The organism is Rathayibacter sp. YIM 133350, assembly GCF_037404875.1.
In the GTDB taxonomy this organism is placed as follows: Bacteria; Actinomycetota; Actinomycetes; order Actinomycetales; family Microbacteriaceae; genus Orlajensenia.
On the sequence record NZ_JBBELO010000017.1, the window covers coordinates 1 to 55,855 of the forward strand.

Consider the following 55,855-nt stretch of genomic DNA (forward strand, 5'->3'; position numbering starts at 1 on the left):
TGGCTGCCCTGCACCCACCATTTCTGCGGGCTCGCTGCGGGCGCACCCACCACTTCTGCGGGTTCGCGGGTGGCACTCACCACTTCAGCGGAGTCGATCCCAGGCGTTACCACCACGGTGTCGGCATGGCCCAAGGCCCGCACGCTCTACGGACTCGATGACCTGAGTTCCCGAATCCGCAGTAATAGCGGGTGTTGGGTGTCCTGGACCCACCATTTCTGGGGGCTCGCTGCGGGCGCACCCACCACTTCTGCGGGTTCGCGGCGCGCACCCGCCATTTCTGCGGACTCGCGCGTGGCGGCCACCATCATTTCTGCGGACTCTGGCCCGGGCCTGATCACCACGGTGTCAGCATGCCGCCCAAGACCCGCAACATCTGCGGACTCGATGACGTGAGTTCGCCGAATCCGCAGTTATGGCGGGTGTGGGGTGCCCTGCACCCACCATTTCTGCGGACTCGAGCGCCGCAGCCACCACTTGTTCGGGATGGAGGCCTCGCGGCGGCCCCCATTGGGGTGGACTGCGCGTGTCGCGGGGCCTCAGTGGCGGTTGGGCTCGGTCAGACTGTGGATCTCGGCGACCCGGACGCTGCCCATCTGTAGACGCCCCACCCAGCGAAGGAGCCGCGTGAGCCTCTCCGATGAACGCCCCCGCGGCCGACACGCGGCCCTCGACGTCGAGGTGGATGCCGTGCGCACCCCGCCAGGAGAGGTAGTCCCAGCAGCTTCCCCGCCGCTGCCGAGTCCGGAGCGGCAGGCCGAGTCGGAGCCGGCAGTCCAACCCGACCCTGCGGCGATCGGTGAGCCCAAGCCTGTGGCCGAACCAGAATCCGAGGCCGAGGCCGAGGCCGTGGCGGAACCTGAGCGTGTGGCGGAGCCCGAGCGCGAGCCTGTGGCCGAGCGTGAATACGAGCCAAAGCGCGAGCCTGCCGCGGAACCTGAGCGGGTGGCGGAGCCCGAGCCTGTGGTGTTGCCTGAGCGGGCGGCGGAACCCCAGCCCCAGCCCCAGCCCGAACCTGAAGCCGAGCCGGAACCCCAGCACGAGCCCGAAGCCGAGCCGGAACCCCAGCCCGAGCCTGAGGCCGAGGCCGCACCGGAGCCCGAGCCCGCGCACGACCCGCAGCAGCAGCCGGAGCCCGCAACCGAGCCACAGTCCGCATCTGCGCCCGAGCCGGATCCGGAGCCGGAACTCGAACCCGCGGTCACACCGGCTCTCGACCCCGAGACCGACGGCATCGACGACCCGGCTCCCGGACACGGGAGCACGTGGTCTGCGGAGGCACTTCCGAGCCCGCCGACGCTTCCCGCTCCGCCGTCGCCGCCCGCCTTCTCGCCCGTCTCATCCGATGCGCCGGAGGTCGCACCGCCGGTGGCATCCGCGCCGATCGCGGCGCTGACGCCGCCTGCGCCGGTGACGCTGGCTGGGCCGACTCCGGTGACACTGCCCGCGGCGATCCCCGTGGCAGCTGCCGAACCCGCGCCCTCGCCCGCATCCGAACCCGCGCCCTCGCCCGCATCCGAGCCGGCATACGCATCTGCGACTGCGACTGCACCCGCATCCGCGCCGCTGCCCGCGCCGCTACCCACCGCGCTGCCGCTGCCCCTGCCCGCCCCCGCTCCCGTTGCCGTACCCGTGGCCGCGTGGACGCCGCCGCTGCCCGAAGCGACGGATGAGCAGGCGCCGATCGCGTCGGAGCCGCCCGCTTCTCCCGCCGGCCCGCAGGCATCCGCCTCGCCGAAGGGCAGCGTCGCAGGGGGCAGCGTCGCAGGGGGCCTGGCCCTCGCCGCGCTCATCATTCCCCTCGGCGCCCTCGCGTGGATCGCCACCTGGGGAATGGGCTACGTGACCTCGGCCGTCGCCGCCGGGGTGGTGCTCGGCGCGTGGGGCCTCTACCGGCTCGTCGCGAGGCGTCGTGTGAGCGCGGCGACCTACATCGGGCTTGCGCTCATCGTGGTCCTCACGCTGGCGCTCGGGTTCCTCGGCGGACTCGCCGCCGACCACGTCGCGGCATCCGTCGACGGAACCGACATCGTCGGCCTGCTCTCTTCGGCCGAGTTCTGGCAGGCGTACTCGAGCCTCGTCTTCAGCGCCGACACGCTGCGGCCCGCCGTCGGAACCCTCGGCGCTGCGGCAGCCTGCGCGCTCCTGGGGATGGTGGTCGTGTTCCTGCTTCTGAAAGCGGATGCGCGGGCCTCGCGCAGCCGGGCGGCCTGAGCGGGCGAGCTCCGAGGCCTCAGCGCAGGGCGCCGACAGAAGCGAGAGCCTGCCGCAGCAGTGTGCCGCGGCCACCCTCCATCTCGGCCGCGATCGCATCGGATGCCGCCTCACTCGGCGTCATCCAGGTGATCTCAAGCGCATCCTGTCGCGGGTCGCAGGTACCCGTGACGGGGACGACGTAGGCCAGGGAGACCGCGTGCTGGCGGTCATCGCTGAAGGCCGACAGGCCCGGAAGCGGGAAATACTCGGCGACCGCGAACGGCACGGGACTGGCGGGCAGCTGCGGGAAGGCCATCGGCCCGAGGTCCTTCTCGAGGTGGCGGAAGAGCGCGTCACGCAGCGTCTCGCCGTACATCACGCGCCCCGACACGATCGTCCGCGTGATCTGGCCCACGGCGTTCGCGCGCAGCAGGGCCCCCACCTCGACGACCTGACCGAGGCCATCCACCCGCACGGGCACGGCCTCCACGTAGAGCAGCGGCAGCCGCGAGCGCACCTCGGCGAGCTCGACGTCGCTCAGCCATCCCGGGTTCGCCGACGGCGCGGGAGGCTGCTGCTCCGGCAGCCAGTCGGGATCGGGGTCGGGAGTGCGCACGCTCATGGTTGCCATTCTGGCACTGCCTCCTGCGCCACCCGCGAGAACGCGGGCGCGGAACGCGCACAATGGAACGATGAGCATCGCGATCGACGAGGCAGCCGTGATGTGGTCGGCGGGCGCCGCCGACCGCGTCGATCGTCCCCTGCTCGTGCTGCTGCACGGCTACGGTTCCCACGAGGGCGACCTGTTCGGTCTCTCCCCCTACCTGCCCCTCGCCCCGGCGATCGCCTCGGTGCGCGCTCCCATCCCCCTCGCGCCGGGCCACGCCTGGTTCGACCTTCGCGAGGGTCCCCACGGCATCGTCTCCACCGTCGACGAGGTCGCCGAGGCGACGGATGCGCTGCTCGCCTGGATCGACGCCCTCTCGCCGCGCCCGTCCTCGATCGGCCTGCTCGGCTTCTCGCAGGGCGGTGCCATGGCCCTGGAGTTGCTGCGCGCCCGCCCCGGCGAGTTCGCGTTCGCGGTCGTGCTCGCGGGATTCGTGGCTGGCATGCCGGGAACCGGCGACGCCGCGCTGGCGCAGGCAGCGCCGCCGGTGTTCTGGGGACGCGGCACGGCCGACGCCGTCATCCCGGCCGATCTCATCGATCGAACGCAGGCCTGGCTGCCAGGGCACTCGACGCTCACCGAGCGCATCTACGAGGGTGTTCCGCACGCCGTCTCGGAGGCGGAGTTGAAAGACGTCGTCGCCTTCCTGCGGGAGCGCTACCGCCCCTGAGCCTCGCGCCGCGCCTTGTCGCGCTCCTTGATGCGCACCTGCTCGGCGCGCACCTCGGCCTGCGTCGCTCGTTCGGCCACGAGCCACTGCGGCGGGCTCTTCAGCAGCGCCTGGATCTCTTCGGTGGTAAGCGGTTCGGTCACGCCCGCCCGCGCGAGCCCCGAGGTCGAGACGCCGAGCTTTCCGGCGACGACGGGACGCGGATGCGGGCCGTTCGCACGCAGGTCGGCAAGCCACTGCGGCGGGTTCTGGTTCCAGTCATCCAGCTGCTCACGAGTGATGGGCTCGGCGACGACGGATTCGGGCATCGCGGCGAGCAGCACCCCGAGCTTCTTCGCCGCGGTCTCCGGCTTCATGCTCTGTTGCGCCTTCTGACGACGTGGGCTCTGGCCGGACTCGGTGCTCATCGATCCAGCGTATAGCCTGAAGGTTGATCGGGAGGGGGCGCGCATGCTCAGGCTCGGCTTCGTCGCCGGGGTCACTCCGACGAAGTGGCTGCGCATCTGGAACGAGCGGCGTCCGAACGACCGCCTCGAGGCCTTCCCCACCGACCCCGCACAACAGACGGATGCCGTTCGCCAGGGCGACGCCGATATGGCCTTCGTGCGCTTGCCCGTCGACGCCGACGGGCTGAACCTCATTCCGCTCTACAGCGAGATCGCGGTCGTCGTCGCACCCAAGGACTCCGCCATCGCCGCCGTCGATGCCCTCACCCTGGCCGACATCGCGGACGAGCCGCGTGTCCCGGACGCCGACAGCCTCAGTCTCGACGTGGTGATGGAACTGGTGGCTGCGGGCACGGGCATCGTCGTGCTGCCGCACTCGCTCGCCCGGCTGCATGCCCGCAAAGACCTCATCTCACGCCCGGTCACGGATGCGCCCGAGAGCCGCATCGCATTGGCGTGGCGCGTCGGCACGGGAGGCGACGACATCGACGAGTTCGTCGGCATCGTGCGCGGTCGCACGGCCAACAGCTCCCGGGGCGAGGCCGTGGCGAGCGGCGCGACGCCGGTGAAGCGCGCCGCGATCGCCAAGAAGGCGGCGGCCGAGCGCCGAGCGGCCGCGGCCAAGTCGGGAACGAAGTCAGGAGCCGGGAAGCCGGCATCCAAGCGCGGCGGTGCGGCATCGGCCCACAAGAAGAAGCGTCGGTGAGTGCCGATGTTCCTGCTTCTCACGATCCGGCCTGAAGACGACGCCGCCGCCGGCGAGTACGCCTCGGTGCTCGAGGCGAGCGGGCTGCCCGCATCCGCATTGCGCCAGCATCGTCTCGACAGCGAGCCGCTCGGCGACGCGCTCGAGGGCGTCGAGGGCGTCATCGTGGGCGGAAGCCCGTACAACGCGACCGACGAGCTCAAGCCGCCGGCACAGCTGCGAGCGGAAGACGACCTCGCGCGACTGACGCGGCTGGCGCGGGACAACGACCTACCCACGATGTTCACCTGCTACGGCATCGGAGTGGCCGCCGCCGCCCTCGGGGGAACGGTTGAGCACGGCGTGGGAGAACCCGTCGGCCCCGCGAACATCGAACTGACACCCGACGGCGAGCGCGATCCCCTGCTCGTCGGCCTGCCGTCGCGTTTCGAGGCCTTCGTCGGCCACAAGGAGTCCGTCACGCAGTTGCCGGCCGACGCGGTTCTGTTGGCGTCCTCGCCCCACTGCCACGTCGAGATGTTCCGCGTCGGCACCGCCCTCTACGCGACGCAGTTCCATCCCGAACCCACCGCAAACGACCTCATCGCCCGGGCGCGCATCTACCAGCACCATGGCTACTTCCCCGTCCACGAACTCGCCGTGGTCGAGGAGCGCATCGGCGCGTCCCGGGTAAGCGTGCCGCGACGGATGCTGCGCCGATTCGTGGAGCATTTCTCCGGGTAGGAGGCGGGCGAGATCAGTCGATGAGGCCGAGTTCGATGGCCCGCCGCACCGCCGACGTGCGATCGTTCACGCCGAGCTTCTCGAACGCACGGCTGAGGTAGGTCTTCGCGGTCGTCTCGCTGATGAAGAGGGCGGCGCCGATGGCGGCGTTCGTGCGACCCTCTGCCGCCAGTCGCAGCACGTTGACCTCCTGCATCGACAGGCTCGCCGCCGCGGAGGTCGGCGTCTGCACACGTGTGAGCAGCACCGTCGCCGCCGAGCCGGCCAGCACGGTCTCACCCCGCGAGGCCGAACGGATCGAGCGCGCGAGCTCATCGGGTGCGATGTCCTTGAGCAGGTAGCCGGAGGCTCCCGCCTCGATGGCACGCAGGATGTCGTGGTCGCTCTCATAGGTGGTGAGCACGACCACGCGCGAGGTTCCCGCCGAGACGATGGCGCCGGTCGCCTCGACCCCGTCCCCGCCCGGCATCCGCAGGTCCATCAGCACGAGGTCGGGGCGAAGCTCTGCGGCCAGTCTCACCGCTTCGGGCCCGCTCGCTGCCTGGCCCACCACCACGATGTCGTCGTAGCCGCCGAGCATGCCCCGGATGCCCTCACGCACCATCGGATGATCGTCGACCAGCAGGATGCGGATCATCGCGACCCTCCGTTCGCCAGCGGCACCCGCGCGGTCACCGTCGTTCCGGCCGACGAGTCCGAGTGCACGGTGAAATCGCCGCCGGCCTCCGCGACCCGGGAGGCCATGCCGCGCAGACCGAACCCGCCGTTCTCGGAAACCCTGACCGCATGCGGGTCGAACCCCACGCCGTCGTCGACGATGCGAACGAGCACGTCATCGCCCGTGCGTTCCAGACTCACGCGCACCCGGGACGCGCGGGCGTGCTTGCGGATGTTGGCCAAGCTCTCCTGCACCACCCGCAGCAGCACGACCTGCTGGCTCGGCGACGTCGAGACCTCAGCGTCCGGCGTCTCGAAGACGGCGACGACCCCCGTCTCCTCGGCGAAGGCGGCAACGACCCGCCGCACCGCCTGCGCCAGTGACGCGTCGTCGAGCGGGGCGGGAGTGAGCGCCGCGATGATGCGACGCGATTCGGCGAGGTTCTCCTGAGCAGTGGCCGTGATGGCCTCGACGTGGCGGCGTGCCGCCTGCAGATCGGAGTCCAGTTCTGCCCGTGTCGCGTGGCCGAGCGTGATGATCGAGGTGAAGCCCTGCGCGAGCGTGTCGTGCATCTCCCGGGCGATGCGGGCGCGCTCGGCCGATGCGCCGCGTGCGGCCGAGAGCGCCGCCACCTCGGCTTCACGCTCGTGCAGCTGCTCGATGAGCCGGCGCCGTTCGTCGTTCTCGGTGCTCACGGCCAGCATCCGGCTCGAGATGAAGATCGAGAAGGCGATGACGAACACGCTCGTGCCGACGGACTGGATGAGGTCGGCTCCGGCGAGGCTGCCGTCGACGATGCGCACCAGAAGGGGAAGGGCGTTGAGCAGCACGATCGACCCGGATGCCAGCCACGGCGTGAGAAGCAGGAACATCTGCGGGGCCAAGGCGAACAGTGCCAGGTTGGCCCAGGGGTTCAGCACCACAGCGATCGTGAAGCCGAGGATCGCCAGCACGGCGTAGGCGATGGCACGGGGCGAGTTCTCGCGGATGCCGGCCAGGCTCGGGCGAGCGAGAAACCAGTAGACGACAGTGACAGCCAGGATGATGCCCGCCGCGGTCAGGGTGGGCACCAGCCCGGTGAACGGGTTGGCCACCACGAGCACGGCAGAGGCGAGGGCGGAGAGGCCGACGAAGACCAGCCAGTCCGCGAACGTCTTGTCCTCGACGAGGGTGCCGTGGTGTTCGAACATGCTCAGACCCTAGCCGCGGCGTCAGCGCTCTCGCTCGTCACCACGGCGGAGACTTGGCCCTTCGGGTAGAGCGCCCCGAGCAACGCGACCACGATCATGGCCACGGCCATGCCGGCGAATGCCCAGGCCACCGACTCGGCATACCCGACCTGCACGGCGTTCTCGAACTGATGCCGCACCGTCGCGGGGAGTGCGGCGAGCGCGGCGCCGTCGCCGTGCCCGCTGATGGTATCCAGAGCGCTCCGCGCATCCGCGCCGGTGGCGCCGAGCGCGGTGAACGATGCGGTGAGCTTGTCGCCCAGAACGTTCGTGACGACCGTCGAGAAGACGGCGAGCCCGAGCGCGCCGCCGAAGTTGCGCATGGTCTGCGAGATGGCCGTCACCTCGCCGTAGGATGCGCCGATCGCCCGGTTCACGGCATCGGTCGACGCGGCGCTGATCATGAACCCGATGCCGGCACCCGCGAGCATGATCGGCCAGGTCTGCGGGTTGAAGAACCGGTCGGGGTGATCGGGGATGCGGGTGAGGGCCACCGCGAGCCAGGCGTACCCGGCTGCACCGATCAGGCCGCCGATCACCAGCACGCTGCGCGCGCCGAGGCGGTCGAACCGCGCCGCACCCACCCGCGAAGCCACCACGAACCCGATGAAGAACTTCAGGAACAGCAACCCGGTCGAGAGCGCGCTGAGCTGCAGACTCACCTGACCGTAGACGCTGAGGAAGAAGAAGGTGGCGACGAATCCGATCGAGGCGAACAACGTGGAGAGCACCGCGATCACGAAGCCCCGATCGCGGAACGCCGCCAGGCGCACCAGCGGCTGGGCGGTGCGGCTCTCGATGAGCACGAACAGCCCGACGAGGGCGAGCCCCACGACGATGGAGCCGACGACGGCCACGCTCTGCCATCCCCACGACCCCGCCTGCTGCAGGCCGAACACGACGAGGGCGAGACCCGCCGCGATCACGAGGCCTCCGCGCAGGTCGACCCGCTCGCGTCGGCCCTGCGACCGCGCGGCCGAGATGGCCACGATCACGAAGGCGATCACGGCGAGCGGCACGTTGACCCAGAAGATGGCCCGCCAGGTCCAGACGCTGAGCAAGCCGCCGGCGATCGGCCCGAGCGCGGTCATCGCTCCGGTGATGGCGAAGAACGCCGCCATGGCCTTGCCCCGCGCGGCCCGCGGAAAGCCCTGCACGACGAGCCCGATGGCCGCGGGGAACATGACGGCTCCGGCGATGCCCTGCAGCGCTCGCGCGGTGATGAGCCACGGCGCCGCCGCGGCGCCCTCAGGAGCCAGGCCGCACAGGAGCGACGTCAACCCGAACGTCGCGATGCCCAGAAGCGCCATGCGCTTGTGGCCGACGATGTCGGAGAGCCGCCCGCCGAGCAGGAAGAACGCGGCGGTGGCGATGAGGTACGCGTTCACCGCCCACTGCATGGCGTCGTGGGTGATGCCCAGGTCGGCCTGGATCGTGGGCGCCGAGAGCGCCACGATGGTCTGGTCGATGGTGGTCATCGAGACCGCGACAATCAGGCCGGCCAGTGCGAGCGTGTTGCCCTTCGCCGAGACGAGCGACATGAGGAGTCTCCTTCGATGAGGTGGGAGTTCCAGCGTGCCCGCCGTGGAATGCCGGGGGCACCGCCGAGCGGGCGGGACGCGTGTCATCCGATCGGAGGACAGGCGGCCTATCCGACCCTCCCGACGCGGTCAAGCCCCCTGTGCTCGCGGGTCATCACGCCTACCGTAGGGGCAGCGAGGAGGTACGTTTCATGAGCGAGACCGATCCCAACGGCCAGCCCGGCATCGTCGATGACGAGCTGACGGAGTCCACCGAGGATGAGCGCGCGCAGGCGCAGGCGGAGCAGAATCCCGGCGGCGCGGATTCCGTCGCAGACACGGCCATCGACGAAGACATCATCGAGGCGACCAGTCCCGGAGGCAGTCCGGGCTGAGCCCCATCAAGACCCGTCGGCGCACCCCAAGCCGATGGTCGACGCCCCCGGATCACCCGTAGTGCCCGAAGATCCGGGGGCGCTCTCTGCCTCGCAGGGCATGCCGTCGCTCTTGCCCCCCGGCGGGATCCGACACGTGAATCCAGCGAACCCACTACGAACGAAGGATGCCATGCAGGACACCGGCCTGACCGCACTCGCACTCAATTGCAGCCTGAAGCCCTCGCCGGCTCCTTCGAGCACGGAACTGCTCGCCCAACAGGTGCTGGATGCGCTCGGCGAGAGCGGGGTGAGCGGCGAGATCGTCCGCGTCGTCGATCACGACATCCGCCCCGGCGTCGAGGCCGACATGGGCGACGGCGATGAATGGCCGGTGCTCCGGCAGAAGATCTTGGCGGCCGACATCCTCGTGTTCGCGACACCGACGTGGGTCGGCCACCTCTCGAGCGTCGCCCAGCGCGTGATCGAACGGCTGGATGCCGAGATCGGCGCGACCGACGACGAGGGTCGCGCGCTGCTCGCCGGAAAGGTCGCCGCCGTGGCGGTCGTCGGCAATGAGGACGGCGCGCACGCGATCATCGCGGACGTCTACCAGGCGCTCGTCGACGTCGGCTTCTCCGTCGCCGCCCAGTCGGGCACGTACTGGAACGGCGAGGCGATGGGCTCCGTCGACTACAACGACCTCGACGAGACGCCGGAGTCCGTGGCCTCGACCACCAAGACCCTCGCCGCGAACACGGCGCACCTCGCCCGCCTGTTGAAGCAGAACCCCTACCTGCCGCCCGTCAGCGGCTGAACGAACAAGGAGCACCCCGTGTCGAATGCCGTCTCATCCCAGGTCGACGTCGACGTGCCGATCGACGTCGCGTACAACCAGTGGACCCAGTTCGAGTCGTTCCCCCACTTCCTCGGCGGGGTGCGCGAGGTCAGCCAGCTCGATGACAAGCGCACGCACTGGAAGGTATCGATCCTCGGCGTCACCCGGGAGTTCGACGCCGAGATCTTCGAACAGGTTCCCGACTCCCACATCGCCTGGCGGAGCACCGACGGTCCGTTCCAGTCGGGCAGCGTGGAGTTCACGCCGATCGACGCCAAGCACACGCACATCACCCTGACGATCCAGTGGAATCCGCAGGGCTTCATCGAGTCGGCCGGAGCGGCACTGCGACTGGATGACCTGCAGGTCTCCGCCGACCTCACGCAGTTCAAGGCGTTCATCGAGAAGCGCTCCCATCAGACCGGTAGCTGGCGGGGAGAGATCCACGAGGGTTCGCCGGCTTCCGCACCCGAACCGGAGGGCCACCTCGGACGTCTCGGAGAAGACCCCGACCTGGCACCGCCGGCCTGATTCCCCCGAACCGCTGCGGCATCCGTTCCCGAATGACGGATGCCGCAGCGCCGCGTCAGCCCTTCGACCCGGTCGTGGCGATTCCGGCGATGAAGTGGCGCTGGCCGAGGAAGAAGATGATGATCATCGGAATCGTCGTGATCACGCTCGCCGTCACGACGATCTCCCAGTGCCAGTCGCCTCCGAACCCGTAGCGGTCCAGCAACGCCTTCAGCCCGCGCTGCACCGTGAAGGTCTCGGTGTCGCGCAGGTAGATCAGTGGTCGCATGAGATCGGTCCACGCCGCCTGCACCTCGAAGAGCAGCGTCACGATGAGCGCCGGCCTGCACAGCGGGAGCGCGATCGACCAGAACACCCGCCACTGGCTCGCGCCATCCACCCGCGCGGCCTCGAAGAGCTCCTTCGGAAGGCCCAGGAAGAACTGCCGCAGCAGGAAGATGTAGAACGCGCTGCCGAACAGGTTCATCGCCCACAGGGGGGTCAGTGTTCCCGTCTGCCCCAGCCCGTTCCAGATGAGGTAGGTGGGGATCAGCGTGACGGCGCCCGGCAGCATCATCGTGGCCAGCAGCAGGCCGAAGAGCAGGTTCCTTCCCCAGAATCGGAAGTGCGCGAAGCCCCAGGCCACCATCGCGCTCGAGAGCGTGACGGTTCCCGCCGCGAGCACGGTGACGATCACCGTGTTCAGCAGCCAGAGGCCCAGCGGCGCCGCCTGCCAGACGGTCACGTAGTTCTCGAAGGTCAGCGTGTGCGGGATGAGGGCGTTGTCGAAGACCTCGCCGCGCGGCTTCAGCGACGCGCTCACGAGCCAGATGAACGGGTAGAGGAAGACGACCGTGAGCACGATCAGGGCGATCGTGGTGACGATGCGGCTTGTCCGTGAGCGGGGCGAGCGACGTTGCTGCCGCGTCGGGCGCTGCTCGTCGATGGGTGCCGGGGCCACGGCCACACCCGCTTCCGGGCGCTGCGTGATGGCGGTCATCAGTCATCCCCCTCGTAGTAGACCAGCCGTCTCGAGACGACCACCTGGATGAGCGAGATGGTCACGATGACGACGAAGAGCAGCCAGGCCAGCGCCGAAGCGTACCCCATGTGGAGGAACTGGAAGCCCTGCTGGAAGAGGTAGATCACGTAGAACAGGGCGGCATCGTTGCTGTACGTGGAGTTGCCCGCACCGAAGAAGGCCGTGTACGTCTCCGAGAACTGCTGGAAGCCGGCGATCGTGGTCACGATGGTCACGAAGAAGATGGCGGGACTGATCATCGGCAGCGTCACCGACCGCGTCAGTCGCCAGGGTCCGGCACCGTCGATGCGGGCCGCCTCGTACAGCTGGGTCGGAACGGCGCGCAGCGCCGCCAGGAAGATGACGATCGAACCGCCGATCGTCCACAGGCTCATGAGCACCAGCCCCGGCTTGACCCAGTTGGGGTCGGTGGTCCAGTTCGGGCCCTGGATGCCGAACCAGCCGAGCACGACGTTGATCAGCCCGTTCTGGCCGTTGAAGACGAGGAGGAAGAGCACGCCGACAGCCACGGCCGGGGTCATCTTGGGCAGGTAGAACGCCGTGCGGAAGAACCCGGATGCGCGCCCAGCACGATCGAGCAGGATCGCGAGCGCGAGCGAGACGATCACGTGCGCGGGAACCGACAGCAGCGTGTAGACGAACGTGTTCGAGAGTGCGAGCAGCGCCTTCGGATCGGTGAACATCTGCGCGTAGTTGTCGAGGCCGATGAACCTCGGCGCCTGCAGCCCGTCGTAGTCGGTCAACGACAGGTAGAAGCTGTAGATGATCGGCCAGGCCGTGAAGACGAGGAAGCCGACGATCCACGGGCTGATGAAGGCGAGGGCGCTCAGGGCGTTGCGGCGCCGACGCGCCCGCTCACCAGGACGCGGAACATGCCGGGGAGCACCCCCGGTGGCGGATGCCGGGGGCCGCGCCCCTGCATCCGTCACCGTCGGCGTGACGGTGACCATGCCGCTCAGCCCTTGACCTTGGCCCAGGCGTCGTCGAGGGCCTTCTGCGCCTTCTTCTGGGCGGCCTCGAGAGAGGTCTTCGGGTCGTCGCCGTTGGTGAGCACGGCATTCACCGCGTCCTGCCAGATCGTGGTGAACTCGGCATCAGCCGGGTTCGCCGGCAGGCTGAACGAGTGCGAGTTCGCCTCGTACATCGCGTCGATGGCGCTCTTCCACGGCTCGGGGGCACTGTTTCCGACGAGGTCCTGGATCTTGTCGTCGGCCACCGCGTTGCCGGTCAGGATTCCCGTGAACGGCTTGCCGTCGGCTTCGCGGGTCTTCTGCCGGTTCTCGGCTGCGGCCATCCACGAGTCCACCGACACCATGTCGCCGGCGAAGGCGCACGCGGATGCGGCGTTCTTGCTGCCGGCCGGAACAGCCCAGGCCGATCCCGACGAGTAGGCGAGCGGGTCGCCCTGCCGGTCGCGCACGGTGTCGAAGGCCAGGGGCGCGTCGGGAGAGACGTCGTTCAGCACGTTGACGTACCACTGCTCCATCGGCATGGCGCCGAGAGTGGAGGTGGCGAACTGATTGCCAGAGCCGAAGAAGTCGGCGGAGTCACGGAAGGCCTTGACGGCACTGAAGCCGCCCTGGTCGTTATAGATCGAGACCGCCCACTTGAGCGCCTCGACGGCCTTCGGGTCGTCGAGGTGTGACTTCTTGCCGTCGTCGCTCAGGATGTCGACTCCGTTGGCGTGCGCCCAGAGCGGGAAGAACTCGGGCAGCTTCGAGTCGTACCCGATGACCGAGACGGTGCCACCGCCGGTCTTGGCGAGGGCCTTGTTCGCGGCGCTCACCGCATCCCAGTCCGATCCGTTGACGTCGTCCAGGGTGAGACCGGCCGCGTTCAGCAGGTCGGCGTTCGCCATGGTGACCTCGACCTGATTGAACTCGGGGATGCCGTAGAGATCGCCGTTGATGGTCACTTGGCCCACGGCAGGCTTGCGGAACTGGTCGGTCTCGATCTTCTTCTCGGAGACGCAATCCGCCAGGGGCACCACCGCGCCCCGGGCGGCGAGCGATCCGATCTGGTTGCGGTTGACGTAGATGAGGTCGGGCGGATCGCCGGCAGCGACGGATGAGAGGAACTGCTGCAGATCGAAGTCACCCTCGGCCAGCTTCACCTTCACGCCGTCGAGGTCTTTCTCGGCGCGCTTCAGGCGGGTGTCGGCGACATCGTCCGAATTCGAGAACCCCATCACGTTGAGCGTCTTGTCGTTACCCGAGTCCTTGCTGAAGCTCAGGGCGGAGTCCGACGACTTCAGCGACGTCGCACATCCCGCCAGGAGCAGGGTGAGGGCGGAGAGCCCCGCCACGGCTTGGAACGTCTGTCTTCTCATGAGTACCCTCCGTGTGCCGCAGGGCGGCCGCGTCAGCCCCGGGCGTCTGCGTCCGGGGGCGATACCCCCGGACAGGGGTCATCGCACTAGCAGCATCCGCCTACGCGGGGAGAGCGGCAAGGGGATTGAGAAGCGCTCACAAGTGGGGTAGAAGCGCTTCTCGACAGGTCTGCCCTATCGGGCCGCCAGGTCGGGACTCGGAGCATTACCGACGATAGGAGTCCTCACTCCGTGGGGCGAGGGGATTGACCTCTCCCCGGGAGCGGTGTTAGCGAAGGCGCGATCCGCCGTCCGATCGGCACTTCAGCCGATGGACTGGAGCTCCTGGCCACCGAGTTCCACGGCGTCGGCTTCCATGTTCTCGGGAGTGAGCTGGATGCCGCCGGTGGTGTTCGCCGAGCGCAGGATGCGCTCGATCCATTCCCGTTGCAGTTCCGGTGGGCGGGGGCCGCTGAACTCGAAGCGCAGCGCGATCGACTCGTGCATCCAGATGGTCGTGCGGCCCTTCTCGACACCGTCGGGGTGCGTCCACGACAGCGAGAAGCTCTCCCCTCGACGCAACTTCGCGACGACGGCGGCTTTGAGGTGCGCGAGTGTGCGATCGTCCATGGGTATCGCTTCACTCCCGTAGAAAAGTGTGCCCATACCGCACATAGTAGTTCGTCCGAAGCATGCATCGGCATCCAGTGGCGATGGCATGCTCTCACGTCATCACAGCGCCGGTCACCGGGTGGATGACGGCCGATCAGGGCGCTGAGGCACCGCGGCTCACCCGCGTGGCGCGCCTGCGCTCGGCCGGGGGAAGTCCTCGAACACCACGATGGTGCGCGTCGCGCGCACGTTCTCGATCGACTGGATGTCTTCGAGAACGACGCGTCGCAGGTCGCGGTTGTCGCGCGCGCGCACGAGTAGCAGAACGTCGAAGTCGCCTCCGACGAGAGCCATGTGCTCGACTTCTTCGATCTCGGCGAGCCTGTCGCTCACCGCCTGCCACGAGGCCTGATCGATCGTGAGGGCGACATAGGCGGTGCTGTGCATGCCGGCGGCGACGGCATCCACGCGCGCGCCGTACCCGGTGATGACCCCTTCGTCGGTCAACCGTTTCACCCGCGCGTAGGTGCCCGCGCGGGAGATGTGGGCGAGCTCGGCGAGCGCCGTCATGGAGGCGCGCCCGTCCTGGCGCAATGCCCCCAAGAGGATGCGGTCGGTCTCGTCCAGTTCCATGCGGCTCCTTCGCCTCGAACCCTGCCCCATTCTCCGACGAATCGAGCGATTATCGGGCGATTGGAACGCAATCGTCCAACAATCGGTCGCCCGGCTGTGAGCAGCGTCCACGAAATGCGATCCTGACCCTCGAGATGTCTCGACGGAGAGAAGATCGATGAAGACTGCGGCCGAGCGCCTGCTGCCCCCGGATGAACCGGTGCAGCTCATCGAGGCCGCGGGCAGCCTTCGGGAGCACCCCGACGCGGAACTCCCGACCCGTGACGACCTGCTGCGTGCCTACCGCGGGCTCGTTCTGGGACGCCGCGTCAACGACCAGTGCACCGCCCTGGTACGCCAGGGACGCCTTGCCGTCTACCCCTCCTCCCATGGCCAGGAGGCCTGCCAGGTCGCCGCGGCACTGGCGCTCGAGGAGCGCGACTGGCTCTTCCCCACCTACCGCGACTGCGTGGCCATGATCGCCCGCGGTGTGCCGGCTGCGGAAGCGCTCGTGCTGCTGCGCGGCGAGTGGCACTCGGGCTACGACCCCAACGCCTACCGGGTCGGCCCGCAGACGACACCGCTCGCCACCCAGCTGCTGCATGCCGTCGGGTTCGCTCACGCCGCCCGCCTGCGCGGCGAGGACACCGTGGCGCTCGCGCTGTGCGGTGACGGAGCGACGAGCGAAGGGGACTTCCACGAGGCGCTCAACATGGCGGCCGTGTTCCGCTCACCCGTCGTGTTCTTCGTGCAGAACAACGAGTTCGCCATCTCCGTGCCGCTCTCCCGCCAGAGCGCAGCCCCCTCCCTCGCCCACAAGGGCATCGGGTACGGCATCCCCGGTCGCCGGGTCGACGGCAACGATGCCGCCGCCGTGCTGGCCGTGCTGCGTGATGCCGTCGCACGAGCCCGTGCCGGGGAGGGTCCGACCCTCATCGAGGCGCACACCTACCGGATGCAGCCGCACACCAATGCCGACGACGACACCCGCTACCGTGACTCCGCAGCGGTGTCGGCATGGGCGGAGCGAGACCCGCTGACCCGGCTGCGCACCCACCTCCGCGCGGTCGGAGTACTCGACGACGACGAGGAGACCGCGATCTCGAGGCACGCCGAAGCGGTGGCCGCAGACCTGCGCGACGCCATGAACCGCGAGCCGCAGCCGGATGCCGACGAGTTGTTCGCGCACGTGTTCGCGCAGCCGACCCCCCAGCTGCTCGAGCAGCGCGACCAGTTGCGGCGCGAACGGCTGCAGTCCCAACCGGAGGCGATCCGATGAGCGTTCTGGAGAGGGTGGCGACGCCCACGGCGGCCCGAGACGCGCGGACCCTGACGATGGCGGGAGCCGTGAACGCAGCCCTCGCCGACGCGATGGCGCAGGACGAACGCGTGCTGGTATTCGGTGAAGACGTCGGCGCCCTCGGCGGCGTGTTCCGGGTCACCGACGGCCTCACCGCGCGGTTCGGCGAGAACCGCTGCTTCGACACTCCGCTCGCGGAGTCGGGCATCGTCGGCATGGCGGTCGGCATGGCGATGAACGGCATGCGTCCAGTGGTCGAGATGCAGTTCGACGCCTTCGCCTACCCAGCCTTCGAGCAGGTCGTCAGCCACGTCGCGAAGATGGGCAACCGCACCCGCGGTGCAGTCCGGCTGCCCATGGTCATCCGCATTCCCTACGGCGGTGGCATCGGCGGGGTCGAGCACCACTGCGACTCGTCGGAGGCCTATTACGCCCATACGCCGGGCCTGACCGTGCTCTCGCCGGCGACGCCCCAGGATGCGTACTCGCTCCTGCGCGCGGCGATCGAGTACCCGGACCCGGTCGTGTTCCTGGAACCGAAGAAGCTGTACTGGTCGAAGGGCGAGGTCGACACGGCCCTCAGCACGCCGATCGGGTCGGCCCGCGTGGTGCGGGCCGGCACGGATGTGACGCTGCTCGCCTACGGACCCTCCGTCGGCGTGGCCCTGGGCGCGGCCGAGGCGGCGGGTGAGGACGGGCGCAGCGTCGAGGTGATCGACGTCCGCTCGCTCGTGCCGTTCGACGACGCCACCGTGACGGCGGCGGTGCGGCGCACCGGCCGGGCGGTCGTGATAGCGGAGGCACCGGGCTTCGCGAGCGTCGCGTCCGAGATCCAGGCACGCGTGTTCGAGCGCTGCTTCGAGTTCCTCGCCGCACCCGTGCGCCGGGTGACCGGCTTCGACACCCCGTTCGCCTCGCCCGCGTACGAGCACTGGTACCTGCCCGACGTCGACCGCGTGCTCGACGCCATCGACTCGCTGCACTGGGAGGACGATTGAGCACGCCGGCGGCGACGACGCGGGCGTTCCTGCTGCCCGATCTCGGAGAGGGCCTTACCGAGGCCGGACTGGTCGGCTGGCTCGTGGCCGTCGGCGAGAGCATCCGCGTCGACCAGCCGATCGCCGAGGTCGAGACGGCCAAAAGCATCGTGGAACTGCCCTCGCCCTTCGCCGGGCGGGTCATCGCGCTGCACGGCTCGCCGGGCGACACTCTCGCGGTGGGTTCCCCCGTGCTCGAGGTCGCCGCCGACGACGCGGCCGAGGACGTCTCCGAGAAGGAGGCGTACCGGCAGGAGGAGCGCGCGGGATCGGGCAACGTGCTCATCGGCTACGGCACGAGCGAGGCAGCCGGCCCGACCCGTCGTCGCCCGCGCAACAATCCCCTGGAGCGCGCTGCCGCCGCTACGCCTGCTGCCGCCGCGCTTGGTGTTGGGGCGACGCGGAGCGATGGCCCCGTCGCGGTGCGCTCGCCGATCGTGCGCCGGCTGGCCCGCGACCTCGGCGTCGACCTGCGCAGCGTGACGCCGACCGGGGCCGACGGCGCCGTCATCCGGTCGGACGTGCTGAGTGCAGCCGTTAATGGATCGCTCGCGGCACGCGCCGGGGCGGGGACCGACGGCGACCGTGCGGGCGAGAACCTCGCCGTTCTCGCCGAGGAGCCGCTCTCCATGCTGCGCCGGGCGGTGAGCCAGAAGCTCGGGCGCAGCCATGCGGAGATTCCCGACGCCACCGTCTGGGTCGACGTGGATGCGACCCGGCTCTGGGAGCTGCGCGCGGCGATGAGCGCGTCCGGCATCACGGCCCCATCGCTCACCGCGTTCCTCGCGCGCTTCGCGCTGCTCGCCCTCGAGGACTACCCGCTGCTGGCGGCTCGCCTGAACCAGGACGCCACCACAACCATCCGATTCGAGGGCGTGAACCTCGGCGTCGCGGTCGATACCGACCGGGGCCTGCTCGTGCCCGTCGTCCCGCACGCCGACCGTCTCCGCCTCGCCGACCTGCACGAAGCGCTCAACGAGGTCGCGAGTGCTGCGCGCAGCGGCTCGTTGCCGGCCGGCAGGCTCGGCGGTTCGACGTTCACCCTGAACAACTACGGGCCGCTCGGAGTCGACGGCTCCTCGGCGATCATCAATCACCCCGAGGTCGCCATCCTCGGAATCGGGCGCATACTCGAGCGTCCCTGGGTCGTGGACGGTGCCATCGTGCCCCGGCGGATCGCCCAGCTCTCCCTCGTCTTCGACCACCGCATCTGCGACGGCGGTTACGCAGCCGGATTCCTGCGCCGAGTCGTCGACGCGATCGAACAACCGCTCTCGGTCTATGGCCGCATCTGAGGCGCGCGCATCCGAGGCGCGCGCATCCGAGGCGCGCGCATCCGAGGCGCGCGCGTCCGAGCAGGCACCCCCGGCCGCCCTGCCGAGGAGCGTCGGCGTGCTCGGCGGTGGACGCATGGGCGCCGGGATCGCCCACGCCTTCGTCGTCTCCGGCTGCCGAGTGAGCATCGTGGAGCGCGATGCGGACGCGGTGGACGGCGCCTCCCTCCGCGTACGCGCGTCGCTCGAAGCGAGCGTGGCACGAGGCCACGACCCGCACGGCTTCGGTGCCTTCACCGTGTCGACGGACCCCGCCTCACTCGCCGACTCTGAGCTCGTCGTCGAGGCGGTACCCGAGCAGTTCGCACTCAAGGCCGCGGCGCTGCGGCGCGTCGAGGCGGTCCTCAGCGACACGGCCGCCCTCGCGAGCAACACCTCGTCCCTCTCGATCGACGCCCTGGGCGCGGAACTCGAACGCCCGCAGCGGTTCCTCGGCCTGCACTTCTTCAACCCCGTGCCCGCGTCCGAACTCGTGGAGATCGTGCTCGGCACGGCGACGGATGCGGCTCTCACGCAGGCGGCGCTCGGCTGGGTCGAGGCCATCGGCAAGACCGCGGTGACGGTGCACGATTCGCCGGGGTTCGCCTCCTCCCGCCTCGGTGTCGCCCTCGGACTCGAGGCGATCCGCATGCTCGAGGACGGCGTCGCCTCGGCTGACGACATCGACGCGGCGATGGTGCTCGGCTACGGCCATCCCGTCGGACCGCTGCGACTGACCGACATCGTTGGGCTCGACGTACGGCTCGGCATCGCCGAGTACCTCCACGAGCAGCTCGGCGACCGCTTCGAACCCCCTGCCCTCCTGCGCCGTCTCGTCGCCGAGGGCCGGCTCGGCCGTAAGAGCGGCCATGGCTTCTACATCTGGAGTGAGCAACGATAACCGACCTGCTGCCCAGCTTCGTCAACGGATCCTGGTGGACTCCCGGCTCGGATGCCGGGGCCGTCACGGTGCGCGACGCGTCGACGGGCGAACCGATCGCACGCGTGTCGACGAGCGGCCTCGACCTCGACGCCGCCCTGGAGTACGCGCGTACCGCCGGCCAGGCATCGCTTGGCCGACTCACCTTCCACCAGCGCGCGCTGCTGCTGAAGCGTTTCGCGCTCGCCCTGACCGAGCGGAAGTCCGAGCTGTACGAACTCTCGGCCCGGACCGGGGCGACCGCTGCGGACTCCTGGGTCGACATCGACGGCGGCATCGGGGTGCTGTTCAGCTATTCGTCCAAGGGCCGACGGGAGCTGCCCAACAGCATGGTCTACGTCGACGGCGGGGTCGAGGTGCTCTCGAAGGACGGTTCCTTCCTCGGGCGCCACATCTGCACCCGGCTGCCGGGGGTTGCGGTGCAGGTCAACGCCTTCAACTTCCCGGTGTGGGGCGCCCTCGAGAAGTTCGCCCCGGCGTTCCTCGCTGGCATGCCCACGCTCGTCAAGCCAGCGACCCCGACGGGTTACCTCACCGAGGCGTTCGTGCGCATCCTCACCGAGTCGGGGCTGCTGCCCGACGGGGTACTGCAGCTGGTGAGCGGCTCGGTACCAGACCTGCTCGACCACCTGCGCCTCGGCGACCTCGTCGCCTTCACGGGGAGTGCCTCGACCGCGGATCGGCTGCGCAGCCACGCGTCCGTGCAGACGGGCGGAGTGCGATTCACGACCGAGACCGACTCCATCAACGCGTCGGTGCTCGGAACGGATGCCACGCGCGGCACCCCCGAGTTCGATGCCTACGTTCGCCAGCTCGTGACCGAGATGACGTCGAAGGCCGGCCAGAAGTGCACGGCCATCCGGCGGGCCGTGGTGCCCGCGGCATCCGTCGACGACGTCATCGAGGCCGTACGCCGACGGATCGCGGAACGCGTCGTGCTCGGGGATCCCAGGCAGGAGGGCACGACGATGGGCCCGCTGGCCAGCCTCGAGCAGCGCGTGGAGGTGCTGCGCCAGGTCGAGCGGCTGCAGGCGGCCGGCGGGCGCGTCGTCGCGGGATCGACGGATGCCCCGGAGGGCATGAATGCGGACGGCGCGTTCGTGCGTCCGCTGCTGCTGCGCTTCGATGACGCGAGTGCACCGGCCCTGAACGAGGTCGAGGCGTTCGGACCGGTCGCGAGCATCGTGGGATACGACTCCCTGGCCGATGCCGCGGCCATCGTCGCACGCGGAGGTGGCTCACTCGTCACGAGCATCGCAACGCATGACCCGCAGGTCGCCATCGAGCTCTCGGGAAGGATCGCCGCCTTCAACGGCCGGGTGCTGTTCCTGGACCGCGACGATGCCCGCAGCTCGACCGGCCACGGATCGCCTCTGCCGCAGCTCGTTCACGGCGGGCCCGGGCGCGCCGGCGGCGGCGAGGAACTCGGCGGCATAAGGGCCGTGCTGCACCACATGCAGCGCACGGCCGTTCAGGGCTCCCCCGAGATGCTCACGGCCGTCACCGGAATCTGGCACCCCGGCGCGGTCTCTCGCTCCGACGGCGAGCATCCGTTCCGCAAGAGCCTGGCCGAACTGCGCATCGGCGACCAGGTGGTTTCCGGCGAGCGCGAGGTGACCCTCGACGACATCGAGACCTTCGCGAGGTTCACCGGCGACACCTTCTACGCGCACATGGACGAGAGCGCCGCCGCAGCGAACCCCTTCTTCCCGGGACGGGTGGCACACGGCTACCTGCTGGTCTCGTGGGCGGCCGGCCTGTTCGTCGATCCGGATCCTGGCCCGGTTTTGGCCAATTACGGCCTCGAGAACCTGCGATTCGTCACCCCGGTCTCGCCGGGCGACCGCATCCGGGTCGAGTTGACGGCCAAGCAGATCACGCCGCGCGAGACGGATGAGTACGGCGAGGTGTGCTGGGACGCCGTGCTGCGCAACCAGCGCGACGAACTCGTCGCCCAGTACGACGTGCTCACCCTCGTCGCCAAGGAACGGGTCGCCGCCTGAACTCAGCCGGCGGAGCAGGCGCGCACTGGCGCGCAGGCTCGCACAGTGCGTGCGGCGCGCAGGTCAGCGGCGACGCAGTCCGTCGAGCGCGACCGTCAGCACATCGTCGGCGAGGCGGTCCGCATCCTCGGCGCCGCCGGGGCGATACCACTCGACGATCGAGTTGATCATTCCGAACAGCAGTCGCTCGGCCACACGCGGATCGATGTCGGCACGCAGGGCTCCCTCATCGCGCGCCTCGAGCACGAGTTGCGTGACGGCGCGGTCGAAGCCGCGTCGGCGCTCGAGGGCACGACGTTCGACCTCGGTGTTGCCGCGCACCCGGAGCAGCAGGGTCACGTACGCCAGCTTGCTCGCGAGCACGATCACCGCACCGTGAAGCACCGAGGCGAGCCGATCGATGGCGCTGCCGGCCTGCGCGGCGGCGAGCACTCCCTCGAGGCCGTCGAGCGCTTCGCTCAGCGCGCGGTCGAGCATCTGCTCCTTGGACGCGAAGTGGTGGTAGATCGCGGACTTCGAGATTCCGAGGCGTTCGGCGAGAACGCTGATCGAGGTGGCGTCGTACCCGTGCTCGATGAAGAGAGCCACCGCCACGGCGAGCACGCCGTCGCGGTCGTAGCCGGGACGGCCGCGTCGTGACTCTGCGACCTCTGCCATGGTGCGACCAGTCTGGCATGAGCCGAACGAGCGCTCGGTCAGCGGCCGACGGGATTCGCGAGCGGCACGGGCGTAGTGTCGAGGAATGATCTCGGGCGATCCGCCATCCCCTCGCGGGTTGCTGCCCGCTCGCGAGCAACTGCGCAGGCTCGTGGGCGATCCCCGCGGTGCGCGCCTGGTCTCGACGACTGGATGGCCCGAGGCGGAGGGCGAGAGCCGGGCCGCGGCCGTGCTCATGCTGTTCGGAATGCTCGACGCCCGCTCCAGCGACCATCGCGCGCACGAGGGAGCCGTCTCGCGGGACCTCGACGTGCTGCTGCTGCGCCGGGCCGCGACCCTGCGGTCGCACGCCGGCCAGGTCGCCTTCCCCGGCGGCCGCATCGATCCCGGGGATGCGGGACCGGTCGAGGCCGCGCTGCGTGAGGCGCACGAGGAGACGGGGCTTGATCCCGACGGCGTCGAGGTGCTGGGTGCGCTGGAGGACATCCCGCTCCCCTACTCGGCACATCTCGTGACGCCCGTTCTCGGATGGTGGACGCGACCGTCGAGCGTGCGGGTGGTCGACGTCGCCGAATCCGCCTTCGTGTTCCGCGTGCCCGTGGCCGACCTGCTCGATCCCGCATCGCGGTACACCTCCGTCGTCGAGCGCGACGGTCGCACACGAACGGGGCCGGCCTTCCTCGTGCACGCGGAGGGCGTCGAGCACCTCGTCTGGGGCTTCACCGCCTTCCTGCTCGACGGGCTCTTCGACGCCCTGGGCTGGACCGAGGCCTGGGACGGGGAGCGCACACTCGTGGTGACCTGAGCATCCGACTTCGTACTGACCGAACGATCGGTTAGTATATGGGTACCGAGTGTCCAGGTGTCCAGGAGTCGATGATGACCAGCCCCACGCCCGAGCAGGCGCAGTTCGATGCGATCATCGCGGCCGACGGCCGCATCGAGCCGCGCGACTGGATGCCCGAGGCGTATCGCAAGACGCTCGTGCGCCAGATCAGCCAGCACGCCCACTCCGAGATCATCGGGATGCAGCCCGAGGCGAACTGGATCACCCGTGCTCCCAGCCTGAAGCGCAAGGCGATCCTCATGGCGAAGGTGCAGGACGAAGCCGGTCACGGCCTCTACCTGTACTCGGCCGCGCAGACGCTCGGAACGCCACGGGAGGAGATGACGGCGGCACTGATCGCCGGACGGGCCAAGTACTCCTCGATCTTCAACTACCCGACGCCGACCTGGGCCGACATGGGCGCGATCGGCTGGCTCGTCGACGGGGCGGCGATCTGCAACCAGGTTCCCCTCTGCCGCGCCTCGTACGGTCCCTATGGCCGGGCGATGGTGCGCATCTGCAAAGAGGAGTCGTTCCACCAGCGGCAGGGCTTCGAGATCCTGCTCACGCTCATGCAGGGCAGCGATGCCCAGAAGCGCATGGCGCAAGACGCGGTGAACCGCTGGTACTGGCCGTCTCTGCAGATGTTCGGCCCTCCCGACGACGCCTCGCCGAACTCCGCCCAATCGATGGCCTGGAACATCAAGCGCTTCTCCAACGACGAGCTGCGCCAGCGCTTCGTCGGAATGCTCGTGCCGCAGGCCGAGGCTCTCGGCCTCACGCTGCCCGACGCGAAGCTGCGGCTGGATGAGGGCACCGGCCGATACGAGATGAGCGAGATCGACTGGTCGGAGTTCAACGAGGTGCTCGCTGGGCGCGGTCCGATGAACGCCGAGCGCCTGCGCCGCCGCCGCGAGGCGCACGAAGAGGGCGCCTGGGTGCGCGAGGCCGCCATCGAGTACGCCCGCAAGCGCGCCGCCGCCACGGAGCGTGCGGCATGAGCACGCCGGGCGCATCCGCCGTGGACCCGTGGCCGCTGTGGGAGGTCTTCGTGAGGGCTAACCGCGGGTTGTCCCACGTTCACGTCGGCTCGCTGCACGCTCCCGACGCCGAGATGGCACTGCGCAACGGCCGCGACCTCTACACCCGCCGCAACGAGGGCGTCTCGATCTGGGTCGTTCCCGCCGACGCGATCACGACGAGCGACCCCGATGCGAAGGGCTCCTTCTTCGAGAGCCCGGCCGGCAAGAACTACCGCCACGCGATCTACTACACCGCATCCGAGGGGGTGAAGCACCTGTGAGCAGGCTGGCTCCCGAGGTGCATGACGGACACGGCGACGTGCACGTCGATGAGCTGGTGCTCTCGGACGAGCTCGCCGGCCCGGGCGACGCGATCGCGACGGCCGATGTTGCCGAGTACGCGCTCTGGCTGGGCGATGATGCCCTGATTCTCGCCCAGCAGCTCGGCTGGTGGATCAGTCGCGCGCCCGAGCTGGAAGAGGACGTCGCGGTGGGGAACATCGGCCTCGACCTGCTCGGCCATGCGCGCTCGCTGCTGCGCTACGCCGGCACGGCCACCGCTCGCACGGAGGACGATCTCGCCTACTGGCGCGACGAGCCCGAATTCCGGAGTGCCTGGCTGTTCGAGCAGCCCAACGGCGACTTCGCGCACACGATCGCCCGGCAACTCGTGGCATCCGCCTACCTCTTCGAGCTCTACGCGCGCCTGCGCGCGTCGGCGGATGCCACTCTGGCGGCGATCGCCGAGAAGGCCGTGAAAGAGGTGGACTACCACCGCGACCACGCCGTGCAGTGGACCCTGCGCTTGGCCGGCGGAACGGAGGAGTCCCGGCGGCGCATGATCACGGCACTCGACGACATCTGGCCGTACGTGGATGAGCTGTTCGTCGACGAGTTACTCATCGACCGGCTCGAGGGCGTCGCCGTGCGCCCCTCGACCCTGCGCCCCGCAGTGGATGCCGTGCTCCAGTCCGTGTTCGACGAGGCGGACCTCACGCCCAGGAGCGCGTTCATCGCCGCGGGAGGGGGCCGTGCCGGCCGTCACTTCCCCACCCTCGGTTACCTGCTGGCCGAGCTGCAGGTGCTCGCCCGGCAGCATCCGGGGGCATCATGGTGAGCCCGGCGAGAACGCGCGCGTGGAGGATCGCCGCGACGGTGTGCGACCCCGAGATCCCCGTGCTCACGATCGAAGACCTCGGAGTGCTGCGCGCGGTCCAGGAGGAGGGCCGGAGCGTGCGCGTGCGCATCACGCCCACCTACAGCGGATGCCCGGCCATGGAGGCGATCACGGACGACGTGACGAGCGCGCTGCGGGACGGCGGTTACGCCGACGTACGCGTCGAGCTCGTTCTCTCCCCCGCATGGACGACCGACTGGATGAGCGCTGCTGGCAGGGCCAAGCTCGCGGAATACGGCATCGCCGCCCCGTCGGGCGAGGCCGCCAGACGGTCGGACGGCCCGGTGCGTCTGGCTCTGACCGTCAAGTGCCCACGGTGCGACTCGCTCGACACGCGGGAGCTGGCTCGCTTCGGCTCGACCTCGTGCAAGGCGCTCTACGAGTGCCGCAACTGCCTGGAGCCCTTCGACTACTTCAAGGTGCTCTGATGACGGGCACGAGCGAACGACGAACGGATGTCGCGCCGCGGCCCGCGAAGAGGCGCGCGCGCTTCCACGAACTCGAAGTCGCCGAGGTGCGCACGCTCACCGCCGACAGCGTGGAAGTGCGATTCGCCGTACCCGAGTCCTTGACCGGCGAGTACGACTACGTCGCCGGGCAGCATGTGGCACTGCGCGCAGTCGTCGACGGCCGCGAACTGCGGCGCAGCTATTCGATCTGCCGGCCGCCGCAGCGCCCGGCGACGGGAGAGGGCGCGCTCAGCATCGCGATCAAGCGCGACTTCGGCGGCCGGTTCTCGACCTGGGCAACGAGCGAGCTGCGAGCCGGCGACCGTATCGACGTGATGAGCCCACAGGGCTCCTTCACGACGGGCCTGGCCGATCTGGAGCACCGGCACCTCGTGGGCATCGCGGCAGGAAGCGGCATCACGCCGCTGATGGCGCTCGCGCACACCGTGCTCGCCGCCGCCGAGACCGCCCGGTTCACCCTGCTGTACACGAACCGGTCCTCGCTCGACGTCATGTTCGTCGAGGAGCTCGCCGACCTGAAGGACCGCTATCCCTCCCGTCTCGCGCTGCACCACGTGCTCAGCCGAGAGCAGCGCACCTCGCCGCTGCTCTCGGGGCGCATCGACGAGGCGAAGCTCGGCACGATCCTCGACGTGCTGATCCCGCCGGCGAGCGTCGACGAGTGGTTCCTCTGCGGGCCCTTCGAACTCGTGCAGCGCTGCCGCGACAGCCTCGAGGCGCGCGGAGTCGACCCCGCACGCATCCGTTTCGAGCTCTTCACCACCGGGGAGCCGGGCGAGGTGGCTCCCGACTCCGGTCGGCCGGTGCTCGTGAGGCAGGGTGAGAGGCTCGTGCAGATCGATTTCACCCTCGACGGTCAGTCCTCTGCAGTGCAGAGCCCGGCCAGCGCACACGAATCGATCCTGAACGCGGCACTGCGCGTGCGCCCCGATGTGCCGTTCGCGTGCGCCGGCGGAGTCTGCGGCACCTGCCGCGCCCGCCTCGTTCAGGGGAGCGTGAACATGACCGAGAACTACGCCCTCGAACCGGAGGAGCTCGAGCGTGGCTACGTGCTCACCTGCCAATCCCATCCGACGAGCGACCGCGTCGTGGTGGACTACGACGTCTGAGGAGACCGGATGATCCAGACCGCCATCGAGCACGACGTCGCCCGCGTCACGCTGAACGCACCCGAGAAGCTCAACGCGCTCGACGAGACTGCGCTCGGAGAGCTCTCGGAGGCGTACGAGCACGCGGCCGTCGCCGGCGTGCGCGCCGTGGTGCTGCACGGCGAGGGCCGGGCCTTTTGCGCCGGCCGGGACATCTCGGGCCTCGACCCGCGCGATGACGACGTCGAGCGGTTCCTCGGCTCCCTCGTGACACCGCTGCTGCGGCAGATCGCCCGGTTCCCCGCGCCGACCTTCGCCGTCGCACACGGCGCCTGCCTCGGTGTGGGTCTCGGGCTGCTGATCGCGTCGGATGTCGTCTACGTCGCCGAATCGGCCAAGGTGGGCTCCCCATTCGCGAACCTCGGCGCAACGCTGGACTCCGGCGGCCACGCCTTCTTCTACGAGCGCATGGGGGCGCACAAGACCCTCGACCTGATCTATACGGCACGCCTGATGAGCGGCACGGAAGCGGTCGCATCCGGTCTGTTCTCACGGGTCTTCCCCGACGACGACGTGCTCGCCGCCACCCTGGCCGCCGGCGAGAGCGCCGCACGGGGCGCGACCGAGGCCTTCCTGGCCAGCAAGGCGCTCATCTCCCGGCTGCGCGATGACCGCCTCGGGCTCTGGGATGCCATCGCACTCGAGAACGCCGCGCAAGCCGCCCTCTGCGAGACCGACGACTACCGCGAGGGGTTCGAGGCCTTCCAGCAGAAGCGCACGCCGACCTTCGCCCGGTAGGCCGGCGCCGGCATCCGGCTCACGCCGCCCGCGCGGAGACCGAACGGCGCGTGCGGCCGTCTTCGTCGGGGCGCCACCAGAGCCAGAACTCCCCGGCGAGCACGTGCATCCCCAGACCGAGCCAGAAGGCCGGGGCGAAGCTGTTCTCGAGCGAGAGCACCTGGAAGCCGGCGAACAGCCCGACCCACAGCCGGATGGTTCCGACGCCGAGGGCGACGGCGAAGGCACGGATCATCCAGCGCCGGTGCCACCGCACGTGCCCTCGGCGAATGGCCCGATAGGCGAGCGCCAGGCAGAGCAGGAACCACGAACCGAAGACTGCGGTGGCGAGTGACTGCCACGCCCCTCCGTACGAGAACGGCACGCCGAAAGCGAGGGCGAACACCCCGCTCGTCAGCCCGAGAGTGAGCAGGATCCGCCCGAAGCGCCGATGGAAGGTGAAGTGGCGTTCCCGGAAGCGCCGCGACAACTGGAAGGGGGCACCGACGAGGTAGAGCACTCCGGGAACGATGTGCAGGTAGGCGAGCCAGGGGCTCGCCACGTACCGATACTCGAAGCTGTCACTCTCGGCCGAGGCGCCCGCCATGAGGAACGGCGTATCGGTACCGACGCGGATGCCGGCGAAGACGAGCACGACGGCCATGAGCACGAAGATGGCGCCCCACACGGAGACCGACACCACCCGCTCCATGATCAGTCCGGCCGCGCCTGGTCGAAGACGAAGATCACGTTCCCCGCCGGATCGGTGATCGTGGCGACGCTGCCATCGGGAATGGGGCGGGGCGGCGAAGCGACCTTCATCGCGGGATGCTCGGCGAGGAATCGCTCCAGGTTCTCGACCTCGTACATCGGGCCGGCTGGGTCGGGTTCGGTCGAGAGCATGACCTGCAGATCGCTGCCCGGGATGCGGAATGCGACGGTGTCCTCGCCCTCACGCCAGGCCTCGTCCCAGCCGAGCACGTCGCGGTACCAGGCGAGCCCGGCGGAGAGATCCGGAACGGGCGTGTAGAGGAAGCGAAGTCTCATGCGCCTCTCCATAACTGAGTTATGTCATTGCCGAGGCCGAATATACTCGGTCCTTCGCCACCCGGGTCGAGCAGCCGATCCGCTCGAGCGGTACCTCGTGAGCCTCGTCGATGCGCCGCAACGCCTGGTTCCGCGGCTGCTGCTCGCCGCGTGGCGCGAGGCGCTCACCCTCGCGCCCCTCGCATCCGTCTCGATCGGCGAGGCGGATGTCACCGAGGTGCGCGCCGCTCTCGCGCTCGCGCTGCATCCCACGGACTGAGCACCGCCTCAGTGCCGGTTGAGTCCTGCCGGGTTCTGGTCCGCGCGGAGGTACGTTCCGCGCCCGTCCACGACGAGTCCGTCCTCATCGAAGATCAGCACCTCGCTCACGAGGGCGCCCTTCTGATTGCGGTAGACGATGACGATCGTGTCGATCCCCGCGTAGACCGACACGACCTCGAATCGCAGGTCGGGGATGAGCGCGAGACCTCGCTCCCAGTACTCGCGCACGGCCGCTTTGCCCCGGAAGACGCCCTCGCTGCCGGGGATGACCTGAGCGCCCACCGGCGAACGGAACACCACGCTCTCGCTGAAGTGCGACAGCAGCCGATCGAGGTCGTGGGCGTTCCAGGCGTCGCACCACTCGGTGCTGAAGGTGGTGGGGTTCGGCACTGTCATGGCAATCCCTTCCGCGTCCGATCCTGCACGAGACGGATCTCTCGGCGCCGATCCCCGCATCCGCACCGAGGGTCAGATCTCGACGTCGCTGCCCATCGTGACGGTACGCAGGGCGGGCAGTCCGAAGCGGGCTGCCGGATCGGCGGCGTTGTGGGCGAGGGCGACGAAGAGTGAACGCCGCCACGGGGACATCTTGCTCTCACGTGTGACCCGGATGGCGCCCCGCGAGATGAAGTACGAGGCGCGGGCGAAGTCCCCGGCCTTGAGCGGCAGAACGCCGGCCAGGCAGGCGGCACGAAGGGCCCGGGGAATGTCGGGCTTGTCGGAGAATCCGAATCGTATGGTGAGGTGCTCGATGCCGTCGTCGGCGTAGCCCAGATCGTCGTACTCGTATGCCTCGAATGCCGGCACATGCGGAACGGATGCGGTGATGATCGAGACGATGATCACGTGTTCGTGCAGGACATGGTTGTGCTTGACGTTCGCGCGGAGAGCGAGCGGCGTGCTGTCCTTATTCGGGTGGGGGAAGATCGCGATGCCGGGCACTCGCGGCAGGTTCTCCGTGCGCACCTCCTCGATGAACTCGGAGAGGGAGCCTTCCTTCTTGCGCCGGTCTTCCTGAACCAGCTGGCGACCCCTGCGCCAGGTGGTCATCACCGTGATGACGGCCGCAGCGATGAGCAGAGGCACCCAGCCGCCGTTCACGATCTTGGACAGGTTGCCGGCGAGGAAAGCCAGCTCGAGACCGCCGAACGCGATGGCGGCAACCACGATCTTCCAGGGGCGCCAGTGCCAGAGCGGCCGCGCCACCAGCAACAGCAGCACCGTGTCGACCACGAGCGCCCCTGTGACTGAGATGCCGTACGCCGTCGACAGGCGCTCCGACGATCCGAACGTGAGCATCACGGCCATGACCCCGATGAACAGCAGCGCATTGACCGCGGGAAGGTAGATCTGTCCCCCTTCCCGAGCGGACGTCTGCCGAATGGTCAGGGGCGGCAGCAGCCCGAGCTGGAACGCCTGACGCGTGAGCGAGAACGCACCGGAGATGACCGCCTGACTGGCGATCACCGTCGCGACCGTGGCGAGGATGACCACAGGCAGCCGGCCCCAGTCCGGGATCAAGAGGAAGAACGGGTTCGCCTTCGCCCCGGGATGATGCAGGATGAGCGCCGCCTGGCCGAGGTAGTTGATCGTCAGCGCAGGGAAGACGAGGAAGAACCAGGCACGGCGGATCGGCGAGCGCCCGAAGTGGCCCATGTCGGCGTAGAGGGCCTCCGCCCCGGTGATCACGAGTACGACGGCGCCGAGCGCGATGAACGAGATGGACGGGTGGGCGACGATGAAGACGATGGCGTACGTGGGAGAGAGCCCGAGCAGCACGGCCGGATACTGGATGACCATGGGCAGTCCCGCCGCCGCGAGCACGATGAACCACAGCACCATGACGGGACCGAAGAGCACGCCGACCTTGCCCGTTCCGTAGCGCTGAACGACGAAGAGCGCGATGAGGATCACGGCCGCAATCGGGATGACGAGGTGCGCGACAGCCGGCACGGTGACGTGCAGGCCCTCGACCGCGGAGAGGACACTGATCGCCGGAGTGATGATCGAGTCGCCGTAGAACAGCGAGACCCCGACGATGCCGATCACCAGCAGCACGCCGGCACGCCGTGCGCGACCGGAGTAGAGCCGCTGGGCGAGCGCGGCCAGGGCCATCACGCCGCCCTCACCGTCGTTGTCGGCTCGCATGAGGATGGCGAGGTACTTGATGGAGACGATGATCGTGATGCTCCAGAACATCAGCGAGATGACCCCGAAGACATCCTCCTCGTTCGCCCGCACGGCACCGTTGTCGAGCAGGAACACGGTCTTGAGCGCATAGAGCGGGCTCGTGCCGATGTCGCCGAAGACGACGCCCAAGGCGGCGATCGCCGCGACGGGAAGAGCGCGCGCCGCGCGCCTGGCCGCACGGGGTGTGCGGGACGGTTGAGCTGGTGCCGGATCGGCGGGAGCCGGAGAGGGACACGCCTGCTGGGTCATGTCACGTCAGGGAGCATGAACGGTGAGACCATGTACGTCGCATTGCACCAACGTTACCCGCCGACACGGGTGATCACGCTCATCACTCGACTCGCGGTCGCCGCATCAGAACAGACGTGCTTCACGCCTCCGACGACGAGTGACCAGCGCGCCCACGCCTACGATGACGGCGAGCACGGCCAGCACCGACGCCTGCGTGTTGTCGCTGCCCGTCTTCGCCAGCCCGCCACCGCCACCGCCGCTGCCGGTGGTCGAGGCCCGGTTTGTGATCGTGAGAACGACGGGAACGTCGCTGCTGACAGTGGCGAGGTGGGGACTGTCGTCGAGCTGGTATCCGGTCGGCGCTACTGTCTCCACGACGGAGTAGTCCCCGACAGGCAGGCCGTCGATCGATGCGTTGCCGGCGCTGTCGGTCGTCATCGTACCCACAGTGTCGCCCGCACCGGTGAAGACCGTGAACTGCGCACCGGCTAGCGGGATCGACGCGTTGGCGGCATCGACTTTGTGCACGCTGATCGAGCCGAGTTGCTGCTCCGTGATGGTGAGCTCCGCGGTGGCCCTGACCGTCGCGAAGGTCGCCATCGATGCGACGATGATGTCCTGGGTCCTGACATCGGGGGTGGCGCTCGTGATGATGGTGCCCGGGAGTATGGGGGCATTCTGTACCGTGGCGCTGATGGTGACGTTCGTACCCGGCGGCAGCGAGCGAGCGTCGATCCAGAAGCTGTCGTCGTCACCGATCGGACCTGTGATGGGGTCCCCGTCGTCATCCACCACAGCGCCCGCATCGACCGTGACGGTAGCGCCCGTGGGCGACGTCGTCTCGACGACGAAGGGACCTGCGAGAGTTCCGGCGGGTGCCGTCGGGTCATCCGGTGTGATGTCCAGCACGCTCACGGGCTCCGTTCCGGTCGCTTCAGCGTGGTCGAGCAGCCAGACCATCAGCTGCTGGATCACGGTGGAACGCGGGTACGTCGCCACATCCTGCGGCACTGTCGTTGGCGACGGGAACAACCGCCCGCCGGCGAGGGCGGGATCGGTCAGGTTCCAGATCGCGAACTGAGTTGCGGTGATCGCGTCCTGATCGGTGATACCGGTTATCCCTGTCGTCGCTGACAACTGTGCGCCCGTGAACGCCGGATACGCGTTCTGCAGGATCCACTGGACCTCGGCGGCGTTGGCATTGAACTCGTTCCGAGACGCATCCGACCACGACGCCGTCTGATAGGGCTCGAGGATGGCGATCGGGATCGCGGCCTCGACGCAGTAGGAGAGGGTGGACGTCGTCGCCCCGCCGTCGTCCGTCCAGGTCACGCGGAACATGTCACCGTTCTTGCCCGCGACGGTGCCGTCAGGCTGCGGCATGCCGTAGAGAGAGCCCTTGTTGGAGTTCGTCGGGACACCCCTGGGGTCAGCCGTCGCGACCCCCGCGCCCAACACCGCCAAGACCAGGCCGACGACGCCACCGATCAGGCCGATTCGACGCCATCGCGCATCCGACTTCATAGGCAGATTCCCAACATGAGTTGGCTGCTCAGTATTCTCGAGCAGCACCGTCCGTGGAGTTCAACGTGCTTCGAGGTTAGCCTCGCACTTTGGCCCCTACAAGGGGGGGCGGCACGGCGCACTTGCGGCCACCGTGCCGTTCGGACAACAATGACAGAGGCGAGGGATGCTCAGATCGGCTCGGATATCCATGCCGGTCGTCCCTCGGGTCCGTGGCGTGGGGACGCCCGGGAGGGAGCTGAGGACGTGTTCCGTATCTCCAGACAGGCGCTCATGCGCGCCTCGGCCGCCGTTGCCGTCGGCGTCGTCCTTGCTGTCAGCGCAGGTGGCGCAGCACAGGCGGCGTCGCCGAACCTTATCGACCCGAGCGCACTGGGCTCGATCACCGTCCACAAGTTCGAGTCTCCGCCCGGCGGCGACAGCGGCCTGCCCAACGACGGCTCCGCTATCGATCCGTCGCAACTGGCCGGCCTCACGCCGCTCGCCGGCGTGACCTACACGCTGCAGCGCGTCGACCCGGCAACCTACGACCTCACGACGAATCAAGGCTGGACGAACCTCTCGAGCTTGACTGTCGAAGAGGCGACGACGGCTCCCTTCGACAGTCAGGCATCCGCCACCACCGCAGCCGAGGGCGTCGCCGCATTCGCCAACCTGCCCGTCGGGGTGTACCTCGTGACGGAGACGGGCCTTCCGCCCGGCGGAGTCCCGAGCGCGCCCTTCCTCGTCACCGTCCCGCTGACCAACCCGAACGACACCACGCAGTGGCTGTACGACGTCAACGTGTATCCGAAAGACGACATCACGACAGCATCCAAGACGGTGAGCGACACTACGGCGATCGCCCTCGGCGACCCGGTCGTGTGGACCATCACGTCGGACATCCCACAGGCGACGGCGGTCGACGGGTACCGGATCGCGGACCCGATCGCATCGCAGCTGACGTATGCCTTGGGTTCCACCATCGTGGCCCTCGGGGGAACTCCGCTCGTATTCGGCGTCGACTATGCAGAGACCTATGCGCAGACCGACCCTGCTCTGGCCGATCCAGTGCTGTTCCCGAACACGCTCCAGATCGACCTCCTCGCACCTGGCCTGGCGAAGCTCGAGGCGGACCCCGCGGGACAGGTTTCGACGACCGTGAAGACAACGGTCGCCCAGATCGGCGAGATCCCGAACACCGCGTGGATCTATCCGGACCTCGCCAGTCAGACGATCACGCCCGGGCAGCCCGGCGGCCCGACTCCGACCGACGATCCGGTGACGAAGTTCGGCAACGTGACGCTGCACAAGACGTCGACGGTCGATCCGACGATCAACCTCGCCGGCGCGAAGTTCGCCGTGTACCCGACTCTGCCGGATGCCCAGAACGACACGAACCGCATCGACATCAGCGGAGTCAGCACCTGGGCGACCGACGCCAACGGGAACGTCACCATCGACGGCCTGCGTTTCTCCGGCTGGGCCGACAATCAGGCTCTCCTCCCGTCGGACCCCGGCTATCAGCCGTACTACGTCGCCGAGATCGCCGCCCCGTCCGGCTACGACCTGCTCGCTCAGCCCGTCCAGGTCGTCGTCGATGACCTCGACAACGAGGTCGACTACCTCCTTGCCGATCCGCCGCACAACGGCGGCTTCCCCCTTCCGTTCACGGGAAGCATGATCGGCGCGTCGCTGTTCTACGGCGCAGGAGCGGTCATCCTGGCCGGCGCGATTCTTCTTCTTATCCGAAGCCGCCGCAAGGCAGCAGCTCGCGCGCACGACTGAGGCTCGGCGGGCGTGACCAAGGGCGGAGAGACCCGCCGGCGCGGCATCTTCCAGCGGATGCTCGTGCTCGTGGTCGCGGCTGCTGGACTGGGCATCATCCTGTACCCGGCCGCCGGCTCGTGGATGAGCGCTGCGGCCATCAGCAACGACCTGAAGGCGTATGAGCAGCAGGTCGAACGCTCGGCGTCGTCGAGCAATCAGCAATCCCTCGCCGCCGCCCGAGCGTACAACGCGAACATCCCGCACGGGGCACTACGCGATCCGTACTCCTCCGCGACGAGTCGCCAGCAGGCCACGGACGACTATCAGAACTACCTGCGTCAGCTGGAGATGCCGGGCAGGTACGCCATGGGCACGGTAAGGATCCCGTCGATCGGAGTGAACCTGCCGATCTACCACGGCACGTCCGACGCCGCGCTCGACCGCGGGGCCGGACACCTCTACGGATCTTCACTCCCCGTCGGCGGTCCGAGCACGCACGCGGTCGTCACAGCGCACGCGGGCCTGCCGAACGCGACGATGTTCACCGACCTGCAGAAGGTGCGCAAGGGCGACACCTTCGCCGTCACGGTCCTCGACCAGACCCTCTACTACCGGGTCGACCAGATCACGGTGACCCTTCCCAACGACACAACGGCACTCGACATCGTTCCGGGCGAGGATTACGTCACGCTCCTTACCTGCACACCGATCAACGTGAACTCGCACCGCCTGCTCGTGCGCGGAGAACGCATCGCCCCACCCGAGACAGCATCCGGTATGGTCGTGAAAACCAATCCCGGATTTCCTTGGTTCATTCCGATCTTCGTCGCCGGTGTCGCGGTCATCGGCGCGCTCCTCTACCGTCGCCGTGACGCGGCGCAAAGAGCCGCCTGACCAACTGTCGAAATGCGATTCTGGCAACCGCTGCGATCGCGCCTTCAGACCTCCGGTGCGCGCCTCACTGCTTCGCCATCGCCACCCGGAAGCGCTCCTCGGGCGAGATGAGGTGGTCGAGATCCTCGGCTGCCGCGTCGATGTCGAGCTGGACCCAGGCGATCCGGCCGGTGAACTCGTTGCCACTCGGTCCGTACTCCTCCGAGACGGGAGCACCCGCATCGCTTCCGACCTCGGTGGTCTCGTCCATCGAGAAGATGCCCCAGTGGGTTCTTTCGACGCGGCCGGATCCTGCCGACGTCCCGTCGATGTAGAGGGTCACGTCGCCACCCTTTCCGATGCCGCCGCCGTCGTAGACGAACTCCATCCGCACCTGGTGGGTACCGGTCGGCAACGGCGCTTCCGCACCGACGTAGTAATAGCGAGCGCCGGTGAAGTTGTAGGCGTAGCGCAGCCTTCCGTCGAGCGCGTACAACGACCAGCCGCCGGTCTGGCCGCCCTGGGCGACGATCACACCCTCAGCGCCCTCCTCGGGCACGGTGATCTCCGCCGCGACGGAGTGCGATTTGTTGCGGATATTGATCACGACGTTCTCCTGCAGCCGTCGCATCCCGCCGTACAGAACCTGGCTGTCGCCGACGACAGGGTTGGGACGGCCCGCGAGATCCGCGTTGAATCGCTCGGCGAAACGCGGCTCCAGCGGGAACACGTTGTACTTGCCCGCCTCGAGTTCGAAGAGCCTCTGCAGGGCTTTGAGCTTCTCGGGCAGCTCGGCGGCCAGATCGTGGGCCTGCGTCCAGTCGACAGCGGTGTCGTACAACTCCCAGACGTCAGCGTCCACGTCTTCACTCCGACCGGAGAACTCCCACGGCGTCGCGTGCTTCGTCACCGCGGTCCAGCCCTTGTGATAAATGCCGCGATTGCACATCATCTCGAAGTACTGCGTCTCGTGTCGTTCGGCCGCCTTTTCGTCGTCGAAGCTGTAGGCCATGCTCACCCCGTGCAACGGTTCCTGCTGCACGCCGTTGACGGCGGTGGGGAACGGGAGGCCCGCGGCCTCGAGCACCGTCGGGACCACGTCGATCACGTGGTGGAACTGCTGCCGGATCTCGCCCTTCGACTCGATGCGGCTCGGCCAGTGCACGATCGTGCCGTTACGGGTGCCGCCGAAGTGCGAGGCGATCTGCTTCGTCCACTGGTAGGGCGTGTCCATCGCGTGGGCCCAGCCGACGGCGTAGTGGTTGTATGCCCGCGGAGTGCCGAGGTCGTCGATCCGGTCGATGAGCCATTCCGGGGTCGACAGGTCGGGGGCCTCGGAGACCATGATCTCGTTGGTCGTGCCGATCAGGGTGCCCTCCCCGGATGCGCCGTTGTCGCCGATGATGTAGTAGATCAGCGTGTCATCGAGGATGCCGAGTTCGTCGAGGCAGTCGATGACCCGGCCGACATGGTGGTCGGCGTACTCGAGGAAGGCCGCGTAGACCTCCATCTCGCGGGCGAGGACCGGCTTGAGCTCCTCGGGCTGGTCGTCCCAGGCGGGGATCTCGCTGGGGCGCGCGGTCAGGTCGGCGTCGGCGGGAATGACGCCGAGCTGCTTCTGGCGGGCGAACATCTCATCGCGGAGCGCATCCCATCCCGCGTCGAAGCGGCCCCGGTACTTCGCGATCCACTCCTCGGGGACGTGATGCGGGGCGTGCGTCGCGCCGGGCGCCAGATAGGTGAAGAACGGCTTGTCGGGTGCCATCGACTTCTGCTGCGTGATCCACGAGATGGTGTGGTCGGCCAGGTCGGCCATGAGGTGGTAGCCCTCCTCGGGCGTTCCCCACGGCTCGACGGGGGTCGTCTGTTCGTAGAGCGCCGGGTACCACTGGTTGTTCTCTCCACCGATGAATCCGTAGAAGTACTCGAAGCCGCCGCCGGGATGCGGCCAGTGGTCGAACGGGCCGATCGGGCTCGATTCGAACACGGGCACCTCGTGGCACTTGCCGATCTGGGCGGTCGAGTAGCCGTTCAACCGCAGGATCTCCGCGAGCGGGGCGCACGTGTTCGGGCGCAGCGAGTTGTAGCCGGGGGCCGAGGTGGCCATCTCTGTGATCGCACCCATGCCGACGGCGTGGTGATTCCGCCCGGACAGCAGGGCAGCCCGCGTGGGCGAGCACAACGCGGTGGTGTGGAAACGGTTGTACTTCAGACCGGATGCCGCCAGACGCTCCGCCGTCGGCGTCGCACACGGTCCCCCGAACGCACTCGATGCGCCGAACCCGACGTCGTCCAGCAGAACCACCAACACGTTCGGCGCACCCGCGGGCGGACGCAACGGCGTGATGGGCGGAAACTTCGTGTCGGGATCCTTCGTCGTGTACGTGGTGAGAGTGACCGGCTTCGTGTCGGGAATCGGCAGCACCTGGCGGGGAATCTCAGTCATCGAAAGCACCCTCTTCTCTCAACACACGCGAATGTCTTCACCCTACGCACGCCGCGCCTCGCGAACCAGAGCACGGTAGACGACCGGCTTCCGATCAGCCCTCGTCGTTGTAGTAGGGCCACGGAAGGAAGCGCCGCTCGCCGCGACGGTCCGGGCCGTTGGATGATGGGGGCGAGAGTTGAACTCGATCGGCGGCCGCGACTCAGACGCGCTCGAAGACCGCGGCGAGCGCCTGGCCGCCGCCGATGCACATCGTCTCGACCGCGAGTGAGCCGTCGAGAGCAGGCAGTTCGTGGGCGAGGGTCGCGAGCATCCGCAGCCCCGTCGCGCCGATGGGATGGCCGATCGAGATGCCGCTGCCGCGCGGGTTCAGCCGCGGATCCTCCGCGTCGATGCGCCAGTCCGCGAGGCAGACGAGAACCTGCACCGCGAACGCCTCGTTGAGCTCGATCACATCGATGTCCGACCACGAGAGCCCGGCGCGCTGCAGGGCCCTGTTCGCGGCGGGCACGGGCGCGACGCCGAAGACGCGCGGATCATTTCCCGCGACCGCCCACGACCGGAGCCGGAGCAGCGGAGTCAGTCCCAGCTCGTGGGCGCGCTGCGGGGTCGTGACGATTGCGGCGGCCGCTGCATCGTTCTGACCGCTGGAGTTGCCGGCCGTGACCGTCGCATCCGGGTCGTCGCGGCCGAGGATGGGGCGCAGTCCAGCCAGGGCCTCCAGCGTCGTGTCGGCCCGGGGATTCTCGTCGTGGAGGACGACGACGTCGCCGCGTCTGCCCGGGATGGTCACCGGCACGAGTTCCGCGTCGAAGGCTCCGGACTCCTGTGCTGCGACAGCACGCTGGTGCGACCGGAGCGCGTAGGCGTCCTGAGCCTCTCGCGGGATGCCGTACTGGCGTCGCAGTTCTTCCGCCGAGCCGATATTCCCATCGGGCGTCGGGAAATTCCGGCCCCCGACCGTCTCGCGGCCACGGGCGAGCGCGTCGTGCAGCAGCAGACCGCCGGGAGGGAGGCCCCATCGCCCCTGCTCGGTGTACAGAGGCGCGAGCGACATCGATTCCGCCCCGAGGGCGATCAGCACGTCGCCGGCGCCGGTCTGCACCTCCATGGCGGCATTGATCACGGCCTGCAGCCCCGAACCGCAGCGGCGGTCCAGCTGGTAGCCGGTTGTCGTCACGGGAAAGCCGGCGTTCAGCGCGGCGACGCGTCCGAAGGCGGGCGCCTCCATCGTCGGGTACCCCTGTGAGCCGATGACGCCCTCCACCGCCGCCGGATCGATGCCCGTCCGCTCGACCAGAGCGCGCAACACCGTCTCGGCGAGCTGCAGAGCAGGGAGGGGCGCGAGCGCGCCGCCCATCCGCCCGACCGGCGTCCGGAGGGGCGAACAGATCACGACCTCGCGCAGCTCAGGCATCCACGGCCTCCAACGCGATCGTGAGCGGGGCGCCGGTCGCGTCGATCACCTGCTGCTCGCTGACGCCGGGGGCGAGTTCCCGCAGCACGAGCCCGTCGTCCCCGACGTCGATGACCGCGAGGATGCCGACGACGCGGGCACGGACAGTGGCGAAGGGCGTGCACTGTTGCGCGAGCTTCGCGGAACCGTCTTTCGCGCCGTGCTTCATGACCACCACGACCCTTTCGGCACCGGTCACGGGGTTCATGGCCCCGCCCATGCCCTAGACCATCTTGCCGGGGAGGCCCAGCTGGCGACGCCGCCTGGGGCGGATAGCCCGAACCCACGATCCGTGGGTTCGGGCTATTCCGATGTCCTGAGACATCACATGGCGGTACCGGTGGGATTTGAACCCACGGTGGACTTTCACCCACACAACTTTTCGAGAGTTGCACCTTCGGCCGCTCGGACACGGTACCGCCGACGATTCTAATGGCGCGACGGCGCCATTGCGAATCGAGGCCGACCAGCTCCTCCTCCACCCGATGAACCTGGCGGCTTTTCCCGAGCGACGGCGCGCGTGCGAGCGGTGTCGGCAGCGGCACGTACGCTCGAAACCGCAGCGGTTGTTGCAGGCAGGAGACGACATGGCGACGAAGACGACCCCCGGCTACCGGTGCGTGGAATGCGGGTGGACGGCCGTGCGCTGGGTCGGCCGCTGCGGCGAATGCCAGCAGTGGGGAACCGTGACCGAACTCGGCGAGCAGGCCGCGCCCTCGCGCGCCGTGAAGCCGGTGACGGTCTCGGCCGGTCGCTCCGCTCGACCGATCACCGAGGTGAGCACCGAGCAGGTCGACCGCTGGCAGAGCGGCATCAACGAATTCGACCGGGTGCTGGGGGGTGGCATCGTTCCCGGCGCGGCGATCCTGCTGAGCGGCGAGCCGGGGGTCGGCAAGTCGACGCTGTTGCTCGAGGTCGCCGCCCGCGCGGCGCGGAGCGGCCGGAAGGTGCTCTACGTGAGTGCCGAGGAGTCCGTCAGCCAGGTACGGCTGCGCGCCCAGCGTACGGATGCGCTCGTCCCGACCCTGTTCCTCGCCTCGGAGACCGACCTCGCCACCATCCTGGGACAGATCGATTCCGTCGAGCCGGAACTGGTGATCGTCGACTCGGTGCAGACCGTCTCGAGCTCCCTCTCCGACGGTTTGGCCGGCCAGCCCTCACAGGTGCGCGAAGTCGCCGCGACGCTCGTGCGGGTGGCGAAGGAGCGCGACCTTCCGATCCTCATCGTGGGACACGTGACGAAAGACGGCTCGATCGCCGGCCCGCGTCTGCTCGAGCACCTCGTCGACGTCGTCTGCCAGTTCGAGGGTGACCGCCAGACGGCACTGCGATTCGTGCGAGCACTCAAGAACCGGTTCGGGCCGACGGATGAGGTGGGATGCTTCGAGATGACCGGCGACGGCATCGCCGAGGTGCCCGACCCGAGCGGCCTGTTCCTCAGCCGTGGTTCGACGACCGTGAGCGGCACCTGCGTGACCGTGGCACTCGAGGGCCGACGGGCCCTGCCTGTCGAGGTGCAGGCGCTTCTCGTCGAGTCGACCGGGCCCCAGCCCCGGCGGGTGGTGAACGGCGTGGACCCATCGCGTGTCGCGATGATCCTGGCCGTGCTCGAACGCCGGGCCGGCCTGAAGGGGGTGGGGGCGAACGATGTCTACATCTCCACGGTCGGCGGCGTGCGCCTGACCGAGCCCGGCGCCGACCTCGCCATCGCCGTCGCCATCGCCTCCGCACTGAGTGAGCGACCGGTACAGCACGAACTGGCGGCGTTCGGCGAGATCAGCCTCGCCGGCGAGGTGCGGCCGGTTTCAGCGGCGGCCCAGCGGGCATCCGAAGCCCGACGTCTCGGCTTCACCACCGTGCTCGACGGGGAGATCGGCAGTGTGCGGGCGGCTCTGGAGCGGCTGCGGCTGGCCGACGGCGACGCCGCCAAGAAAGATGAGCGCGCCGCTCGACGAGCGGCCGACCGCGACCAGTGGGAACGCGAGCTCGATCGCTCGTTCTGAATCATCACGCCGACCCCGATACGACTGCGGCGACCCGTGGCCGCGCCGAAGCCGGTCAGGCGTCGAGAGCGGCCAGCAGGTCGGTGGGCGAGGCCTGCATCGGATGCGGTCCCGCGATGTCGAAGAAGACGGTGCTGATGATCTCGGCGTTGGCGCCGAGGAAGGCACGCAGCCACGACGGCGACTGCAGGCCGACGGCCGGAGGAAGGTTGGCGGGCTTGTTCGCGGCATCGCTGAAGAGCAGCAACGCGATCTCGCCGGTCTCGGGAGAGCGGTAGGTCCACACCTCGCCCGCATCCAACGGGTTGTCGCGCGGCCCCGGCTTGACGAGGGGAACCACGGTGTTGCCATTGCGCAACGCCAGGGCGACCGCAGCCATGTCCTGGCGCTCGAGGGCCGTGGCCAGCGCATCCGAGCGGAAGGCGGTGCGTTTCGCCGAGGGACGGGCAGCGGGCTTCTTGCGCGATCCAGAGGCCATGCTCTGAGCCTAGCCTCCGGCCACACGGCATGCGGCGTGCCGAGCGCCGGGGCCGGCGGTCAGCGCGTCAGGGCGGACGACCTCAGCCGAGCATGAACTGGGTCGACTCGGAGTCGACACCGTCGACCGACACGGTCAGGTGGTACGACGCACCGCCCGCCGGCACGCCCTCGCGAGCAGAATCGCACGTGTCGGCAGCGGAGCGGGTGCGATCCCACGTGATCGGAGCCGCGGATGCGATCGGCACTCCGGGCTTCAGGGTCACCTGCGCGTCGACGGCATCGGACTGGCAATCCGTGGAGACCCAGTACTTCTCGTCACCACTCGTGATGGTGAACACCTGCTGCTTCGTGCCCGCGTTGAACACGCACGGCTTCGAGCCGGTGTTCGTGATCGAGAGCGAGAGCTGGGGGTTCTCGCCGGGCGCGTACGTGGTCTTGTCGGTGATCGCGCTCACGGCGATCACGCTCTTCTTGCATGCCTTCCCGTCGGCCTCGGTGGCCTCCGTCGGGATGGTGGTCGAGTTCGCGGCCGTGGACGGGGTGGTGGTCGTCGCCGTCCGGGCGCTGGAATCGCTCGGCTCCCCGGAGCTCGCCCCTGGTCGCACGACGATGAGGATGATGGCGACGATGACGGCGATCAGGCCGAGACCGAGGAGGATGCGCCGGCGCCAGTAGACCTTGTTTGGCTGCGGGCCGACGGGATGCTTGAGCGTCGACATACCCACAGGGTAGGCACCGTACCGGCATTCGCCGTGCACCGTGTCGGCGGTTCATCGAACGGATGCCCGCGCGCCCGGTTTCCGGCGGAGATGGGCCCCTCAGAGCCTCTTCAGCATCCGGGTGTTGCCCAAGGTGTTCGGCTTGACCCTGGCGAGGTCGAGGAACTCCGCCACGCCCTCGTCGTGCGAGCGCACGAGCTCGGCGTAGACGGCCGGATCCACGGTCTCCGAACCCATGTCCTGGAAGCCGTGGCGTTGGAAGAACCCCACCTCGAAGGTCAGGCAGAACAGTCGGGAGAGCCCGAGCTCGCGCGCATCCGCCTCGAGCACTTCGAGCAGCGCGTGCCCCACCCCGCTGCCGAGACGATGCTCGGCGACGGCGAGAGTGCGCACCTCCGCCAGGTCTTCCCAGAGCACGTGCAGCGCGCCGCAGCCGATGATCTCCCCGGCGCTCGTCTCGGCCACCCGGAACTCCTGCACCGACTCGTAGAAGACGACCCGCTCCTTGCCCAGCAGGATGCGACGCTGCACGAGCGGCTCAACGAGCGCGACGATGGCGGGGACATCGCTCGTGCGGGCCCGGCGGACCTCGAAGGCACTCATGCCAACACCCTATCGAGCGGCCAGAACACGGCGACGGATGCGGTGCCTCGGCGTACGGTGAAGACACCGCTTCCGGCGTCGGAGAGCCGAGAGTTCCACGGAGAGGACGACATGGCAGATCAGAAGAAGTTGAAGAAGGCCGCCGAGAAGGCACTCGCTGCCGCCCGAGCGGCGGTGAAGGATGCCCGGCATGCCGTCAAGAAGCTCGACAAGGGCGCACGCAAGAAGGCCGAGGGGGAGGCCTCGAGGCTCGCCAAGGCCGAGAAGAAGGCAGAGCGGGCGGGCATCCACGCCGAGAAGCCGCACACAGCCGCCGAGAATACGTCGGCGTCGGTCGAGGCCGACGCGCTGTCTGAGCGGAACGTGGGACAGCCGAGTGCGGAGGTGGAACACGCGCCTGCGGAAGCCACAGCTTCCGGAGCCCGCGCCGCCGCCGGGGATATCCCGGACGCTTCGCATAGTCCGATCGATTCCGAACGCTCGGTCGACACCGGAAATGCGATCAAAACGGAGAGTTCACTCGGCGCCGGAGGTTCCGCCGACACGGACGCGGCGCTCTCAGCCCTCACCGTTCGCGAATTGCGCGAGAGGGCACGCGCCGCGGCGATTCCGGGCTACTACTCGCTCAACAAGGCCGCACTCGTGGATGCGCTCCATCGGCGGGAGTGAACCCCACGCCATGCCGGGCGCTGATCAGGCCGACGTACGGGCGCGTTCCTTGAGCCGGGCCTTCGATGACTTCTCGACGAGCACCGGCACGAAGTCGCGCACGGGGCGTCCGGTGAAGGAGAGGTGCTCCGCATGCACGATCTCGGCGATGACCGCCGGGTCGACGTCGGGGAACTTCTTCGACAACCGCTCGACGACCTCATCGACGGCCCGCTGTTCGTTCTTCTCAGCATCACGCACGAGTCGAGTGTGCGGCTGAGAGCGCTTTCATGTCAAATGGGCGCTGATCGGCCCGCGGCGGGCATGAGAAAGGGCCGGGTGACCCGAACACCCGGCCCTTCCCTGATGGGCTTCTAGTCGCTCGTGACCGCGAGGTCCGGCGTCACCGCGCCCGTTCCGACGGATGCTCCCGCACCCACGCCGGCTGTGAGCTCACGACGCGACGTGGTGAACACGAACTCGCCGTTCTGGAAGTCGACGTACACGTGGTCACCCGACCCCAGCTCACCGTGGAGGATCTTCTCCGAGAGGCGGTCCTCGATCTCGTGCTGCACCGCGCGGCGCAGCGGGCGAGCGCCGAGTGCGGGGTCGAAGCCGACCTCGATGAGGCGCTCCTTGGCGGGCAGGGCGAGCTCGACCGTCATGTCGCGGTCGAGCATCCGCTCGCTGAGGCGCTTGATGAACAGGTCGACGATCTGCAGCAGTTCCGGCTTGGACAGCTGCGGGAACACGATGATCTCATCGACGCGGTTGAGGAACTCCGGCTTGAAGTTCTTCTTGAGCTCGTCGTAGACCTTGCCGCGCATGCGGTCGTATCCGGTCGTCGGGTCACCCTCGATCTGGAAGCCGACGGGGCCGCCCGAGATGTCCTTCGTGCCGAGGTTGGTCGTCATGATGATGACCGTGTTCTTGAAGTCGACGACGCGACCCTGGCCATCGGTCAGGCGCCCCTCCTCCAGAATCTGCAGCAGCGAGTTGAAGATGTCGGGGTGGGCCTTCTCGATCTCGTCGAACAGCACCACACTGAAGGGCTTGCGACGCACCTTCTCGGTCAGCTGGCCGCCCTCTTCGAATCCGACGAATCCGGGAGGGGCGCCGAACAGACGCGACACGGTGTGCTTCTCGCCGTACTCGCTCATGTCGAGCGAGATCATGGCGGCCTCGTCATCGAAGAGGAACTCCGCCAGCGCCTTGGCGAGCTCGGTCTTTCCGACGCCGGTGGGGCCGGCGAAGATGAACGAGCCCGACGGGCGCTTCGGGTCCTTGAGCCCCGCCCGCGTGCGGCGGATCGTCTTGGAGAGGGCCGCGATGGCCTCCTCCTGGCCGATGACGCGCTGGTGCAGCGCCTTCTCCATGAAGACCAGGCGCGAGCTCTCCTCCTCGGTGAGCTTGAACACCGGGATGCCGGTGGCCTGGGCGAGAACCTCGGCGATCAGGCCCTCGTCGACGACGGCGGTCGTCTTCACGTCGCCCGACTTCCACTGCTTCTCGAGGCGCAGGCGCTCACCGAGCAGCTGCTTCTCCTCATCGCGCAGCGAGGCGGCCTTCTCGAAGTCCTGGTCCTCGATCGCGGTCTCCTTGGCGGCGCGCACCACGGCGATCTTCTCGTCGAACTCGCGCAGCTCGGGAGGCGACGAGAGGATCGAGAGACGCAGGCGTGCGCCCGCCTCGTCGATCAGGTCGATCGCCTTGTCGGGCAGGAAGCGGTCGCTGATGTAGCGGTCGGCGAGGTTCGCGGCAGCGACGATCGCGCCATCCGTGATCGACACCTTGTGGTGGGCCTCGTAGCGGTCGCGCAGTCCCTTGAGGATGTTGATCGCGTGGGGCAGGCTCGGCTCGGCCACCTGGATCGGCTGGAAGCGGCGCTCGAGGGCCGCATCCTTCTCGAAGTGCTTGCGGTACTCATCGAGCGTGGTGGCACCGATGGTCTGCAGCTCTCCACGGGCCAGGAGGGGCTTCAGGATGCTCGCCGCGTCGATGGCGCCCTCGGCCGCACCGGCGCCGACGAGCGTGTGGATCTCGTCGATGAAGACGATGATGTCGCCGCGGGTGCGGATCTCCTTGGTGACCTTCTTGAGGCGCTCCTCGAAGTCGCCGCGGTAGCGGCTTCCGGCGATGAGCGAGCCGAGGTCGAGCGAGTAGAGCTGCTTGTCCTTCAGGGTCTCGGGAACATCGCCCTTGACGATGGCCTGGGCCAGTCCCTCGACCACGGCGGTCTTGCCGACGCCGGGTTCGCCGATGAGCACCGGGTTGTTCTTGGAGCGGCGCGAGAGAATCTGCATCACGCGCTCGATCTCCTTCTCGCGCCCGATCACCGGGTCGAGCTTGCCTTCGCGCGCAGCCTGCGTGAGGTTGCGGCCGAACTGGTCGAGGATCTGCGAACCGCCCTGAGCGGCCTGCTGCTCGTTGGCGCCCACCTGTACCTGCTCCTTGCCCTGATATCCGGAGAGCAACTGGATGACCTGCTGGCGCACGCGGTTGAGGTCGGCGCCGAGCTTGACGAGGACCTGGGCGGCGACGCCCTCGCCCTCACGGATGAGACCGAGCAGGATGTGCTCGGTACCGATGTAGTTGTGGCCGAGCTGGAGCGCTTCGCGCAGGCTCAGCTCGAGCACCTTCTTCGCACGGGGCGTGAAGGGGATGTGACCCGTCGGCTGCTGCTGTCCCTGACCGATGATGTCCTGAACCTGCTCGCGCACGGCATCCAGTGAGATGCCGAGCGACTCGAGTGCCTTCGCCGCGACGCCTTCACCCTCATGGATGAGGCCGAGCAGGATGTGCTCGGTACCGATGTAATTGTGGTTGAGCATCTTGGCCTCTTCCTGGGCCAAAACGACGACACGACGGGCTCGGTCGGTGAATCTCTCGAACATCTCTACTCCCCTCGGCTTCCACGCGGGTGGGTCGCCGATACATCGAGAGTAACGAGGCGCTCGCGCGGAATCTGCGGTGTTCGCCGTGGGCGCACCGGCTCTCAGTGCAACTGAAGGGCAACCACCGAGCCCAGGTGCAACCTCGCCCCGTTTCCCTGGGGTTACCCACCAAAAGGCACGCGAGTACTCTTCACCTGGAGCACATCATGCATTCGGTGTTGAAGTTCGCAGTGGGCGTGGGGGTTGGGGTCGGGTTCGCGGTCATCGCGACCTCGCCCTCCAGTGCGGATCCCATAAGCACCGGATTCGCGTTCGTGGAAGGCGCCCCGAACCAGACGTTCGTGGTTCCGAGCGGGGTCTGCCAGGTCTCCGTGGTCGCACTCGGGGGCGGTGGGGCCGGTTTCTCGGAGTGGTCATCGCTCTACGTGCCTCGGTCTGCGGGCGCGTCGGTGAGCGCTGTGCTCCCCGTAGCGGCCGGGGATACGCTCGGGTTCGTCGTGGCCGGAGGCGGCGGTCTGGGTGATCCGTCCACGCCCGGCCCCGGTGGTGCGGGCGTCGTTTCCGGAGGTGACGGCGGCCGACCAGGGATTCCGCTCCCGAACGATGAGCTCGGTCAGAACAGAAGCGCCGGTGGAGGCGGTGCAACCGGGGTTTCGCTCAACGGCCAGGTGATCATCATCGCCGGGGGCGGAGGCGGGGGTGGCCTAGGCTTCTCCGCTGAAAGCGGCTGGGGAGTTTCCTACCCCGGAGGCAACGGAGGAGCCGTCGGCGAGACAGCCGGTGGACGGGCATTCCAAGGGCGCGCGGCCGGTGGCGGTGGTGGCACGGCCGCAGGCGGAGGAACAGGCAGCGCGGGCGGTACCTGGGCCACGAAGGACCCGATAACCCAGATCGACGGTTCCCCGGGATCGGATGGGACGCAGACGGCGGGCGGCGTCGGTGGTGATAATGGCGACTCCGGAGTCAGTCCGTATCCCGGAGGAGGAGGAGGCGGCGGCGGTTACTACAGCGGTGGCGGCGGAGGTGGAGGCGGCACTACGCACTCTCGGTTTGGGGACATCTTCGAGCCCGGAGCCGCCGGCGGCGGTGGCTCCAGCCTCGGCCCGGTGAATGCCGTCTTCTCGACCGCTCCCTTGACCTCCGACGGCAACGGAGCGGTGACGCTGTCGTATGACACGAGCTCCCGTGCGGGGTGCGCGGCGCCAACACCACCGACCGCCACGCCGCATTTCGCAACCACCGCCCGAGCGACCTCAGTTCTCGTCCGAGCGCTGGATGGTGATGCTGGAGACGCCATCAGAATTCAATCCGTCGGCCAGACCTCCGACGGGACAGTCAGCATGAATCCCGACGGCACGATCACCTTCGTTCCCGATGCCGCGTTCTTGGGAACCACTGTCTTCACCTACACCATCGTCGACTCGGCCGGCCAGACAGCAACTTCAACGGTGACAATTACTGTCACGTCGAACGTGAACCCCGCGGTACTTGCCGCTTCCGGCTTCGAGGTTGCTTCACCGTTGGCAATCGCGACGAGTTCGGTCGTTGCCGGTGCGACTCTTGTGGCGTTACGGCTTCGACGCAAGGGCACGGAAGGTACCAGTCGGCCTCGATGACACCGATCAAAACCCCCTAGCCCGGCTGCGGGCGATGCCGTGTGGCGCCGTCGAGGGCCTAGCGCAGGGCGGGGAGCGTGATGGTTCGCCCTTGAACGGTGATCGTCACGTCGGAGCGCGAACTCACGCCGGCGGGGGTGTCGAAGACGGTGGTGTGGGGCACGTAGTCCATGGTGCAGACGGTGTCCGGCGGCAGGGTCACGAGCCGGGCGTCGAGCCAGTTGGGCGACTGCACGTTCAGGCGTTCTCCCGTCGGCGGGCAGGTCGAGCTGCCGTAGAGGGTGAGGGCCAGGCGATCCCCGCCGGACAGCCACGACGCGAACGGCTCGAGCCGGCTCTCGTCGGGCGTGCCCGTGGCTCCCTTGGGATAGCCGGAGTAGTCCTCGACCGGGCGATTGCCCTGCGAGGCGCACCCGGCGAGTGTGAGGGCGAGCGCCGCGACCGCAACCGAACTGCACAGAACTTGCGGCATCCGCCTCATCGCCATAGCGTCACAGTACCGGTGAAGGAAGGACGGCGATAGGGCTCATGCGAACCCTTCGACACCCCCGACAGCGCTTCGACGAAACATGAGAGCCTCTCAGGAAACGTTCTCGTTACGTTCACGTTGCGCACCACCCGACGTGCGACGACCAGCCCTTACAGTAACTTTCAGCCGCCCCGAGCGGAAAAGCTTGGGCAACGTCGCCCGTCCTTCGACACCCATTGACGAGGAACGGACGACATAATGCGAAAGACTTTAGTGACAGGGGGAGCCGGTTTCATCGGCTCGAACTTCGTGCGCTATCTGATCGAGAACACCGATGACCAGGTCACGGTGATCGACAAGCTCAGCTACGCGGGCAACCAGGAGAACCTGGCCGGACTGCCGACGGACCGGCTGCGCTTCGTGCGCGGCGACATCTGCGACACCGAGCTCGTCGACGAGCTGTTCGCCGGGATCGACGCTGTCGTGCACTTCGCCGCCGAGAGCCACAACGACAACTCGCTGCACGACCCCCGGCCGTTCCTGGACAGCAACATCATCGGCACGTTCACGTTGCTGGAAGCCGCCCGCAAGCACGACGTGCGCTTCCACCACATCTCGACCGACGAGGTCTACGGCGACCTCGAGCTGGATGACCCCGAGCGGTTCACGGAATCCACTCCCTACAACCCCTCGAGCCCGTACTCCTCGACCAAGGCCGGCTCCGACCTGCTCGTGCGCGCCTGGGTGCGCTCGTTCGGCGTGCGTGCCACCATCTCGAACTGCTCGAACAACTACGGCCCCTTCCAGCACGTGGAGAAGTTCATCCCGCGCCAGATCACCAACGTCGCCCAGGGCATCCGGCCCAAGCTGTACGGAACCGGCGAGAACGTGCGCGACTGGATCCACACGAACGACCACTCCTCCGCCGTGCTGCGCATCCTTGAAGACGGCCGCATCGGCGAGACCTATCTCATCGGTGCCGACGGCGAGAAGAACAATAAAGAGGTCGTCGAGCTCATCCTGCGCCTCATGGGCAAGGACCCGCAGGCCTACGACACCGTCACCGATCGCCCGGGCCACGACCTGCGCTACGCGATCGACTCGACCAAGCTGCGCACCGAGCTCGGCTGGGAACCCTCATTCCGCGACTTCGAGAAGGGCCTGGCGGCGACCATCGACTGGTACCTCGCGAACGAGGCCTGGTGGGCGCCGCAGAAGTCCGAGGCCGAGGCCCGCTACGCCCTGCAGGGACAGGCGTGATGGCGGCGGAGGCCAAGAAGCTCGCGCTGCGGGAGACCCCGATCCCCGGCCTGCTGGTGCTCGATCTTCCGGTGCACGCCGACGAGCGCGGCTGGTTCCGTGAGAGCTGGCAGCGTCAGAAGATGCTCGAGGTCGGCCTGCCCGACTTCGGCCCGGTGCAGAACAACGTCTCGTACAACGTCTCCACCGGCACGACCCGCGGCATCCACGCCGAGCCGTGGGACAAGCTCGTCTCGGTCGTGACCGGCAGCGTGTTCGGGGCGTGGGTCGACCTGCGTGAGGGACCCAGCTTCGGCACGGTCTTCACGACCCTCATCGATCCGTCGGTCTCGGTGTTCGTGCCCCGCGGCGTGGGCAACTCGTACCAGAGCCTGGAGGAGAACACCTCCTACAGCTACCTGGTCAACGACCACTGGAGCGCGGAAGCGGGCGCGGAGTACACCTTCGTCAACCTCGGCGATCCGGCCCTCGGCATCGAATGGCCCATTCCGCTCGACGAGGCGATCATCTCGGCGAAGGATGCCGCGCATCCCGTACTCGACGACGTCGTGCCCATGCGGCCGCGTCGCACCCTCGTCGTCGGCGCGAACGGCCAGCTCGGACGTGCCTTGCGCACGGTCGTGCCCGAGGCGGAGTTCGCCGACCGCACGGAACTGGACATCTGCGAGCCGAACCTGGCGACCGCCCGGCGGTGGCGCGACTATGAGGTCATCATCAACGCGGCGGCCTACACGAAGGTCGACGTCGCGGAATCCGAGGAGGGCCGCAAGCAGGCCTGGCGGGTGAACGTGAGCGCGGTGGCGGCCCTCACGAGAGTGGCTCACGAGAACAACATCACGCTCGTGCACATCTCATCCGACTACGTGTTCGACGGCACCAACCTCGAGAGCGACGAACTGGCCCCCGTGTCGCCGCTCGGCGTCTACGGCGCAACGAAGGCCGCGGGCGACGCCATTGTGTCGGTGCTTCCCCGGCACTACATCCTCCGCTCGAGCTGGGTGATCGGCGACGGGGCCAACTTCGTGCGCACCATGGCCGACCTCGCCGCACGAGGCGTCGACCCCGCTGTCGTCGACGACCAGATCGGGCGCCTCACCTTCGCGAGCGAGATCGGCCGCGCCATCCGCCACCTGCTCGACGTCGGCGCCCCGTACGGCACCTACAACGTGACGTCGGGTGGACGACCCCTGTCGTGGGCCGAGGTGGCCCGGCGCGTCTTCGAGCTGACCGGTCACGACCCCCGCCGCGTCACCGGCGTGAGCACGGCCGAGTACTTCGCGGGCAAGCCGGATGCTGCGCCGCGCCCGCTCAACAGCGTGCTCTCACTGGAGCGCATCCGACAGACGGGCTTCGAGCCCGCCGACCTGGACGTCGCCCTCGACGAGTACGTGGAGCGACTGGCATGACCACCCTGTTCTCGACCTCACCCTCAACTCACGAAACCTGACGGAGGTTCCAGTGCGTATAACTGTGATCGGATGCGGCTACCTCGGCGCTGTCCACGCCGCCTGCATGGCGGAGCTCGGCCACGAAGTGGTCGGCATCGACGTCGACGAGCGCAAGATCGCCGCCCTGCAGAAGGCGGAGGCGCCGTTCTTCGAGCCGGGGCTGCCCGACCTGCTGGCCTCGGCCACGGCGACGGGGCGGCTGCGGTTCACGACCGACATCTCCGAGGCGGCCGACTACGACGTGCACTTCGTCGCGGTGGGCACCCCGCAGAAGAAGGGTGAGAACGCGGCCGACCTGCGCTACGTGGACGCATCCGTCACCGCACTGGTTCCCCACCTCAAGCCGGGCGCGCTCGTCGTCGGCAAGTCGACGGTTCCCGTCGGCACCGCTCGGCGTCTGGCCCAGCTCGTGGCCGAGGGACAGCCCGAGGCGCTGCTCGCCTGGAACCCCGAGTTCCTGCGCGAGGGCTTCGCCGTGAAGGACACCATCGCGCCGGACCGCCTCGTCTACGGGGTGCCGAGCGATGAGACCGGCGAGACCGCACGCGGGATCCTCGATGAGGTCTACGCCACCGCACTCTCGAACGACACCCCGCGCATCGTCACCGACTTCGAGACCGCCGAACTGGTGAAGGTCTCGGCGAACGCCTTCCTCGCCACCAAGATCTCGTTCATCAACGCGATCGCCGAGGTCTGCGAGGCAACAGGGGCCGATGTCACGCAGCTCGCGGATGCGATCGGCTACGACACCCGCATCGGGCGCAAGTTCCTGAACGCCGGACTCGGATTCGGCGGCGGCTGCCTGCCCAAGGACATCCGGGCCTTCATGGCGCGGGCCGGCGAGCTCGGCGCCGACCAGGCCCTGACCTTCCTGCGCGAGGTGGACGCCATCAACATGCGCCGCCGCTCGCGCGCCGTCGACCTCGCCCGCGAGGTGTGCGGCGGCACGCTGCTCGGCAAGAAGATCGCGGTTCTCGGCCTGGCCTTCAAGCCCGACTCCGACGACACCCGCGACTCGCCTGCCCTCAACGTCGCCGCCCAGCTGCAGTTGCAGGGGGCAGCCGTGGTCGCGACCGACCCGGCCGCCATCAACAACGCCCGGCAGCAGTTCCAGGGCCTGAGCTTCGCTGAGACGGTCGAAGAGGCCGCCTCGGGAGCGGATGCCGTGCTGCTGCTGACGGAGTGGAAGCAGTACCGGGCACTCGATCCCGAGTGGCTTGGATCGATCGTTCGTGAGAAGGTCATCGTGGACGGCCGCAACTGCCTCGACCCCGCCGTGTGGCGCGAGGCGGGCTGGCGCTACCGGGCACTCGGGCGCCCCTGATCCAGGCCCGAACCAAGGAGGAACACTCATGCGCGGAATCATCCTGGCCGGCGGGTCGGGCACCCGGCTCTGGCCGATCACCAAGGGCATCTCGAAGCAATTGATGCCCATCTACGACAAGCCGATGATCTACTACCCGCTCTCGACGCTCATGATGGCGGGCATCCGCGAGATCCTCATCATCACGACACCCGAGTACAACGCGCAGTTCCAGGCGTTGCTCGGCGACGGCTCAGGCCTCGGAATCCGCCTCGAGTACGCGGTGCAGCCCTCCCCCGATGGACTGGCCCAGGCCTTCATCATCGGCGAGGAATTCATCGGCGACGAGTCGGTGGCGCTCGTGCTCGGCGACAACATCTTCCACGGAACGGGGCTGGGCACCGCCCTGCAGAACAACGTGGAACTGGATGGCGCACTCATCTTCGCCTACCACGTCGCCGATCCGGGCGCCTACGGCGTCGTGGAGTTCGACCACGAGATGCGCGCCATCTCCATCGAGGAGAAGCCGGCGCATCCGAAGTCCAACTACGCCGTTCCGGGTCTCTACTTCTACGACAACTCGGTCGTGGAGGTCGCCAAGTCGATCACGCCGAGCGCCCGCGGGGAACTCGAGATCTCGACGGTCAACGAGAGCTTCCTGCACAAGGGCGCCCTGCACGTCGAGGTGCTGGAACGCGGCACCGCCTGGCTCGACACGGGAACTTTCGAGTCGATGATGCAGGCCTCCGAATACGTGCGCGTGATCGAGGACCGGCAGGGTTCCAAGATCGGATGCATCGAGGAGGTCGCCTGGCGGGCCGGCTGGATCGACGACGAGCAGTTGTTCCGGCTTGCGGAGCCCCTGCAGAAGAGCGGCTACGGCCGCTACCTCAGCCGCCTGCTCAGCGAAGCGATTGGCGCTCCGGCCTGAGTCGTATACCCTCGTTCGGGGGGTGTCCCTTCGGCACCCTCCGCAGTTGCACACGGCGACAGCAGCAGACACCGATGACCTGATCGCTCTCGGGGGATGAGCGCGAGAGTACTGGAGCGCTCCATGCACCCCACGAATCCGGCCCTCCCCGACACCGCGATCAGACGCCGCCGACGATGGCTGGGAACCGGCGTGGTCGCTGCGCTCGTCGCCGGCACGCTCGGTGCCCTCGTTCCCGCTGGCGTCTCGTCGGCGGCCACCGACACCGTCGTCGAGAGCTTCGACTCCGTATCGTCGTGGATGGTGAGTGACGGCAGCGGATCGCTCTCGACCACGGCGGGTGCGGCATCCAACGCCGTGAAACTCTCCTACGACCTCGGCGGCGGCGACGTCATGATCGCGCGCCGCACCACGCCCGCCGCCCAGAGCTCCGTCGCCTTCACGCGCCTGGCCGTCTCGGTGAAGGGAGACGGCAGCTGGAACACGCTGTTCGTGCGACTGAAGGATGCCTCTGGCGAGCTCTTCACCTACCGGCTGGGGACCCTGCAGAGCACCTCGTGGAAGAGCCTGACGGCCGACCTGACCGCAGCGCCGGGCGCCAAGGAACGCGGCGACGGCGACGGCATCCTCGACGCGCCCATCTCGGTGGTCGACGTGCGGGTCGACCGCAACTCATCCCAGCCGGCCAAGGGGACCGTCTCGCTGGACTCGCTGCGGCTGAGCAGTGACGGCTGGGCGGCGCCCAAGGCCGATCCGCAGCGCTTCAGCCCCTCCAACGGCGGCGTGACGAAGGTCAGCTTCACCGCGGGTGGCGCCGGTGACTGGAAGCTCCTGCTGCGCGATCTCTCCGGCCATGTGCGCACCATCACCGGCACCGCGAAGGCGGCCGGTCCCGTCACGGTCGCCTGGAACGGCAAGGCCGATGACGGCAGCATCGCCTCGGGATCGATCGAAGCGACCCTGACCCATGACACGTCGGCCAACGGCGGGCTCGATGGCGCCCTGGTGCGCACGAGCAACCCGTATGCCGCCGGCGCGACGACGCGGCCGGTCAACGTGAACAGTGCGTCGTTCGTCGGCGCGAACGGTTCGCTCACGACGATCGACGATGCCGCGGAAGCCGACCACCAGGCCGCCCTGCTCGAATCGGGCCGGGTGCGTTACGTGCGCGAGGAGTTCGACTGGAACCGTGTCGAGCCGCGCAACGGCATGTTCGACTGGTGGAAGTTCGACCAGGCCGTCAACGTCGCCTGGGCGCGCAACATGTCCGTCGTGGGAAAGCTCGTGTATTCGGCCGACTGGGCCTCGTCCGCCCCCGCCGGAACTCCCGAGTCCCAACTTGCCTACTACCCTCCGCGCAACCTGGACGACTACGTCGACTACGTCCAGAAGCTCGTGACGCGCTACAAGGGCAAGGTGAAGGTCTGGGAGGTCTGGAACGAGCCGAACACGACCCAGTACTGGAAGCCCGCGCCGAGCGCATCCGCGTACGCCAAGATGCTGAAGGCCGCGGATGCGGCGATCAAGCGCATCGATCCGACCGCGACGGTTCTCGCCGGGGCGTTGTCGGGGTTCGATGTCGACTTCATGGAGTCGGTCGCTGCCAACGGCGCGGGAACCGCCTACGACGGCCTCTCCATCCACACGTTCGTGCGGGGAGCGCCCGAGACGAGCATCATGCCCACCTGGATCGCGGCCGCCAAGTCGTTCCTCGCGCACAAGAATCCCAAGGCCTCGCTGTGGATCACCGAGATGGGGTGGTCGACCTGCGGCGACGGATGCGACGGCGGGGTCGGCGAGACTGCCCAGGCGCAATACCTCTCACGGGCGTACCTGATGGCCGCCGCCGACGGCGTGAAGGCCGTGATGTGGTGGGGCCTCGCAGAATATGGATCGGGAGCCTCGCGCATCGAGAACTACGGCCTCGTGCAGAAGGACGGCAGGCAGAAACCCGCGTATGCCGCCCTCCGCGACCTCGGAAAG

General features: G+C 68.5%; 55 protein-coding genes and 1 tRNA gene (1 of these 56 cut by a window edge). 30 read left to right on the top strand and 26 right to left on the bottom strand.

From position 1 onward, the window contains the following. The first annotated feature begins 627 nt into the window (after positions 1-627). Entirely contained in the window at positions 628-2,214 is a 1,587-nt protein-coding gene (locus tag WDJ51_RS03740; protein WP_337851090.1) for a hypothetical protein, read from the top strand. Between the two features lie 19 nt (positions 2,215-2,233). On the opposite strand, the gene WDJ51_RS03745 is transcribed toward WDJ51_RS03740, so the two are convergent. Then, positions 2,234-2,818 carry an NUDIX hydrolase family protein gene (locus tag WDJ51_RS03745; protein ID WP_337851091.1) on the bottom strand — a complete coding sequence of 195 codons (585 nt, stop codon included), beginning with the start codon at positions 2,816-2,818 and terminating at the stop codon, positions 2,234-2,236. Between the two features lie 70 nt (positions 2,819-2,888). Here WDJ51_RS03745 and WDJ51_RS03750 point away from each other — a divergent pair, with 70 nt between their 5' ends. Next, the gene (locus WDJ51_RS03750) at positions 2,889-3,533 is read left to right on the top strand and encodes an alpha/beta hydrolase (protein WP_337851092.1); all 645 of its coding nucleotides are present in this window, start codon (positions 2,889-2,891) and stop codon (positions 3,531-3,533) included. Here WDJ51_RS03750 and WDJ51_RS03755 read toward each other — a convergent pair. Then, positions 3,521-3,940, bottom strand: coding sequence for a DUF5997 family protein (locus WDJ51_RS03755; protein WP_337851093.1), 420 nt, complete (start codon positions 3,938-3,940; stop codon positions 3,521-3,523). The genes WDJ51_RS03750 and WDJ51_RS03755 overlap by 13 nt on opposite strands. Before the next feature lie 43 nt (positions 3,941-3,983). Between WDJ51_RS03755 and WDJ51_RS03760 the strand changes: the two genes are divergently transcribed. Together WDJ51_RS03760 and WDJ51_RS03765 are read left to right on the top strand one after the other, a co-directional pair. Continuing rightward, a complete protein-coding gene (locus WDJ51_RS03760) occupies positions 3,984-4,685 on the top strand; it encodes a LysR family transcriptional regulator substrate-binding protein (protein ID WP_337851094.1) in 702 nt (233 codons plus the stop codon). 6 nt (positions 4,686-4,691) lie between these two features. Continuing rightward, positions 4,692-5,408, top strand: coding sequence for a glutamine amidotransferase (locus tag WDJ51_RS03765; RefSeq protein ID WP_337851095.1), 717 nt, complete (start codon positions 4,692-4,694; stop codon positions 5,406-5,408). A 13-nt stretch (positions 5,409-5,421) separates the two neighbouring features. On the opposite strand, the gene WDJ51_RS03770 is transcribed toward WDJ51_RS03765, so the two are convergent. The 3 genes from WDJ51_RS03770 to WDJ51_RS03780 are packed head-to-tail and all read right to left on the bottom strand — an operon-like array spanning position 5,422 to position 8,836. Continuing rightward, entirely contained in the window at positions 5,422-6,045 is a 624-nt protein-coding gene (locus WDJ51_RS03770) for a response regulator transcription factor (protein WP_337851096.1), read from the bottom strand. Further along, complete coding sequence (locus WDJ51_RS03775; protein WP_337851097.1) at positions 6,042-7,256, bottom strand: sensor histidine kinase; 1,215 nt, start codon at positions 7,254-7,256, stop codon at positions 6,042-6,044. Before WDJ51_RS03775 ends, WDJ51_RS03770 begins: the two co-directional genes overlap by 4 nt. Positions 7,257-7,258: 2 nt before the next feature. Then, positions 7,259-8,836 (bottom strand): MFS transporter, encoded by a 1,578-nt coding sequence (locus WDJ51_RS03780; RefSeq protein ID WP_337851098.1) that lies wholly within the window; start codon positions 8,834-8,836, stop codon positions 7,259-7,261. A 191-nt stretch (positions 8,837-9,027) separates the two neighbouring features. Between WDJ51_RS03780 and WDJ51_RS03785 the strand changes: the two genes are divergently transcribed. The 3 genes from WDJ51_RS03785 to WDJ51_RS03795 all read left to right on the top strand — a co-directional run bounded on the left by WDJ51_RS03785 (position 9,028) and on the right by WDJ51_RS03795 (position 10,558). Beyond that, positions 9,028-9,210 carry a hypothetical protein gene (locus WDJ51_RS03785; protein WP_337851099.1) on the top strand — a complete coding sequence of 61 codons (183 nt, stop codon included), beginning with the start codon at positions 9,028-9,030 and terminating at the stop codon, positions 9,208-9,210. A gap of 172 nt (positions 9,211-9,382) precedes the next feature. After that, the gene (locus WDJ51_RS03790; protein WP_337851100.1) at positions 9,383-10,006 is read left to right on the top strand and encodes a flavodoxin family protein; all 624 of its coding nucleotides are present in this window, start codon (positions 9,383-9,385) and stop codon (positions 10,004-10,006) included. Positions 10,007-10,024: 18 nt separating this feature from the next. Next, the gene (locus tag WDJ51_RS03795) at positions 10,025-10,558 is read left to right on the top strand and encodes an SRPBCC family protein (protein WP_337851101.1); all 534 of its coding nucleotides are present in this window, start codon (positions 10,025-10,027) and stop codon (positions 10,556-10,558) included. 55 nt (positions 10,559-10,613) lie between these two features. Here WDJ51_RS03795 and WDJ51_RS03800 read toward each other — a convergent pair whose 3' ends face one another. The 5 genes from WDJ51_RS03800 to WDJ51_RS03820 all read right to left on the bottom strand — a co-directional run bounded on the left by WDJ51_RS03800 (position 10,614) and on the right by WDJ51_RS03820 (position 15,132). Beyond that, positions 10,614-11,537, bottom strand: coding sequence for a carbohydrate ABC transporter permease (locus WDJ51_RS03800; RefSeq protein WP_337851102.1), 924 nt, complete (start codon positions 11,535-11,537; stop codon positions 10,614-10,616). Next, positions 11,537-12,529: a carbohydrate ABC transporter permease gene (locus tag WDJ51_RS03805; RefSeq protein WP_337851103.1), complete on the bottom strand. Its 993-nt coding sequence runs from the start codon at positions 12,527-12,529 to the stop codon at positions 11,537-11,539. The genes WDJ51_RS03800 and WDJ51_RS03805 overlap by 1 nt, the downstream gene beginning before the upstream one ends. A 5-nt stretch (positions 12,530-12,534) precedes the next feature. Then, positions 12,535-13,908 carry an ABC transporter substrate-binding protein gene (locus tag WDJ51_RS03810; RefSeq protein ID WP_337851104.1) on the bottom strand — a complete coding sequence of 458 codons (1,374 nt, stop codon included), beginning with the start codon at positions 13,906-13,908 and terminating at the stop codon, positions 12,535-12,537. Positions 13,909-14,211: 303 nt separating this feature from the next. Then, positions 14,212-14,607 (bottom strand): DUF7882 family protein, encoded by a 396-nt coding sequence (locus tag WDJ51_RS03815; protein ID WP_443218455.1) that lies wholly within the window; start codon positions 14,605-14,607, stop codon positions 14,212-14,214. Positions 14,608-14,676: 69 nt separating this feature from the next. Beyond that, on the bottom strand, positions 14,677-15,132 hold the full coding sequence (locus WDJ51_RS03820) for an Lrp/AsnC family transcriptional regulator (protein ID WP_337851106.1): 456 nt from the start codon (positions 15,130-15,132) through the stop codon (positions 14,677-14,679). Positions 15,133-15,289: 157 nt separating this feature from the next. On the opposite strand from WDJ51_RS03820, the gene pdhA reads away from it, so the two are divergent. Genes pdhA through paaZ form a run of 5 tightly spaced genes read left to right on the top strand, consistent with a single transcriptional unit; the run spans position 15,290 to position 21,704 of the window. After that, entirely contained in the window at positions 15,290-16,390 is a 1,101-nt protein-coding gene (pdhA, locus tag WDJ51_RS03825) for a pyruvate dehydrogenase (acetyl-transferring) E1 component subunit alpha (RefSeq protein ID WP_337851107.1), read from the top strand. Beyond that, the gene (locus WDJ51_RS03830; protein WP_337851108.1) at positions 16,387-17,409 is read left to right on the top strand and encodes an alpha-ketoacid dehydrogenase subunit beta; all 1,023 of its coding nucleotides are present in this window, start codon (positions 16,387-16,389) and stop codon (positions 17,407-17,409) included. The genes pdhA and WDJ51_RS03830 overlap by 4 nt, the downstream gene beginning before the upstream one ends. Beyond that, positions 17,406-18,743: a dihydrolipoamide acetyltransferase family protein gene (locus WDJ51_RS03835; protein WP_337851109.1), complete on the top strand. Its 1,338-nt coding sequence runs from the start codon at positions 17,406-17,408 to the stop codon at positions 18,741-18,743. The genes WDJ51_RS03830 and WDJ51_RS03835 overlap by 4 nt, the downstream gene beginning before the upstream one ends. After that, complete coding sequence (locus WDJ51_RS03840) at positions 18,730-19,662, top strand: 3-hydroxyacyl-CoA dehydrogenase family protein (RefSeq protein ID WP_337851110.1); 933 nt, start codon at positions 18,730-18,732, stop codon at positions 19,660-19,662. Before WDJ51_RS03835 ends, WDJ51_RS03840 begins: the two co-directional genes overlap by 14 nt. Continuing rightward, the gene (gene paaZ, locus WDJ51_RS03845; protein WP_337851237.1) at positions 19,659-21,704 is read left to right on the top strand and encodes a phenylacetic acid degradation bifunctional protein PaaZ; all 2,046 of its coding nucleotides are present in this window, start codon (positions 19,659-19,661) and stop codon (positions 21,702-21,704) included. The genes WDJ51_RS03840 and paaZ overlap by 4 nt, the downstream gene beginning before the upstream one ends. A 63-nt stretch (positions 21,705-21,767) precedes the next feature. On the opposite strand, the gene WDJ51_RS03850 is transcribed toward paaZ, so the two are convergent. Next, positions 21,768-22,361: a TetR/AcrR family transcriptional regulator gene (locus WDJ51_RS03850; RefSeq protein WP_337851111.1), complete on the bottom strand. Its 594-nt coding sequence runs from the start codon at positions 22,359-22,361 to the stop codon at positions 21,768-21,770. Positions 22,362-22,446: 85 nt separating this feature from the next. Between WDJ51_RS03850 and WDJ51_RS03855 the strand changes: the two genes are divergently transcribed. The 7 genes from WDJ51_RS03855 (at position 22,447) to WDJ51_RS03885 (ending at position 27,742) form a co-directional block, all read left to right on the top strand. Then, complete coding sequence (locus WDJ51_RS03855) at positions 22,447-23,166, top strand: NUDIX hydrolase (protein ID WP_337851112.1); 720 nt, start codon at positions 22,447-22,449, stop codon at positions 23,164-23,166. Positions 23,167-23,240: 74 nt separating this feature from the next. Beyond that, complete coding sequence (gene paaA, locus WDJ51_RS03860) at positions 23,241-24,188, top strand: 1,2-phenylacetyl-CoA epoxidase subunit PaaA (RefSeq protein WP_337851113.1); 948 nt, start codon at positions 23,241-23,243, stop codon at positions 24,186-24,188. Further along, complete coding sequence (gene paaB / locus WDJ51_RS03865; RefSeq protein ID WP_337851114.1) at positions 24,185-24,490, top strand: 1,2-phenylacetyl-CoA epoxidase subunit PaaB; 306 nt, start codon at positions 24,185-24,187, stop codon at positions 24,488-24,490. Before paaA ends, paaB begins: the two co-directional genes overlap by 4 nt. Further along, positions 24,487-25,326: a 1,2-phenylacetyl-CoA epoxidase subunit PaaC gene (gene paaC, locus WDJ51_RS03870; RefSeq protein WP_337851115.1), complete on the top strand. Its 840-nt coding sequence runs from the start codon at positions 24,487-24,489 to the stop codon at positions 25,324-25,326. Before paaB ends, paaC begins: the two co-directional genes overlap by 4 nt. Beyond that, on the top strand, positions 25,320-25,814 hold the full coding sequence (gene paaD, locus WDJ51_RS03875; protein WP_337851116.1) for a 1,2-phenylacetyl-CoA epoxidase subunit PaaD: 495 nt from the start codon (positions 25,320-25,322) through the stop codon (positions 25,812-25,814). The genes paaC and paaD overlap by 7 nt, the downstream gene beginning before the upstream one ends. Continuing rightward, complete coding sequence (paaE, locus tag WDJ51_RS03880) at positions 25,814-26,965, top strand: 1,2-phenylacetyl-CoA epoxidase subunit PaaE (RefSeq protein ID WP_337851117.1); 1,152 nt, start codon at positions 25,814-25,816, stop codon at positions 26,963-26,965. The genes paaD and paaE overlap by 1 nt, the downstream gene beginning before the upstream one ends. A gap of 9 nt (positions 26,966-26,974) precedes the next feature. Further along, positions 26,975-27,742, top strand: a complete 768-nt coding sequence (locus WDJ51_RS03885) for an enoyl-CoA hydratase/isomerase family protein (RefSeq protein ID WP_337851118.1) — start codon at positions 26,975-26,977, stop codon at positions 27,740-27,742. Between the two features lie 19 nt (positions 27,743-27,761). Here WDJ51_RS03885 and WDJ51_RS03890 read toward each other — a convergent pair whose 3' ends face one another. Both WDJ51_RS03890 and WDJ51_RS03895 read right to left on the bottom strand, forming a co-directional pair. Continuing rightward, the gene (locus WDJ51_RS03890) at positions 27,762-28,421 is read right to left on the bottom strand and encodes a DUF2306 domain-containing protein (protein WP_337851119.1); all 660 of its coding nucleotides are present in this window, start codon (positions 28,419-28,421) and stop codon (positions 27,762-27,764) included. Positions 28,422-28,435: 14 nt separating this feature from the next. Beyond that, a complete protein-coding gene (locus tag WDJ51_RS03895) occupies positions 28,436-28,768 on the bottom strand; it encodes a VOC family protein (RefSeq protein WP_337851120.1) in 333 nt (110 codons plus the stop codon). 97 nt (positions 28,769-28,865) lie between these two features. On the opposite strand from WDJ51_RS03895, the gene WDJ51_RS03900 reads away from it, so the two are divergent. After that, the gene (locus tag WDJ51_RS03900) at positions 28,866-29,027 is read left to right on the top strand and encodes a hypothetical protein (RefSeq protein ID WP_337851121.1); all 162 of its coding nucleotides are present in this window, start codon (positions 28,866-28,868) and stop codon (positions 29,025-29,027) included. Positions 29,028-29,035: 8 nt separating this feature from the next. Here WDJ51_RS03900 and WDJ51_RS03905 read toward each other — a convergent pair whose 3' ends face one another. From WDJ51_RS03905 to WDJ51_RS03915, 3 genes are all read right to left on the bottom strand, one after another. Beyond that, positions 29,036-29,425, bottom strand: coding sequence for a nuclear transport factor 2 family protein (locus tag WDJ51_RS03905; protein ID WP_337851122.1), 390 nt, complete (start codon positions 29,423-29,425; stop codon positions 29,036-29,038). A 72-nt stretch (positions 29,426-29,497) separates the two neighbouring features. Continuing rightward, on the bottom strand, positions 29,498-31,468 hold the full coding sequence (locus WDJ51_RS03910; RefSeq protein WP_337851123.1) for a potassium transporter Kup: 1,971 nt from the start codon (positions 31,466-31,468) through the stop codon (positions 29,498-29,500). A 105-nt stretch (positions 31,469-31,573) separates the two neighbouring features. Beyond that, on the bottom strand, positions 31,574-32,974 hold the full coding sequence (locus WDJ51_RS03915; RefSeq protein ID WP_337851124.1) for a SpaA isopeptide-forming pilin-related protein: 1,401 nt from the start codon (positions 32,972-32,974) through the stop codon (positions 31,574-31,576). Positions 32,975-33,220: 246 nt separating this feature from the next. On the opposite strand from WDJ51_RS03915, the gene WDJ51_RS03920 reads away from it, so the two are divergent. Both WDJ51_RS03920 and WDJ51_RS03925 read left to right on the top strand, forming a co-directional pair. Then, a complete protein-coding gene (locus tag WDJ51_RS03920) occupies positions 33,221-34,741 on the top strand; it encodes a SpaH/EbpB family LPXTG-anchored major pilin (protein ID WP_337851125.1) in 1,521 nt (506 codons plus the stop codon). A 12-nt stretch (positions 34,742-34,753) separates the two neighbouring features. Beyond that, positions 34,754-35,617, top strand: a complete 864-nt coding sequence (locus tag WDJ51_RS03925) for a class C sortase (RefSeq protein WP_337851126.1) — start codon at positions 34,754-34,756, stop codon at positions 35,615-35,617. A 64-nt stretch (positions 35,618-35,681) separates the two neighbouring features. On the opposite strand, the gene WDJ51_RS03930 is transcribed toward WDJ51_RS03925, so the two are convergent. From WDJ51_RS03930 to WDJ51_RS03945, 4 genes are all read right to left on the bottom strand, one after another. Then, positions 35,682-38,042 (bottom strand): arylsulfatase, encoded by a 2,361-nt coding sequence (locus WDJ51_RS03930; RefSeq protein ID WP_337851127.1) that lies wholly within the window; start codon positions 38,040-38,042, stop codon positions 35,682-35,684. Positions 38,043-38,244: 202 nt separating this feature from the next. Then, positions 38,245-39,459, bottom strand: coding sequence for an acetyl-CoA C-acetyltransferase (locus WDJ51_RS03935; RefSeq protein ID WP_337851128.1), 1,215 nt, complete (start codon positions 39,457-39,459; stop codon positions 38,245-38,247). Beyond that, positions 39,452-39,718, bottom strand: coding sequence for a hypothetical protein (locus tag WDJ51_RS03940; RefSeq protein WP_337851129.1), 267 nt, complete (start codon positions 39,716-39,718; stop codon positions 39,452-39,454). The genes WDJ51_RS03935 and WDJ51_RS03940 overlap by 8 nt, the downstream gene beginning before the upstream one ends. Positions 39,719-39,827: 109 nt before the next feature. Next, positions 39,828-39,917, bottom strand: a tRNA-Ser gene (locus WDJ51_RS03945). Between the two features lie 168 nt (positions 39,918-40,085). Here WDJ51_RS03945 and radA point away from each other — a divergent pair. After that, positions 40,086-41,501 carry a DNA repair protein RadA gene (gene radA / locus WDJ51_RS03950; protein ID WP_337851130.1) on the top strand — a complete coding sequence of 472 codons (1,416 nt, stop codon included), beginning with the start codon at positions 40,086-40,088 and terminating at the stop codon, positions 41,499-41,501. Positions 41,502-41,556: 55 nt separating this feature from the next. Here radA and WDJ51_RS03955 read toward each other — a convergent pair whose 3' ends face one another. The 3 genes from WDJ51_RS03955 to WDJ51_RS03965 all read right to left on the bottom strand — a co-directional run bounded on the left by WDJ51_RS03955 (position 41,557) and on the right by WDJ51_RS03965 (position 43,303). After that, positions 41,557-41,979 (bottom strand): dehydrogenase, encoded by a 423-nt coding sequence (locus tag WDJ51_RS03955; protein ID WP_337851131.1) that lies wholly within the window; start codon positions 41,977-41,979, stop codon positions 41,557-41,559. 82 nt (positions 41,980-42,061) lie between these two features. Then, positions 42,062-42,700 carry a hypothetical protein gene (locus tag WDJ51_RS03960; protein WP_337851132.1) on the bottom strand — a complete coding sequence of 213 codons (639 nt, stop codon included), beginning with the start codon at positions 42,698-42,700 and terminating at the stop codon, positions 42,062-42,064. A 99-nt stretch (positions 42,701-42,799) separates the two neighbouring features. Beyond that, positions 42,800-43,303: an amino-acid N-acetyltransferase gene (locus WDJ51_RS03965; RefSeq protein ID WP_337851133.1), complete on the bottom strand. Its 504-nt coding sequence runs from the start codon at positions 43,301-43,303 to the stop codon at positions 42,800-42,802. A 111-nt stretch (positions 43,304-43,414) separates the two neighbouring features. On the opposite strand from WDJ51_RS03965, the gene WDJ51_RS03970 reads away from it, so the two are divergent. Beyond that, positions 43,415-43,972, top strand: a complete 558-nt coding sequence (locus WDJ51_RS03970; RefSeq protein ID WP_337851134.1) for a hypothetical protein — start codon at positions 43,415-43,417, stop codon at positions 43,970-43,972. Positions 43,973-43,996: 24 nt separating this feature from the next. Here the strand turns inward: WDJ51_RS03970 and WDJ51_RS03975 are convergent, their stop codons facing one another. Together WDJ51_RS03975 and WDJ51_RS03980 are read right to left on the bottom strand one after the other, a co-directional pair. Then, a complete protein-coding gene (locus tag WDJ51_RS03975; protein WP_337851135.1) occupies positions 43,997-44,212 on the bottom strand; it encodes a three-helix bundle dimerization domain-containing protein in 216 nt (71 codons plus the stop codon). A 113-nt stretch (positions 44,213-44,325) separates the two neighbouring features. Continuing rightward, positions 44,326-46,845: an ATP-dependent Clp protease ATP-binding subunit gene (locus WDJ51_RS03980; protein ID WP_337851136.1), complete on the bottom strand. Its 2,520-nt coding sequence runs from the start codon at positions 46,843-46,845 to the stop codon at positions 44,326-44,328. A gap of 1,106 nt (positions 46,846-47,951) precedes the next feature. Here WDJ51_RS03980 and WDJ51_RS03985 point away from each other — a divergent pair. Next, positions 47,952-48,461: an Ig-like domain-containing protein gene (locus WDJ51_RS03985; RefSeq protein ID WP_337851137.1), complete on the top strand. Its 510-nt coding sequence runs from the start codon at positions 47,952-47,954 to the stop codon at positions 48,459-48,461. Positions 48,462-48,519: 58 nt separating this feature from the next. Here WDJ51_RS03985 and WDJ51_RS03990 read toward each other — a convergent pair whose 3' ends face one another. Further along, positions 48,520-48,933 (bottom strand): hypothetical protein, encoded by a 414-nt coding sequence (locus WDJ51_RS03990; RefSeq protein ID WP_337851138.1) that lies wholly within the window; start codon positions 48,931-48,933, stop codon positions 48,520-48,522. A 255-nt stretch (positions 48,934-49,188) separates the two neighbouring features. Here WDJ51_RS03990 and rfbB point away from each other — a divergent pair, with 255 nt between their 5' ends. The 5 genes from rfbB to WDJ51_RS04015 all read left to right on the top strand — a co-directional run. Beyond that, on the top strand, positions 49,189-50,190 hold the full coding sequence (gene rfbB, locus WDJ51_RS03995) for a dTDP-glucose 4,6-dehydratase (RefSeq protein ID WP_337851139.1): 1,002 nt from the start codon (positions 49,189-49,191) through the stop codon (positions 50,188-50,190). Further along, positions 50,190-51,596, top strand: coding sequence for a bifunctional dTDP-4-dehydrorhamnose 3,5-epimerase family protein/NAD(P)-dependent oxidoreductase (locus WDJ51_RS04000; protein WP_337851238.1), 1,407 nt, complete (start codon positions 50,190-50,192; stop codon positions 51,594-51,596). Before rfbB ends, WDJ51_RS04000 begins: the two co-directional genes overlap by 1 nt. 52 nt (positions 51,597-51,648) lie before the next feature. Further along, positions 51,649-52,962 (top strand): UDP-glucose dehydrogenase family protein, encoded by a 1,314-nt coding sequence (locus WDJ51_RS04005; RefSeq protein ID WP_337851140.1) that lies wholly within the window; start codon positions 51,649-51,651, stop codon positions 52,960-52,962. A gap of 28 nt (positions 52,963-52,990) precedes the next feature. Next, positions 52,991-53,872 carry a glucose-1-phosphate thymidylyltransferase RfbA gene (gene rfbA / locus WDJ51_RS04010; protein WP_337851141.1) on the top strand — a complete coding sequence of 294 codons (882 nt, stop codon included), beginning with the start codon at positions 52,991-52,993 and terminating at the stop codon, positions 53,870-53,872. Between the two features lie 123 nt (positions 53,873-53,995). After that, a protein-coding gene (locus WDJ51_RS04015) for an endo-1,4-beta-xylanase (protein WP_337851142.1) crosses the window boundary here: on the top strand, positions 53,996-55,855 show its 5' portion. The gene runs 729 nt beyond the window's last position; the window shows 1,860 of its 2,589 coding nt (coding positions 1-1,860); it begins with the start codon at positions 53,996-53,998; its stop codon lies off the right edge, out of view.

Coding starts and splice junctions, on each gene's coding strand:
- WDJ51_RS03915 (WP_337851124.1), bottom strand. CDS start 32,974: ATGAAGTCGGATGCGCGATGGCGTCGAATCGGCCTGATCGGTGGCGTC.
- WDJ51_RS03930 (WP_337851127.1), bottom strand. CDS start 38,042: ATGACTGAGATTCCCCGCCAGGTGCTGCCGATTCCCGACACGAAGCCG.
- WDJ51_RS03895 (WP_337851120.1), bottom strand. CDS start 28,768: ATGAGACTTCGCTTCCTCTACACGCCCGTTCCGGATCTCTCCGCCGGG.
- WDJ51_RS03955 (WP_337851131.1), bottom strand. CDS start 41,979: ATGGCCTCTGGATCGCGCAAGAAGCCCGCTGCCCGTCCCTCGGCGAAA.
- WDJ51_RS03940 (WP_337851129.1), bottom strand. CDS start 39,718: ATGGGCGGGGCCATGAACCCCGTGACCGGTGCCGAAAGGGTCGTGGTG.
- WDJ51_RS03800 (WP_337851102.1), bottom strand. CDS start 11,537: ATGACCGCCATCACGCAGCGCCCGGAAGCGGGTGTGGCCGTGGCCCCG.
- WDJ51_RS03855 (WP_337851112.1), top strand. CDS start 22,447: ATGATCTCGGGCGATCCGCCATCCCCTCGCGGGTTGCTGCCCGCTCGC.
- radA (WP_337851130.1), top strand. CDS start 40,086: ATGGCGACGAAGACGACCCCCGGCTACCGGTGCGTGGAATGCGGGTGG.
- WDJ51_RS03970 (WP_337851134.1), top strand. CDS start 43,415: ATGGCAGATCAGAAGAAGTTGAAGAAGGCCGCCGAGAAGGCACTCGCT.
- WDJ51_RS03910 (WP_337851123.1), bottom strand. CDS start 31,468: ATGACCCAGCAGGCGTGTCCCTCTCCGGCTCCCGCCGATCCGGCACCA.
- WDJ51_RS03775 (WP_337851097.1), bottom strand. CDS start 7,256: ATGTTCGAACACCACGGCACCCTCGTCGAGGACAAGACGTTCGCGGAC.
- WDJ51_RS03780 (WP_337851098.1), bottom strand. CDS start 8,836: ATGTCGCTCGTCTCGGCGAAGGGCAACACGCTCGCACTGGCCGGCCTG.
- WDJ51_RS03905 (WP_337851122.1), bottom strand. CDS start 29,425: ATGACAGTGCCGAACCCCACCACCTTCAGCACCGAGTGGTGCGACGCC.
- WDJ51_RS03785 (WP_337851099.1), top strand. CDS start 9,028: ATGAGCGAGACCGATCCCAACGGCCAGCCCGGCATCGTCGATGACGAG.
- paaE (WP_337851117.1), top strand. CDS start 25,814: ATGACGGGCACGAGCGAACGACGAACGGATGTCGCGCCGCGGCCCGCG.
- WDJ51_RS03770 (WP_337851096.1), bottom strand. CDS start 6,045: ATGATCCGCATCCTGCTGGTCGACGATCATCCGATGGTGCGTGAGGGC.
- paaB (WP_337851114.1), top strand. CDS start 24,185: ATGAGCACGCCGGGCGCATCCGCCGTGGACCCGTGGCCGCTGTGGGAG.
- WDJ51_RS03815 (WP_443218455.1), bottom strand. CDS start 14,607: ATGCCATCGCCACTGGATGCCGATGCATGCTTCGGACGAACTACTATG.
- WDJ51_RS03820 (WP_337851106.1), bottom strand. CDS start 15,132: ATGGAACTGGACGAGACCGACCGCATCCTCTTGGGGGCATTGCGCCAG.
- WDJ51_RS03765 (WP_337851095.1), top strand. CDS start 4,692: ATGTTCCTGCTTCTCACGATCCGGCCTGAAGACGACGCCGCCGCCGGC.
- WDJ51_RS03990 (WP_337851138.1), bottom strand. CDS start 48,933: ATGCCGCAAGTTCTGTGCAGTTCGGTTGCGGTCGCGGCGCTCGCCCTC.
- pdhA (WP_337851107.1), top strand. CDS start 15,290: ATGAAGACTGCGGCCGAGCGCCTGCTGCCCCCGGATGAACCGGTGCAG.
- paaA (WP_337851113.1), top strand. CDS start 23,241: ATGACCAGCCCCACGCCCGAGCAGGCGCAGTTCGATGCGATCATCGCG.
- WDJ51_RS03755 (WP_337851093.1), bottom strand. CDS start 3,940: ATGAGCACCGAGTCCGGCCAGAGCCCACGTCGTCAGAAGGCGCAACAG.
- WDJ51_RS03980 (WP_337851136.1), bottom strand. CDS start 46,845: ATGTTCGAGAGATTCACCGACCGAGCCCGTCGTGTCGTCGTTTTGGCC.
- WDJ51_RS03810 (WP_337851104.1), bottom strand. CDS start 13,908: ATGAGAAGACAGACGTTCCAAGCCGTGGCGGGGCTCTCCGCCCTCACC.
- rfbB (WP_337851139.1), top strand. CDS start 49,189: ATGCGAAAGACTTTAGTGACAGGGGGAGCCGGTTTCATCGGCTCGAAC.
- WDJ51_RS03965 (WP_337851133.1), bottom strand. CDS start 43,303: ATGAGTGCCTTCGAGGTCCGCCGGGCCCGCACGAGCGATGTCCCCGCC.
- WDJ51_RS03750 (WP_337851092.1), top strand. CDS start 2,889: ATGAGCATCGCGATCGACGAGGCAGCCGTGATGTGGTCGGCGGGCGCC.
- WDJ51_RS03830 (WP_337851108.1), top strand. CDS start 16,387: ATGAGCGTTCTGGAGAGGGTGGCGACGCCCACGGCGGCCCGAGACGCG.
- WDJ51_RS03790 (WP_337851100.1), top strand. CDS start 9,383: ATGCAGGACACCGGCCTGACCGCACTCGCACTCAATTGCAGCCTGAAG.
- WDJ51_RS03850 (WP_337851111.1), bottom strand. CDS start 22,361: ATGGCAGAGGTCGCAGAGTCACGACGCGGCCGTCCCGGCTACGACCGC.
- WDJ51_RS03805 (WP_337851103.1), bottom strand. CDS start 12,529: ATGGTCACCGTCACGCCGACGGTGACGGATGCAGGGGCGCGGCCCCCG.
- WDJ51_RS03840 (WP_337851110.1), top strand. CDS start 18,730: ATGGCCGCATCTGAGGCGCGCGCATCCGAGGCGCGCGCATCCGAGGCG.
- WDJ51_RS03960 (WP_337851132.1), bottom strand. CDS start 42,700: ATGTCGACGCTCAAGCATCCCGTCGGCCCGCAGCCAAACAAGGTCTAC.
- WDJ51_RS03935 (WP_337851128.1), bottom strand. CDS start 39,459: ATGCCTGAGCTGCGCGAGGTCGTGATCTGTTCGCCCCTCCGGACGCCG.
- paaD (WP_337851116.1), top strand. CDS start 25,320: ATGGTGAGCCCGGCGAGAACGCGCGCGTGGAGGATCGCCGCGACGGTG.
- WDJ51_RS03745 (WP_337851091.1), bottom strand. CDS start 2,818: ATGAGCGTGCGCACTCCCGACCCCGATCCCGACTGGCTGCCGGAGCAG.
- WDJ51_RS04000 (WP_337851238.1), top strand. CDS start 50,190: ATGGCGGCGGAGGCCAAGAAGCTCGCGCTGCGGGAGACCCCGATCCCC.
- WDJ51_RS03760 (WP_337851094.1), top strand. CDS start 3,984: ATGCTCAGGCTCGGCTTCGTCGCCGGGGTCACTCCGACGAAGTGGCTG.
- rfbA (WP_337851141.1), top strand. CDS start 52,991: ATGCGCGGAATCATCCTGGCCGGCGGGTCGGGCACCCGGCTCTGGCCG.
- WDJ51_RS03885 (WP_337851118.1), top strand. CDS start 26,975: ATGATCCAGACCGCCATCGAGCACGACGTCGCCCGCGTCACGCTGAAC.